General features: G+C 38.2%; 48 protein-coding genes and 1 tRNA gene (1 of these 49 cut by a window edge). 21 read left to right on the top strand and 28 right to left on the bottom strand.

Going from position 1 to position 57,671, the window contains the following annotated elements; translation table 11 throughout:
- The 8 genes from HMPREF1135_RS11130 to HMPREF1135_RS11095 all read right to left on the bottom strand — a co-directional run.
- Nucleotides 1-850: the 5' portion of a peptide ABC transporter substrate-binding protein gene (locus HMPREF1135_RS11130; protein ID WP_007595220.1), read on the bottom strand. 848 nt of this gene lie to the left of the window's left edge; 850 of the gene's 1,698 nt are visible here — the first part of the coding sequence; the start codon lies at nt 848-850; the stop codon falls past the left edge of the window.
- A gap of 473 nt (nt 851-1,323) precedes the next feature.
- Nucleotides 1,324-1,890 (bottom strand): GrpB family protein, encoded by a 567-nt coding sequence (locus HMPREF1135_RS11125; protein WP_007595218.1) that lies wholly within the window; start codon nt 1,888-1,890, stop codon nt 1,324-1,326.
- A 155-nt stretch (nt 1,891-2,045) separates the two neighbouring features.
- On the bottom strand, nt 2,046-3,698 hold the full coding sequence (locus HMPREF1135_RS11120; protein ID WP_007595216.1) for a peptide ABC transporter substrate-binding protein: 1,653 nt from the start codon (nt 3,696-3,698) through the stop codon (nt 2,046-2,048).
- 29 nt (nt 3,699-3,727) lie between these two features.
- On the bottom strand, nt 3,728-5,389 hold the full coding sequence (locus tag HMPREF1135_RS11115) for a peptide ABC transporter substrate-binding protein (RefSeq protein ID WP_007595205.1): 1,662 nt from the start codon (nt 5,387-5,389) through the stop codon (nt 3,728-3,730).
- Nucleotides 5,390-5,433: 44 nt separating this feature from the next.
- Nucleotides 5,434-6,486, bottom strand: coding sequence for an ABC transporter ATP-binding protein (locus HMPREF1135_RS11110; RefSeq protein WP_007595204.1), 1,053 nt, complete (start codon nt 6,484-6,486; stop codon nt 5,434-5,436).
- A complete protein-coding gene (locus HMPREF1135_RS11105; protein WP_007595203.1) occupies nt 6,471-7,487 on the bottom strand; it encodes an ABC transporter ATP-binding protein in 1,017 nt (338 codons plus the stop codon). The genes HMPREF1135_RS11110 and HMPREF1135_RS11105 overlap by 16 nt, the downstream gene beginning before the upstream one ends.
- Nucleotides 7,488-7,499: 12 nt before the next feature.
- The gene (locus tag HMPREF1135_RS11100) at nt 7,500-8,546 is read right to left on the bottom strand and encodes an ABC transporter permease (RefSeq protein ID WP_007595202.1); all 1,047 of its coding nucleotides are present in this window, start codon (nt 8,544-8,546) and stop codon (nt 7,500-7,502) included.
- A 55-nt stretch (nt 8,547-8,601) separates the two neighbouring features.
- Nucleotides 8,602-9,519 carry an ABC transporter permease gene (locus tag HMPREF1135_RS11095; protein ID WP_007595201.1) on the bottom strand — a complete coding sequence of 306 codons (918 nt, stop codon included), beginning with the start codon at nt 9,517-9,519 and terminating at the stop codon, nt 8,602-8,604.
- A 438-nt stretch (nt 9,520-9,957) separates the two neighbouring features.
- Between HMPREF1135_RS11095 and HMPREF1135_RS11090 the strand changes: the two genes are divergently transcribed.
- The 11 genes from HMPREF1135_RS11090 to HMPREF1135_RS11040 all read left to right on the top strand — a co-directional run bounded on the left by HMPREF1135_RS11090 (nt 9,958) and on the right by HMPREF1135_RS11040 (nt 20,987).
- Nucleotides 9,958-10,269 (top strand): hypothetical protein, encoded by a 312-nt coding sequence (locus HMPREF1135_RS11090; RefSeq protein ID WP_007595200.1) that lies wholly within the window; start codon nt 9,958-9,960, stop codon nt 10,267-10,269.
- 2 nt (nt 10,270-10,271) lie between these two features.
- On the top strand, nt 10,272-11,339 hold the full coding sequence (locus tag HMPREF1135_RS11085) for a V-type ATPase subunit (protein WP_007595199.1): 1,068 nt from the start codon (nt 10,272-10,274) through the stop codon (nt 11,337-11,339).
- Nucleotides 11,336-13,261 carry a V-type ATP synthase subunit I gene (locus HMPREF1135_RS11080; protein ID WP_007595198.1) on the top strand — a complete coding sequence of 642 codons (1,926 nt, stop codon included), beginning with the start codon at nt 11,336-11,338 and terminating at the stop codon, nt 13,259-13,261. Before HMPREF1135_RS11085 ends, HMPREF1135_RS11080 begins: the two co-directional genes overlap by 4 nt.
- A 34-nt stretch (nt 13,262-13,295) precedes the next feature.
- Entirely contained in the window at nt 13,296-13,721 is a 426-nt protein-coding gene (locus tag HMPREF1135_RS11075; protein WP_007595196.1) for an ATP synthase subunit C, read from the top strand.
- A 10-nt stretch (nt 13,722-13,731) separates the two neighbouring features.
- Nucleotides 13,732-14,040: a V-type ATP synthase subunit F gene (locus HMPREF1135_RS11070; protein ID WP_007595194.1), complete on the top strand. Its 309-nt coding sequence runs from the start codon at nt 13,732-13,734 to the stop codon at nt 14,038-14,040.
- A 65-nt stretch (nt 14,041-14,105) separates the two neighbouring features.
- A complete protein-coding gene (locus HMPREF1135_RS11065; protein ID WP_007595192.1) occupies nt 14,106-14,687 on the top strand; it encodes a V-type ATP synthase subunit E in 582 nt (193 codons plus the stop codon).
- The gene (locus HMPREF1135_RS11060) at nt 14,687-16,453 is read left to right on the top strand and encodes a V-type ATP synthase subunit A (RefSeq protein ID WP_007595190.1); all 1,767 of its coding nucleotides are present in this window, start codon (nt 14,687-14,689) and stop codon (nt 16,451-16,453) included. The genes HMPREF1135_RS11065 and HMPREF1135_RS11060 overlap by 1 nt, the downstream gene beginning before the upstream one ends.
- A 10-nt stretch (nt 16,454-16,463) precedes the next feature.
- Nucleotides 16,464-17,891: a V-type ATP synthase subunit B gene (locus HMPREF1135_RS11055; protein ID WP_007595188.1), complete on the top strand. Its 1,428-nt coding sequence runs from the start codon at nt 16,464-16,466 to the stop codon at nt 17,889-17,891.
- A gap of 2 nt (nt 17,892-17,893) precedes the next feature.
- Nucleotides 17,894-18,511: a V-type ATP synthase subunit D gene (locus HMPREF1135_RS11050; RefSeq protein WP_007595186.1), complete on the top strand. Its 618-nt coding sequence runs from the start codon at nt 17,894-17,896 to the stop codon at nt 18,509-18,511.
- Nucleotides 18,511-19,197 carry a TIGR01906 family membrane protein gene (locus HMPREF1135_RS11045; protein ID WP_007595184.1) on the top strand — a complete coding sequence of 229 codons (687 nt, stop codon included), beginning with the start codon at nt 18,511-18,513 and terminating at the stop codon, nt 19,195-19,197. The genes HMPREF1135_RS11050 and HMPREF1135_RS11045 overlap by 1 nt, the downstream gene beginning before the upstream one ends.
- 113 nt (nt 19,198-19,310) lie before the next feature.
- Entirely contained in the window at nt 19,311-20,987 is a 1,677-nt protein-coding gene (locus HMPREF1135_RS11040) for an alpha-glucosidase (protein WP_007595181.1), read from the top strand.
- A 224-nt stretch (nt 20,988-21,211) separates the two neighbouring features.
- Here the strand turns inward: HMPREF1135_RS11040 and HMPREF1135_RS11035 are convergent, their stop codons facing one another.
- The 6 genes from HMPREF1135_RS11035 to HMPREF1135_RS11010 all read right to left on the bottom strand — a co-directional run bounded on the left by HMPREF1135_RS11035 (nt 21,212) and on the right by HMPREF1135_RS11010 (nt 28,231).
- The gene (locus HMPREF1135_RS11035; protein WP_007595179.1) at nt 21,212-21,472 is read right to left on the bottom strand and encodes a type II toxin-antitoxin system Phd/YefM family antitoxin; all 261 of its coding nucleotides are present in this window, start codon (nt 21,470-21,472) and stop codon (nt 21,212-21,214) included.
- 93 nt (nt 21,473-21,565) lie between these two features.
- Entirely contained in the window at nt 21,566-23,059 is a 1,494-nt protein-coding gene (gene malQ / locus HMPREF1135_RS11030) for a 4-alpha-glucanotransferase (RefSeq protein WP_007595176.1), read from the bottom strand.
- A 76-nt stretch (nt 23,060-23,135) separates the two neighbouring features.
- Entirely contained in the window at nt 23,136-23,996 is an 861-nt protein-coding gene (locus HMPREF1135_RS11025; protein WP_007595175.1) for a carbohydrate ABC transporter permease, read from the bottom strand.
- Nucleotides 23,996-25,033 (bottom strand): carbohydrate ABC transporter permease, encoded by a 1,038-nt coding sequence (locus HMPREF1135_RS11020; protein WP_007595174.1) that lies wholly within the window; start codon nt 25,031-25,033, stop codon nt 23,996-23,998. The genes HMPREF1135_RS11025 and HMPREF1135_RS11020 overlap by 1 nt, the downstream gene beginning before the upstream one ends.
- A gap of 124 nt (nt 25,034-25,157) precedes the next feature.
- Complete coding sequence (locus HMPREF1135_RS11015) at nt 25,158-26,510, bottom strand: ABC transporter substrate-binding protein (RefSeq protein WP_007595172.1); 1,353 nt, start codon at nt 26,508-26,510, stop codon at nt 25,158-25,160.
- Nucleotides 26,511-26,566: 56 nt separating this feature from the next.
- Nucleotides 26,567-28,231, bottom strand: coding sequence for a glycoside hydrolase family 13 protein (locus HMPREF1135_RS11010; protein WP_007595171.1), 1,665 nt, complete (start codon nt 28,229-28,231; stop codon nt 26,567-26,569).
- Between the two features lie 245 nt (nt 28,232-28,476).
- Between HMPREF1135_RS11010 and HMPREF1135_RS11005 the strand changes: the two genes are divergently transcribed.
- The 3 genes from HMPREF1135_RS11005 to HMPREF1135_RS10995 all read left to right on the top strand — a co-directional run bounded on the left by HMPREF1135_RS11005 (nt 28,477) and on the right by HMPREF1135_RS10995 (nt 31,019).
- Nucleotides 28,477-29,589, top strand: coding sequence for an ABC transporter ATP-binding protein (locus HMPREF1135_RS11005; protein ID WP_007595169.1), 1,113 nt, complete (start codon nt 28,477-28,479; stop codon nt 29,587-29,589).
- Between the two features lie 94 nt (nt 29,590-29,683).
- The gene (locus tag HMPREF1135_RS11000) at nt 29,684-30,538 is read left to right on the top strand and encodes a helix-turn-helix domain-containing protein (protein WP_034243522.1); all 855 of its coding nucleotides are present in this window, start codon (nt 29,684-29,686) and stop codon (nt 30,536-30,538) included.
- Nucleotides 30,531-31,019, top strand: coding sequence for a hypothetical protein (locus tag HMPREF1135_RS10995; protein WP_007595166.1), 489 nt, complete (start codon nt 30,531-30,533; stop codon nt 31,017-31,019). The genes HMPREF1135_RS11000 and HMPREF1135_RS10995 overlap by 8 nt, the downstream gene beginning before the upstream one ends.
- 47 nt (nt 31,020-31,066) lie before the next feature.
- Here the strand turns inward: HMPREF1135_RS10995 and HMPREF1135_RS10990 are convergent, their stop codons facing one another.
- The 8 genes from HMPREF1135_RS10990 to HMPREF1135_RS10955 all read right to left on the bottom strand — a co-directional run bounded on the left by HMPREF1135_RS10990 (nt 31,067) and on the right by HMPREF1135_RS10955 (nt 42,042).
- Entirely contained in the window at nt 31,067-33,016 is a 1,950-nt protein-coding gene (locus tag HMPREF1135_RS10990) for a PTS beta-glucoside transporter subunit IIBCA (protein WP_007595165.1), read from the bottom strand.
- Nucleotides 33,017-33,278: 262 nt separating this feature from the next.
- A complete protein-coding gene (locus tag HMPREF1135_RS10985; RefSeq protein WP_007595164.1) occupies nt 33,279-34,175 on the bottom strand; it encodes a sugar ABC transporter substrate-binding protein in 897 nt (298 codons plus the stop codon).
- Entirely contained in the window at nt 34,172-34,882 is a 711-nt protein-coding gene (locus HMPREF1135_RS10980) for a response regulator transcription factor (RefSeq protein WP_007595162.1), read from the bottom strand. Before HMPREF1135_RS10980 ends, HMPREF1135_RS10985 begins: the two co-directional genes overlap by 4 nt.
- Before the next feature lie 18 nt (nt 34,883-34,900).
- Nucleotides 34,901-36,625 (bottom strand): cache domain-containing sensor histidine kinase, encoded by a 1,725-nt coding sequence (locus HMPREF1135_RS10975; RefSeq protein WP_007595160.1) that lies wholly within the window; start codon nt 36,623-36,625, stop codon nt 34,901-34,903.
- A 161-nt stretch (nt 36,626-36,786) separates the two neighbouring features.
- Nucleotides 36,787-37,833, bottom strand: coding sequence for a substrate-binding domain-containing protein (locus HMPREF1135_RS10970; protein ID WP_007595158.1), 1,047 nt, complete (start codon nt 37,831-37,833; stop codon nt 36,787-36,789).
- Between the two features lie 73 nt (nt 37,834-37,906).
- A complete protein-coding gene (locus HMPREF1135_RS10965) occupies nt 37,907-38,902 on the bottom strand; it encodes an ABC transporter permease (RefSeq protein ID WP_007595156.1) in 996 nt (331 codons plus the stop codon).
- Nucleotides 38,903-38,904: 2 nt separating this feature from the next.
- Nucleotides 38,905-40,434: a sugar ABC transporter ATP-binding protein gene (locus tag HMPREF1135_RS10960; protein ID WP_007595154.1), complete on the bottom strand. Its 1,530-nt coding sequence runs from the start codon at nt 40,432-40,434 to the stop codon at nt 38,905-38,907.
- Between the two features lie 249 nt (nt 40,435-40,683).
- The gene (locus tag HMPREF1135_RS10955; protein WP_007595152.1) at nt 40,684-42,042 is read right to left on the bottom strand and encodes an MATE family efflux transporter; all 1,359 of its coding nucleotides are present in this window, start codon (nt 42,040-42,042) and stop codon (nt 40,684-40,686) included.
- Nucleotides 42,043-42,330: 288 nt separating this feature from the next.
- Between HMPREF1135_RS10955 and secA the strand changes: the two genes are divergently transcribed.
- From secA to HMPREF1135_RS10930, 5 genes are all read left to right on the top strand, one after another.
- Entirely contained in the window at nt 42,331-44,904 is a 2,574-nt protein-coding gene (gene secA, locus HMPREF1135_RS10950; RefSeq protein WP_007595150.1) for a preprotein translocase subunit SecA, read from the top strand.
- 18 nt (nt 44,905-44,922) lie between these two features.
- Nucleotides 44,923-45,969, top strand: coding sequence for a hypothetical protein (locus HMPREF1135_RS10945; RefSeq protein WP_007595148.1), 1,047 nt, complete (start codon nt 44,923-44,925; stop codon nt 45,967-45,969).
- A gap of 150 nt (nt 45,970-46,119) precedes the next feature.
- On the top strand, nt 46,120-48,477 hold the full coding sequence (locus tag HMPREF1135_RS10940; protein ID WP_007595146.1) for an endonuclease MutS2: 2,358 nt from the start codon (nt 46,120-46,122) through the stop codon (nt 48,475-48,477).
- 14 nt (nt 48,478-48,491) lie between these two features.
- Nucleotides 48,492-49,199 (top strand): response regulator transcription factor, encoded by a 708-nt coding sequence (locus tag HMPREF1135_RS10935; RefSeq protein ID WP_007595143.1) that lies wholly within the window; start codon nt 48,492-48,494, stop codon nt 49,197-49,199.
- Nucleotides 49,196-50,596, top strand: a complete 1,401-nt coding sequence (locus tag HMPREF1135_RS10930; RefSeq protein WP_007595141.1) for a sensor histidine kinase — start codon at nt 49,196-49,198, stop codon at nt 50,594-50,596. Before HMPREF1135_RS10935 ends, HMPREF1135_RS10930 begins: the two co-directional genes overlap by 4 nt.
- Before the next feature lie 53 nt (nt 50,597-50,649).
- Here the strand turns inward: HMPREF1135_RS10930 and HMPREF1135_RS10925 are convergent, their stop codons facing one another.
- The 5 genes from HMPREF1135_RS10925 to HMPREF1135_RS10905 form a co-directional block, all read right to left on the bottom strand.
- Nucleotides 50,650-51,561: an SPFH domain-containing protein gene (locus tag HMPREF1135_RS10925; RefSeq protein WP_007595139.1), complete on the bottom strand. Its 912-nt coding sequence runs from the start codon at nt 51,559-51,561 to the stop codon at nt 50,650-50,652.
- 23 nt (nt 51,562-51,584) lie between these two features.
- Complete coding sequence (locus HMPREF1135_RS10920) at nt 51,585-51,986, bottom strand: NfeD family protein (RefSeq protein ID WP_007595136.1); 402 nt, start codon at nt 51,984-51,986, stop codon at nt 51,585-51,587.
- A gap of 147 nt (nt 51,987-52,133) precedes the next feature.
- A complete protein-coding gene (locus HMPREF1135_RS14270; protein ID WP_007595134.1) occupies nt 52,134-52,508 on the bottom strand; it encodes a choline-binding protein A in 375 nt (124 codons plus the stop codon).
- 138 nt (nt 52,509-52,646) lie between these two features.
- Nucleotides 52,647-55,043 carry a clostripain-related cysteine peptidase gene (locus tag HMPREF1135_RS10910; protein ID WP_007595132.1) on the bottom strand — a complete coding sequence of 799 codons (2,397 nt, stop codon included), beginning with the start codon at nt 55,041-55,043 and terminating at the stop codon, nt 52,647-52,649.
- Nucleotides 55,044-55,143: 100 nt separating this feature from the next.
- Nucleotides 55,144-55,941, bottom strand: a complete 798-nt coding sequence (locus HMPREF1135_RS10905) for a class I SAM-dependent methyltransferase (RefSeq protein WP_007595130.1) — start codon at nt 55,939-55,941, stop codon at nt 55,144-55,146.
- A 409-nt stretch (nt 55,942-56,350) separates the two neighbouring features.
- Between HMPREF1135_RS10905 and HMPREF1135_RS10900 the strand changes: the two genes are divergently transcribed.
- Both HMPREF1135_RS10900 and HMPREF1135_RS10895 read left to right on the top strand, forming a co-directional pair.
- The gene (locus tag HMPREF1135_RS10900) at nt 56,351-56,599 is read left to right on the top strand and encodes a hypothetical protein (protein ID WP_007595128.1); all 249 of its coding nucleotides are present in this window, start codon (nt 56,351-56,353) and stop codon (nt 56,597-56,599) included.
- Nucleotides 56,571-57,194, top strand: coding sequence for a hypothetical protein (locus tag HMPREF1135_RS10895; protein ID WP_007595127.1), 624 nt, complete (start codon nt 56,571-56,573; stop codon nt 57,192-57,194). Before HMPREF1135_RS10900 ends, HMPREF1135_RS10895 begins: the two co-directional genes overlap by 29 nt.
- A gap of 217 nt (nt 57,195-57,411) precedes the next feature.
- Here the strand turns inward: HMPREF1135_RS10895 and HMPREF1135_RS10890 are convergent.
- Nucleotides 57,412-57,484, bottom strand: a tRNA-Gly gene (locus HMPREF1135_RS10890).
- Nucleotides 57,485-57,671 lie beyond the last annotated feature (187 nt).

Here is a 57,671-nt window from a genome sequence, read left to right as displayed (position 1 = left end):
CACCTGATTCATATGCACTGAATGTCGCATTCTGGTCCTGCATAAGAAGACATTTGATACCGTCAAGCTTTATGGAATCCGCATCCCAATAGTTCTCGTTTTTCTCAAACATAAGGTAACTTCCCGGTTCCCATCCTGTAAGCTTGAAAGGACCTGTTGAAACATATGTCTTAGGGTCGATACTCCAACCGTCAGGATTTGCCTCTACCACTTCCTTCTTTACAGGTGAAAGTGAAGCAAATGCAGCAAGCTTATCAAAGTATGGTGTAGGCTTTGCCATATGTACAATCAAAGTCTTATCATCCGGTGCCTCTACTTTTAACTTTGTAGGATCAGGATCTACTGTGGTATTACCGTCAGCGTCAGGTTTTCCGACAGCGTCATCATAACCTTCCACCATTCCCAGCACTGTCTGTGCATATGGTGCGGCAACACTCGGATCAACCAATCTCTGCCAGCTGTATACAAAATCATCAGCTGTAAGAGCTGAACCGTCGGACCACTTTAAGCCGTCTCTTAAGTGGAATGTCCATGTAAGCTGGTCGTCACTTATTTCATACTTCTCGGCAAGTCCCGGTACAACTTTTCCGTCTTTGTCCATCTTTAAAAGATTGTCAAAGGCAAACAATATGTAGTTTGCTCCGTCTACGGCAGAGTTGAGTGCAGGGTCAATTGACTCTACATCAGGTCCGAGCTGAATTGTAAGTATCTTCTTACCTGTTTTTGTACCGTCACTTTGCGCACTCTTACTGTCAACAGCCGAATCACTTCCCGACTTTGCGCCGCCACACCCTGAAAGGGCCACTGCACCGGCTATTGCCAATGCCACAACAATAAATCTTTTCTTCATTAAATCCTCCTCCATTTCAATTACATTTTTTAAGCAGAATCTGATACTTGAAATTACAATCCTCAGAGCATTTAGCTTAAAAACTCTAAACACCCAAGCAATGTTTTAACTATACCTCCGGTATCAACTTCAGCTTTATATACTTTATGCATTTTATATGCAATTTGTATCCATACTTGAAATTATAAGATTTGTACAAATCTATTTATTAAATAACTATATAAATCTTAAGTTTATTCAAACATATGTATAATTATACTATAATAAAATATATTTGTCTACCCCTAAATAATCCGCCTGCTATAATCCAAAAAATATTTACCGGGGAGTGTTTTCTAAATTACCTTTTATAGCCACTTTTCCTTTTTATATTTGAACAAAAAACATTAAACCGATTGATTTGATTTACTGTTTTGTCAACTGCCCTGTTATAGCTTATATTTAGTTTTTAAGCTAGGCTAAACGGAAGCTGTTTAATATTTTCCTACATATTCACTTTTTGCTAAATTCGTATATTTGTTGATAAAATCTGTTTTTGCATTTGTATATCCATCTCTATCATGTTCAAATTCTTTCCAAAGAGATAATTTTAAAATTTCATATTCTTTAGCTGTTTCACTATGCTCTTTCAAATAATCTCTGAAATACAATTCAGCATTATCTCCTGCAATTCTAATATGAAGATGAAATACTTTTTCTGCAAATCCTTGTTCTGTATACCCTTTGTTTAAAATAATACGAGTTTCAGACATATTCATACATAGCCAACCATTATCTATAAGAATATTCTTTACAATATTTAAGTCTTCCTTATTTCTCACTTCAACCAATATATCCACAATATTTTTTGCCCATATTCCTGATATGGCTGTGCTGCCGATATGAGATATTCTTCTTATATTTTTATTCGGAACTATTGATAAAATCGATTTTCTTTCTTCTTCATACCATTGTATCCACGCTTTATTATATTTAACTAAAAATATCGGAAACAGTTGCCAAAGTTCTTTTAAGCTCATTTCCTCTAATTTTCTATTCATACCTAACCACCTTTTTTCTCTCTGAATATTATTTATATTATAGCATTTTACGGCATCTTTTCCACCACCGTTAAAGGTGCTGTCTCACTACCTATATCCCCAATGTGGAGCATTAAAAAAGAGCCGGAAACCAAGTTCCGACTCCATATAATATATTATTCTGCTATATCGGCATACTCAAAGTGCCAAATACCGTCTGAAGTATAGAAGCTGTCTTTTATCTTATCGCTCTGAAGATATGTCTCATTTTGATACATCAGCGGAATAACCCCTGTATCTTTTAAAAGAAGTTCCTCAGCCTGATGAAAATATCCGAATCTTGTCTTTGCATCAGACTCATTTGCAGCCTTATCAAGCAGTGCATCAAACTCAGGGTTTTTGTATCTTGAGCTGTTGTTTCCGTTTGAGCTGTATGCACACTCAAGAAGATTTGAAGGATCGTTGTAGTCCATTACCCATCCGTCTCTTGCTATCTGATAGTTTCCGGATCTTCTCTGCGGTATAAATGACTTCCACTCAACGATATTTACTTCAACATTTATTCCAATCTCTTTCCAAGCCTGCTGTAAGTACTCTGCAACCTTCTTGTTGAGACCTGCATCATTTGTTGTATATGACATAGCAGGAAGACCTGCTCCGTTCTCATGTCCTGCTTCCTTCAAAAGCTCCTTAGCCTTTGCAAGGTTTGCATCAAAATTGTCATTATCGTAGTATACAGACTTATCTGTGATATTGTCAGCCCATGCGCTTCCGTCCCAATCCACTACACCATCAGGGATAAAGCCTGTTGCAGGTGAATTTATACCTGCAGTAATAGTATCCGCCATATACTTTCTGTCAAGTGCAAGTGAAAGTGCCTCTCTCACCTTAGGGTCCTTAAACTCATCCAAATCATTGTTGATATCGATATATGATATTCCAAGCTTAGGACTGGACTTATAATCCGGTCTCTTCTGCATTGTTGTTATCTCCTGTACAGGGTAATCCTTAATCATTAATGCATCTCCAGACTCATATGCGCTGAAAGCGGCATTCTGATCCTGCATAAGGAGACATTTAATACCGTCAAGCTTTATGGCATCCTTGTTCCAGTAATTTTCATTCTTTGTAACCAACAAATAGCTTCCCTGCTTCCACTCTGTAAGCTTGAAAGGACCTGTAGAGATATATGTCTTAGGATCAAGACTCCATCCGTCAGGATTTGCCTCTACTACATCTTTCTTTACAGGTGAAAGTGATGCAAATGCCGCAAGTCTGTCAAAATAAGGTGCAGGATGTGACATATGAACTACCAAAGTCTTGTCATCCGGTGCCTCTACATTAAGCTTTGTGATATCTGGATCTATTGTAGGATTACCGTCTGCATCAGGCTTACCGATAGCCTCATCATACCCCTCTACCATTCCAAGTACAGTCTCTGCATATGGTGCGGCAACCTCAGGGTCAACCATTCTCTGCCAGCTATATACAAAGTCATTAGCTGTAAGTTTTGAACCGTCTGACCACTTAAGCCCGTCTCTTAGATGGAAAGTCCAAGTAAGTCCGTCATCGCTTACTTCATATTTTTCAGCCAAGCTTGGGGCTATCTTGCCGTCCTTATCAAGTCTAAGCAAGTTGTCTGATATCATTGTGATATAGTTTGCACCGTCAGCTGACTGATTAAGTGCAGGGTCAATTGTTTCAACATCAGGTCCTTCCTCGATAGTAAGAATCTTTCCGCTCTTACTTGCGGATTTTGAACCTCCACATGCTGAAAGTGCTACTGCTGCAGCAATTGTCAGTGTAGCCAAAAACAATCTTTTTCTCATAATTCTTCTCCTAAAATTCTAATAATTTTTTATTCTGCAATATCGGCATACTCGAAGTGATAGATACCGTCAGCTGTATGATAGCTGTCTTTTACCTTATCGCTCTGAAGATACATCTCATTGTAGTAAAGAAGCGGTGTTACACCCATATCTCTCATAAGCATCTCCTCGGCCTGATGGAAATATCCGAATCTTGTCTGTGGATCCACCTCTTTAGCGGCTTTCTCTAAGAGTGCATCATACTCAGGATTTGAATACTTTGAGCTGTTGTTTCCGTTTCCTGTCTGTGTAAGCTGAAGGATATTTGAAGGATCGTTATAATCCATTGCCCAACCGTCTCTTGCTATCTGATAGTTTCCGGATCTTCTCTGTGGTGTAAATGACTTCCACTCAACTATATTAACTTCTACATTAACTCCAAGCTCTTTCCATGCCTGCTGTAAATACTCGGCAATCTTCTTGTGATAAGCTGAATCATTTGTTGAATATGTAAGTGTAGGAAGTCCTTCGCCGTTCGGATGTCCCGCCTCAGCCAAAAGCTCTTTAGCCTTTGCAAGGTTACCTGCGAAATCGTCAACATTTATATATACCGAAGGATCTGTAATATTATCTGACCAAAGTGATCCGTCCCAGTCTGATGTACCGGCACTTACAAAACCTGTTGCAGGAGTATATGTACCTGCTGTAATAGTCTCTGAAATATACTTTCTGTCAAGTGCAAGTGAAAATGCCTGACGAACTCTCGCATCCTTAAACTCATCCAATGTATTGTTCAAGTCGATGAAATATGTTCCAAGCTGTGGATCAAGGTGATAGTCGGATCTCTTTTGCAATGTTGTGATTTCCTGTGTAGGAATATCCTTAATCATTAAAGCATCTCCCGACTCATATGCACTGAATGCGGCGTTCTGATCCTGCATAAGGAGACATTTGATACTGTCAAGCTTTACGGCATCCTTGTTCCAATAATTCTCATTTTTCTCAAGCATTAAATAGCTTCCCGATTTCCACTCTGTAAGCTTGAACGGACCTGAAGATATATATGTCTTAGGATCAAGTGTCCATCCGTCAGGATTTGCCTCTACTACATCCTTTTTTACAGGTGAAAGTGCGGGAAATGTTGCAAGCTTGTCAAAATAAGGTGTAGGTGATGACATATGAACTACCAAAGTCTTGTCATCGGTTGCCTCAACACCAAGTTTTGTAACATCAGGATCTATTGTAGGATTACCGTCGGCATCAGGTAAACCTATAGCCTCCTCATAACCTTCCAACATTCCGAGAGTTATCTCCGCATATGGTGCGGCAACCTCAGGGTCGATCATTCTCTGCCAGCTGTATACGAAGTCATTAGCTGTAAGATCCGAACCGTCCGACCACTTTAATCCGTCTCTTAAGTGGAATGTCCATGTAAGTCCGTCATCGCTTACTTCATATTTTTCAGCCAAACTTGGAGCCACCTTACCTTCCTTGTCAACTCTTAACAAGTTGGCAAAAAGATATGTGAGATAATTTGCTCCGTCGTTTGTTGTATTGAGTGCAGGGTCAATTGATTCCACTTCCGGTCCCAATTCGATAGTAAGAATCTTGCCTCCCGACTTTGTAGCCGACTTTGATCCGCCACCGCCGCAACCTGCAAGTACAAGTGCACCGGTAAGAACCAATGTAGCTAAAACCAATTGTTTCTTCATAAATCCTCCTAAATATTTTTATCAAAACCAACAGGTTCTAATTTCTAGTTTATCCTCTCAATATTGTGGCAGGCTACAAAATGTCCCTTTTCCACTTCTCTCCACTTCGGAACTTCCATTGCACACTGCTCTGTAGCATATTTACATCTGGTTCTGAAATGGCATCCGCTTGGCGGATTAAGAGGTGAAGGTACTTCTCCCTCAAGTACAATTCTCGATCTTTCTCTTGATACCCTAGGATCTGCTACAGGTATCGCGGAGATAAGACTCTTTGTATATGGATGAAGCGGTCTGAATATAATCTCTCCGGACTCTGCAAGCTCGACCATTCTTCCAAGATACATAACACCTATTCTGTTACTTATATGATTTACAATAGAAAGGTCATGGGCGATAAACAGATAGGTAAGCCCTCTTTCCTTTTGTAAATCCTCAAACATATTTACAACCTGAGCCTGAATGGAAACGTCAAGTGCGGATACAGGCTCATCTGCAACGATAAAGTCGGGATCTACTACAAGCGCTCTTGCAATACCTACTCTTTGTCTCTGTCCTCCTGAGAACTCGTGAGGATATCTGTTGGCATGCTCGGAGTTAAGACCTACAGTCTTTAAAACCTCAATGATTTTATCATGTCTGTCCTGTTTTGAAGCCGCAATCTTATTGATATCGATAGCTTCACCGATAATATCTCCGACCGTCATTCTAGGGTCAAGTGATGCGTAAGGATCCTGGAAAACTATCTGAAGTTTTTTTCTGTAAGGATACATATTTACCGCAGTCTTTTTTCCAAGCTTAGGTACACCGTTTTCGATGATATCGTTACCGTTCTCATCTACAAGAGGTACTTTTCCGCTGTCAAAAAGCACTTGGTCTTTGTATATTATTCTTCCGTCAGTAGGCTCATAGAGTCTAAGTAAAGATCTACCTGTTGTAGTTTTACCACAACCGGACTCTCCTACAAGTCCAAGAGTTTCTCCCTTTTCAATATGGAAAGAAACATCATCCACAGCTCTTACATATTTTTTATTTTTACCAAAACCTCCAACAGGGAAGAATTGTTGTAAATGTTCAACTCTAATTATTTTTTCAGACATACTGATTCTCCCTCTGTATTATTATCTTCTTCCAACTCATTTAACCAACACTGTGAATAATGAGTTTCACTGAAATTCTTAACAGGCGGCATTTCTCTTAAGCATATCTTCATACATGAATCACATCTGGAGGCAAAAGGACAACCCTTCGGCGGATTAAGCATATCCACCGGTGTACCTTCAATAGGTACAAGTCTTTCATAATCAGCCTCATACATCTTAGGAATACTCTTTAAAAGCCCCTTTGTATATTCATGCTTAGGATTGTAAAAAATATCGTCTGTAAGACCGCTCTCTATAATTTTTCCCGCATACATAACCGCTATTCTGTCACAAATATTTGCAACTACACCAAGGTCATGTGTAATCATAATAATTGCCATGCCCAGCTTGTTTTTAAGCTCAATCATAAGCTCTATAATCTGTGCCTGAATAGTAACGTCAAGCGCTGTTGTAGGCTCATCCGCAATCAAAAGCTTAGGCTCGCAGGCAAGCGCCATCGCAATCATAACTCTCTGTCTCATACCTCCGGAGAGCTCATGAGGATATTGCTTAAGTCTCTTATCCGGCTCGTTTATACCTACCAAAGTAAGAAGCTCTCTTGCTCTCTCCCTTGCCTCTTTTTTATTCTTATCTGTATGCAGAAGTATAACTTCCATTATCTGGTTTCCGATAGTATATACCGGGTTCAAGCTTGTCATAGGATCCTGGAAAATGATTGAAACTTCATTTCCACGGATTTTTCTCATTTCTTTTTCACTCATTTCATTGATATGATATCCGTTGAAGTATAAATCTCCACCTATGATCTTTCCCGGATTTGCTATAAGCCCCATAAGAGAATAGCTTGTAACACTCTTTCCGGAGCCTGACTCTCCTACTACTCCCAGCACTTCTCCTTCGTTTACATAGAAGGAAACATCATCTAAGGCTTTCACCTCTCCTGCCGGAGTAAAGAAGGAAAGTCTCTCATGTTCTATATCTACAAGATGTTTACTCATAATTACCTTCCTTTAATTCTTTAGCTTAGGGTCAAATGCATCACGGAGTCCGTCTCCCAAAAGGTTAAGACTAAGTATTATCAAGCTGATAAGTATTGCCGGTGCGAACAAAAGATGTGGATACGACTGCAATCCTGTTATTGCATCGGAAGCAAGTGAACCGAGAGACGGCATAGGAACAGCCACACCAAGTCCCAAAAATGACAAATAACTTTCTGTAAAGATAGCAGAAGGTATTTGCAATGTAGTTGTAACAATCAATGTACCGATAGTATTTGTAAGCAAGTGTTTTCTGATAATCTGACCGCTCTTTGCACCAAGCGCTCTTGCAGCTGTAACATACTCCTGCTCTTTTAATACAAGTATCTGTCCACGGACAATTCTTGCCATACCTACCCAGTAAAGAAGGGCAAAAACTATAAATATACTTATAAGGTTTATACCCAGAACATTGATCCAAGCAAATCCCGGTGCGGACGCCAAAAGCTTCATCGGCTTCTTAAGCGCAAATGTAAGAAGTATTATAAGTAATATATCAGGAACTGTATATATTATATCTACAATTCTCATCATTATAAGGTCAACCCATCCACCGGTAAATGCCGCAACGGAACCGTAAATCGAACCGATTATAAGCACGATAAATGATGCCAAAAGTCCTACTATAAGTGAAATTCTGGCTCCCATCATTACTCTTATGGCATAGTCTCTTCCAAGACTGTCAGTTCCGAGTATATGTGGAAATACCTTTTCTCCTGCGGCAATTCTTGCAAGTTCTCCTGCAGAATACTGCATAGGCATAAGTCTCTCACTACCCTTTAACTGTATTGCGTAGTTATATGGGTAAAATATCGGCACTATAAATGCAAGTATCAATATGACAAAAAATACTGCCAAAGATGCAAGTGCCACTTTATTCTTTAAAAGTCTTCGAAATCCGTCCTGCCAGAAGCTGACACTCTGACGCATCACTACCAGACTTTCTTTTTCTTCTTTGCTGGCGGGCAAAAAATCTTCAGGCGATAAATTTAAATGCCCTGAAATAATATGTTTGCTCATTATATATAGGGATGCCACAAAATACTTGTGACAACCTTCTCCTTTCTTATAGGCTTTACTTAAGTTTTATTCTAGGATCTACGATAGTATATGCAATATCTACCACTACATTCATAAAAATAATAAGAGTTGCCAGGAATATGGTGGTTCCCATGATAACTGTATAGTCCTGATTTATAACAGAACTTACAAATTCACCTCCAAGTCCCGGAATGGTGAATATCTTCTCTACAACAAAGCTTCCTACAAGTGTATATGCTACAAGCGGACCCATATATGTAATGATAGGCAAAATAGCATTTCTGAGTGCATGCTTAAACAAAATAACATTCTCTGAAAGACCCTTTGCTCTTGCTGTTCTCATATAGTCCTGTCCAAGTACGTCAAGCATTGAAGATCTCATCTGTCTTGCAATATAAGCTGTAGGATAAAACGAAAGTGCCAGTACCGGCATGATGTAGTTTAACGGTGATGTAAGACCATATGTAGGCAAAAGTTCAAGCTTTACGCCTAAAAAGTACATTAGAATAGTACAAACAACGAAACTCGGTACCGCTATTCCCAAAGTTGCAAACATTATAATAAGTCTGTCAAGTACCTTTCCTCTGTTAAGTGCGGCAATGGAACCCAAAGGCACTCCGAATATTAATGCAAGGACTATAGATATTCCACCTACTCTGGCAGAAACAGGAAATTTTGTGGATATTATCTGAGCTACATCTCTTCCCCTTTGCTTTATACTTATTCCAAAATCACCTTTCAATGCATTTTTAAAATAATTGATATACTGCACTGTAATAGGCTTATCAAGGCCATATTTTACCTCCAATGCTTTTTGAGCCGCTTTTGAAATTGACTTATCCGCAGCGAAAGGTCCACCCGGAACTTGCTGCATAAGGAAAAAAGTCAAGGTTGATACGATGAATATTGTTGCTATTCCGAATATCAACCTTTTGATAATATACTTTAACACGATTTCCTCTCCTTTACTTTTTATTTTTTCTATAAGTTATTAAAGTATTTTGCCAATATTTTATGCTTTTAGATATTTTCACATAGAAATAAAAGCTTGTACAAAAAATAGTAGGCAAGCACCGTTGCTAAATATTGCCTACTTCCTGCACAATTATACACTATTCTATTATCTTTTTCAAGACTCTGTTCGTATAGCGTGCACTTATGTTTGTCGATAAAATACATGATATTTTTTTTGTAATTTTAGCTTTATATTTCTTTATATTTTTTTATCTTCTTTATGCAATATATCCCTTTACTTTTTTCAAAAAAGGTATATGATATTTAGACAAATGTGTTTCTTCCTATTAAATGTACCACATAAGTAGACTGAAATATATTTGAGTGGTTTGCCTTACATGGTATATCACATAATACTATTTACTAAGGAGGTTTTATGGATGATATAATAAGCAGGCTTTCTGAAATAGAAGACTCATCTCAAGCTTACGTTGATGATGCCGTTCAAAAGAAAAAGGAAATCGCTGCTGAGATTAACGCCAGGAAAGAGCTTTGGAAGCAAGATCTTGATGCTAAGACAAAGGCAAGAATTGCCGAGTTGCAGAAATCTATGAATTTGTCTAAAGAAAAAAAGATTTCAGAACTCAAACAACAGTCTGAGAAGGCCTTTAGGAATCTGCAAGACATGTATGACACTCACCATGATAAATATGTGGATATGCTATTCTCAAATATGATTAAGGAGTAGCCATGGGAAATTTATTTAAATACTCTTCCCTTACCACTAAAATTCGTTCGATGTCAAGTGATTTAATAAGTATTGACGGTTTCAAATCATTATGTGAATGTGAAACCATCACTGATGCAATGAATGAGCTTATGCATTATAAATACTACCGTGATGCATTTAAAAAAGTCGACATCAATACATTACATCGTGAGGATATCGAGCAAATATTATTGTTAAGTAGTCTGGAAGAGTTTTCAAGACTCTGCAAATTCAACTCGGGTACTCCAAGAAAATATCTGAATTTAGTATCTATGTACAATACGATCTATGTCTTAAAGCGTATACTGCGAGACATTCTCAGTCATAGACCGACATCTTTGGATTTAAAATCATATTCCAAGTATATGGGTACAAAAACAAATCTGAACATCGATGAGCTTATATCTGCACAAGATGTATCACAATTCGTTGATTCACTGAAAAATACGGAATATTATGATTGTACAAATCAGGTATTGTCTACCGGAAGTACCAATATATTTGACTATGCACTTGCTCTTGACTCTTATTATTTTGAGATTTGCTTCAAATTTGCGCAAAAAGAGCTTAAAGGTGATGAAAGCAAAGAAGTACTCTCAATCCTTGGAACAAGATGTGATTTCCTTAATATGCAATGGATATACAGAACCAAGAAGTATTATAAAGTAAGTAATACAAGGGTATATGCCACTCTCATCCCACATTATTACAAGATAAGCGTAGATGAAATAAAGCAAATGGTTGAGGCCCAAAATCTTGATGAGTTTTTTGTAATATTTGACAATTCATACTATGGGAAATTGTCTGCAAAGCTTTTCAAGTACAAACCCGGACTGGAAGAATTTTATATGAGGACATTGGAATATCTGTATAATAAACATAAGAAGGATAATCCGTATTCTTTGGCAAGCCTCAGCTACTATCTGTATTCCAGGGAACTTGAGATAAGCAGAGTTATAGAGATAATAGAATCCATAAGATATTCGCTTCCTCCGGAAGATATTGTCTCTAATATTTTAAAACTTGAAACAAGGAGGTCTTTCGCATGATTGAGAGAATGGAATTCTTGAATATCACAGGCCCGAAAGACGATATTGACAGAATCATAGAAACTTATATCAGTAAGTATGATTTTCAGTTGGAAAATGCTCTTTCAGAGCTGAAAAATGTCAAAGAATTGCATGCCTTCAATGAAAGCAATCCTTATAAGGACATCTTGGCAAGATCGCAGGAACTGAAAGAATACTTTAAAGATACCGGTTTACACACGAATCGTCACATGAGTATCGAGGAGGCCGACAAAATAACCCGGAGTATTTCAGATAAGGTCTATTCTTTATCACAAAAAAAGAGTGAACTTGAATCGGAACTTGCGGGATACGAGGAAAAGCTTAAAAATGTCCACTATTTTATAGGACTGGATTATGACACCGAAAAGATTCTGCACTTTAAGTATGTAAACTTCAGATTCGGTTCCATGCCGACGGAATATTACGAAAAGTTTATGACTTTTGTGTATGAAAGTATTGACACTATTTTTTACAAGGCAAGAGAAATAGATGATAAGGTCTGGGGTGTGTATTTTGTACCGGATGCCATTTCGGAGCAAATAGACGCTATATATGCTTCAATGCATTTTGAAAGATTTTTCCTGCCTGATGAGTACCATGGTACACCTGAATATTCAAGTGCCAAGCTTCAGGAAAAAATTAAAGAGTTACAGGATAATATACTTAATATCGACAATAAGATACTAAGTGTACTTGAAAACAGCCGTGAAGATTTTCTTTTGGCAAATCAGGTACTTTATAGATTCAACAAGGTATTTGAAGTCAGAAAGTATGCGGCAGCCACCAGAGATAACAGAAAAGATAAGAAAGTCTTCTATATCATATGCGGATGGCTTAAAAAAGATGATGCCGAAAAACTGGCAAAAGAACTTGAAAATGAGCCGAGTACTTTCTGCCTTGCGGAAAGAAACTTATCAAAAATAAGCAGTACTCCGCCTATAAAGTTAAAGAACAATGCCCTTTTCAAACCTTATGAAATGTTTGTTGAAATGTACGGCTTGCCGAATTATAAGGAATTTGATCCTACAATACTTATAGCTCTGACATATTCCGTTTTATTCGGTTTTATGTTCGGAGATGTCGGACAGGGTCTTGTGCTTTTAATCCTCGGAAGTATTATAGCCCATAAGAAGAAATCAAGGCTTGCGGCAATTATTGCCAGATGCGGATTCTTCTCTACAATATTCGGATTCTTATTCGGTTCAATATTCGGATTTGAAGATATAATAAGCCCTATTTGGGTAAGACCTGCAAAAGCAATGACTGCACTTCCCGTTATCGGAAATTTAAATACAGTCTTTGTGGTAACAATAACTCTGGGTATGTTCATAATAATACTTATGATGATCTTAAGTATTTTGACAAAGCTTAGGTTTAATGAACCGGGTGAAGCATTATTTGATGCAAACGGTGTTGCAGGACTTGTATTTTATGCATCGGCACTTATTACCATAATACTTTTTATGACAGGTAATCATATGCCGGCGGCAATTGTGCTGTTTATAATGTTTGTACTTCCTTTAATTTTAATTTTCTTAAAAGAGCCTTTATCGGCTGTATTGGAAAGGAAAAAGATACATCTCGAAGGAGGTGTAGGCATGTTTATCCTGCAGGGATTCTTTGAGCTTTTTGAAGTGCTTTTAAGCTACTTTTCAAACTCTCTTTCCTTTGTCAGAGTGGGTGCATTTGCAGTCAGCCATGCGGCAATGATGGAAGTAGTACTTATGCTTTCAGGTGTTGAAAGCGGCAATATCAACTGGATAGTTGTTGTCCTCGGTAATATCTTTGTAATGGGTATGGAAGGTTTAATTGTAGGTATACAGGTATTACGTCTTGAGTATTATGAGTTGTTCTCAAGATTTTATACAGGAGACGGAAGAGAATTTAAACCTTATTCATAGTAAATAATTTTTATGTTTTAGTTAGGAGAAAAAAATGAATACATTAGTAAAAGTAACACTTGCAGCAGCCCTTATTTTAAGTATCGCAGTTCCTTATATCGCATTTATGATAGGTGAAAAGACAAAGGGTCGTTATAAAAAAGCCCTTGCAGGAAATGTTGTTATGTTCTTCGGTGTTATGGCAATTACATGCGTATTTTTCTTATCTGGAAATGCTTACGCGGCTTCTGAAACAGCAGCTTCATCAGCTACAGGTTTAGGATATCTCTCAGCAGCTCTTTCAGTAGGTCTTGCATGTATCGGTGGCGGTATCGCCGTATCTGCAGCAGCTTCAGCAGCACTTGGTGCTATTAGTGAGGACGGTTCAATCCTTGGTAAGTCACTTATCTTCGTAGGTCTTGCAGAGGGTGTTTGTCTTTACGGACTTGTAGTTGCATTCATGATTCTTGGTCGTTTATAAAGGCGATTTTATGAAAATGTATCTTATAAGTGATAATGTGGATACTCTTACAGGTATGAGGCTTGCAGGGGTGGAAGGAGTGGTGGTTCATGAAAAGCATGAACTTGCAAATGCCCTTGATTTTGTTATAAAGAGCAAAGATATCGGCATTGTGCTTCTCACGGAAAAGTTTTCAAAGGATTATCCCGAGCTTGTAAATAAATATAAGATGGAATCACATATACCACTCTTTATTGATATACCGGATCGACATGGTACCGGAAGATCCGAAAACTTCATTACAGACTATGTAAATGAGGCTATCGGCTTGAAACTGTAACAGTTTGCATGATTACAATCTTGCAAAATGAACTTTAGATTAAGATTAAAAAGGTAGGTATTATCTTGACAATAGAAGAAAAACTACAGCATTTTAAAGAGGCTTGCACTGCTGATGCCATTGCCGCCGCTGAAAAAATACTTTCAGATTATAAAAATGCTTTAGAGAAGGACTTTTTAGACTACCAAAACAGTGAGACGAGACTTGCTGATATGGAAGTCAAAACTGAAACCACAAGGATTGACAAAGAGATGAACAAAGAGCTCGCTCTTGAACAGATAAAACTACGAATGGAGCTTGGCAAAAAGGCTGCCGAGCTCAAGGAAAAGATTTTTGCACAGCTTGAGGAAAGACTCGCAAAGTATCAGGAAACTCCCGAATATATAGCTTTGATAGATTCACAAATTGAAAGAGCATTGAAATTTGCGGGAAATGATGAGGTGAAAATATACATAGACCCTAATGATGAATCTCTCGCACATGATCTTTCCGTAAAGCATGATATTGATATAGCCATCAGTAAATATCCTTTTCATGGCGGTATGAGAGCCGTTATACCGGCAAAAAATATTCTGATTGACAATTCTTTTGAAAAAAAGATTTCAGAAGCAAAGGAAAAATTTGATGTAGATATGGAGGTACTATAATGGCAGCTACAGGTATTATATTTGCAATAAACGGACCTATAGTGAAGACATCAAATGATTCCGGTTTTGAAATGCATGAGATGGTATATGTAGGAGAAGAAAATCTTGTAGGCGAGGTGATCGGACTTACTTCCGATGCAACCGTCATAGAAGTTTACGAGGAAACCGGCGGAATTAAGCCCGGTGAAATTGTAACAGGTACAGGTGCTCCCGTTTCCGTAACTCTTGCACCGGGTATCCTTAACAATATCTTTGACGGTATTGAAAGGCCTTTAAGTGAGATAGCAAAGGTTGACGGAACCTATATTTCCAGAGGTGTAAGTGTGGATTCACTTGATACAAAGAAACTTTGGAAAACACATATAACCGTAAAACCGGGACAGGCTATAGACGGCGGAACCATAATTGCCGAGGTGCCTGAAACACCGGCAATATTACATAGAGTAATGCTCTCTCCAAACCTTAAGGGTTATGTTTTGGATGTGGTTGAAGACGGTGAGTATACGATAAATGACAAGATTCTCACTTTACAGCTTGAAGACGGCAGTGAGATTCCGATCACCATGACACAGCACTGGCCTATTCGTGTTCCGAGACCTATAAAGAAGAGATTCCCGGCAAGCGTTCCGCTTATTACCGGTCAGAGAATTCTTGATACCCTCTTCCCTCTTGCAAAGGGAGGTACTGCAGCTGTTCCGGGCGGTTTCGGTACAGGTAAGACTATGACACAGCACCAGATTGCAAAATGGTCCGATGCAAATATTATTATTTATATCGGTTGCGGTGAGCGTGGAAATGAGATGACTCAGGTTCTTGAGGAGTTCTCCGAGCTTATCGATCCTAAGACCGGCAATCCTTTGATGGACAGAACAACTCTTATCGCAAACACTTCAAATATGCCGGTTGCCGCCAGAGAGGCATCTCTTTATTCAGGGCTGACACTTGCAGAATATTACCGTGATATGGGTTATGATGTTGCAATCATGGCGGACTCAACATCAAGATGGGCTGAGGCTCTTCGTGAGATCTCAGGACGACTTGAGGAAATGCCTGCCGAGGAAGGTTTCCCGGCATATCTGGCTTCCAGACTTTCAGCATTCTATGAGAGAGCCGGCATGATGCAAAACTTAAACGGAAGTGAAGGCTCGGTATCAATTATCGGTGCGGTATCTCCACAGGGTGGTGATTTCTCTGAGCCTGTAACACAAAATACAAAGAGATTTGTACGCTGTTTCTGGGGACTTGATAAGAGACTTGCATATGCAAGACATTTCCCTGCTATACAGTGGCTTGACAGCTATTCGGAATACCTGACAGATCTTGCGCCTTGGTATGCGGAGCATGTAGATAAGAACTTTGTAGAATACAGAAACAGGCTTGTATATATACTCAATCAGGAAGCATCTCTGATGGAAATAGTAAAACTTATCGGTGCGGATGTTTTGCCTGACGATCAGAAACTTGTACTTGATATAGCTAAGGTTATAAGAGTAGGTTTCCTTCAGCAAAACGCCTTCCACAAGGATGATACTTGTGTTCCTCTGATAAAGCAGTACAAAATGATGGATGTTATACTCTATCTCTATCAGAAATCAAAAGCGCTTGTTCATCAGGGCATGCCTATGAGTGTTTTGCATCAGGACAGTATCTGGGACAAAGTTTCTTCCATAAAGTATGATGTTCCTAATGATAAGCTTGAGATGTTGGATCAATACAAAAAAGATATTGACACATTCTACGAAAAAGTACTTGAAAAGAATGCATAGGAGGTAAAACATGTCAATAGAATACCTTGGACTTAGTTCCATAAACGGACCACTGGTAGTTCTTGAGGGTGTCAAGGGTGCTGCCTATGATGAGATTGTAGAAATGACCGTAAACGGTAAGGAAAGACGTCTTGGCAGAATCATTGAAATAAACGGTGACAAAGCGGTAATACAGGTTTTTGAAGGAACCGACGGTATGGCACTTAGAAATACACATACCAAACTTACAGGAAAGCCTATGGAAATAGGCGTTTCCGAGGCAATGTTCGGAAGAACTTTCAACGGTATCGGAGAACCTATCGACGGACTTGGAAGTGTAGAGGCGGAAAAGACCATAGATGTAAACGGAAAACCTTTAAATCCCGTCACAAGGGAATATCCGAGAAACTATATCAGAACCGGTATTTCCGCTATCGACGGACTTATGACACTTATCAGAGGTCAGAAGTTACCTATTTTCTCAGGAAACGGCCTTCCACATGATGAACTTGCGGCACAGCTTGTTCGCCAATCTTCTTTGGGTGACAGCAACAATGATGATGAGAAGTTTGCGGTTGTATTTGCGGCTATGGGTGTAAAGCATGATGTGGCTGATTTCTTCCAGAGAACATTTGCAGAGAGCGGTGTTAGTGACCATGTTATCACATTCATCAATCTTGCAAACGATCCTGTGGTTGAAAGACTTATTACTCCGAAGGTGGCTCTTACCGTTGCCGAGTATCTTGCTTTTGAAAAGGGCATGCATATACTTGTAATACTTACTGATATGACTTCTTTTGCGGAGGCAATGCGTGAGGTTTCATCTTCAAAGGGTGAGATTCCTTCAAGAAAAGGTTTCCCCGGATATCTTTATTCAGAGCTTGCTACTATATATGAGAGAGCAGGTATTGTAAAAGGTGTGAACGGTTCCGTTACACAGATTCCGATACTTACCATGCCGAATGATGATATCACTCACCCGATTCCCGATCTTACAGGATATATAACCGAGGGCCAGATAGTTCTGGACAGAGACCTAAACGGTCAGTCAATCTATCCTCCTATCTCAGTACTTCCTTCTCTTTCAAGACTTATGAAGGACGGTATTGGTGAAGGCTTTACAAGAGCGGACCATCAGGATGTGGCAAATCAGCTCTTCTCTTCCTACTCTAAAGTAGGTGATGCCAGAGCGCTTGCATCAGTTATCGGTGAGGATGAATTGTCCGATACAGATAAACAATACCTTATATTCGGTAGAGCCTTTGAGAAGATGTTTATCGGTCAGTCTGTTAATGATAACAGAACAATATTTGATACTTTGGAAATCGGTTGGAAACTTCTCGGTCTGATGCCAAGAGGCGAGCTTGACAGAATAGATACAAAGGTACTTGATCAGTATTATAAGCCGACAGTACTTGATGCAAACGGTGATATAGTTCCTGCTGCAGTAGAGGATTAATTATGAATATTAATACATTCCCGACAAAGGGTAACTTGATAGCCTCAAAAAACTCTCTGGCACTGGCAAGACAGGGCTATGGCTTGATGGATAAGAAGAGAAATATTCTTATCCGCGAGCTTATGGGATTGATTGATGAGGCTAAGGAAATCCAAAAACAAATAGATACTACCTTTGGTGCCGCTTACAAGGCACTGATGTATGCAAATATCGAATTGGGTATCGACTTCGTATCGGATATCGCAGGTTCGGTGCCTGTTGAAGACAGTATACAGATAAAGACCAGGTCGGTAATGGGTACTGAAATACCTCTTGTAAGATTTGATGATTCTCCCATGGAGCCTACATATGCTTATTACGCTACAAGAGAATCACTTGATAAAGCCAGAGAATGCTTCAATGAAGTAAAAAGACTTACTGTAAGACTTTCCATGATAGAAAATTCCGCTTATCGTCTGGCGAGAAATATTAAAAAGACTCAAAAAAGAGCCAATGCCTTAAAGAATATCACTATTCCAACCTATGAAAATCTCACAAAGAATATCACGAATGCTTTGGAAGAAAAGGATCGTGAGGAATTCACCAGGTTGAAGGTTATAAAGTCTTGGAAGGATGCATAATGAAAATACTTAGATTCTTTTTAGGAATTATTTTAAGCTTTTCACTGATGTTTATCGTGCTGGTTACATCCATCGAAATTGCGGCATATTCAGATTTTTCATTTTATGAAAAAGAATATAAGAAATATGCCGTAACAAATTATGTGGATATTTCAATGTCCGATCTTATGAATGTGACAAAGGATATGATGAGCTATCTAAAAGGTGACAGAGAAAAGCTCTCCGATATAAAGGCAAATATCGCAGGAATCCCCGACACGGCTTTCTTTAATGATAGAGAGGTTGCGCATATGGAGGACGTACGAGGTCTTTTTGTTGGAGCTGTTTATCTTCGATATATACTTATAGTGGTCAGTATTCTTTGCATTATAGCGGTAAAATTATTAAGGGGTAAAGTATTTTGCTTTCTGTCAAATGTACTTATATTCGGCACTTTAATTACTCTGGCCATAACCGCAGTTTTGGTATTTCTTATTTCCGGAGATTTTGAGAAATATTTTATAATATTCCACCATATCTTTTTTAACAATGATTTGTGGATGCTTGACCCGGCTACCGACAATTTGATAAATATAGTGCCACAGGGCTTCTTTATGGATATGTCTGAAAGAATTATGATAGTATTTTTCGCTTTTATCCTGTCTATGATAGGTAGCGGTGTGGTTTTAAAGAAAATTTTTAAATAATTTTTTAGAATAAGGTGTATGTAGCTTACTCACACCTTATTTTTATATTTGCATATAATTTGATATTGTGATAAATTATGACTTTAGAAAAATATTTTCTTAGGAGGTTATTTATGAAGAAAAAATGGTGGCATGGTAAAGTTGCTTATCAAATATATCCAAAAAGTTTTAATGATACTACAGGAAGCGGTATAGGTGACCTGAGAGGTATTACAGAAAAACTTGACTATTTAAAAGATCTCGGAGTTGACATAATATGGTTGTCTCCTTGTTACTGCTCTCCTTTTGCGGATCAGGGCTATGATATTTCAGACTATTACAATATAGATCCCGTATTCGGAAATATGGACGATATGGACGAACTTTTGGCAGAAGCTAAAAAAAGAGATATGTACATACTTATGGACCTTGTAGTAAATCACTGCTCAGACGAGCATGAGTGGTTTAAAAAAGCTATGGAAGATCCTGACGGTGAATATGGAAAGTATTTCTATATCGAAGAAGGTAAGGACGGCAAAGAACCTAACAACTGGCGTTCTTACTTTGGTGGAAGCGCATGGGAGAAGATACCGGGTACAAACAAATACTATCTTCACCTCTTCCATAAAAAGCAACCTGATCTAAACTGGGAAAACAAAAAAGTTCGTGAAGAAATATATACAATGATAAACTGGTGGCTTGAAAGAGGACTTGCAGGCTTTAGAATTGATGCCATTATAAATATAAAGAAGGCTCTACCTATAATTGACTATTGCTACCCACCCGATAGAGAAGACGGCTTTGTGGAGACACATAGAATGCTCAAGGACGCTATAGGTGTGGGTGACTTTCTTACAGAACTTAAAAACGAGACATTTGCTAAGCATGACGCTTTCACAGTCGGTGAAGTATTTGACGAGCGTGAAGAGGATATCCCGCTTTTCATCGGTGATGACGGGTATTTTTCAAGTATGTTTGACTTCAATGAGACAATATTCGGAAAGAGTAAAAACGGTTGGTATGACTGCAAGCCTATCACCCCTGATGACTATAAGAGATGCTGCTTTGAGACTCAGGAAAAGATCGGTGATATCGGAATGATTTCCACCATTATAGAAAACCATGACGAGCCAAGAGGTGTGAGCCACTATATCCCTGCAGACGAGCTTAGCGAAACCGCAAAGAAGTTCCTCGGTACAATGCAGTTTATGCTTCGTGGACTTCCGTTTATCTATCAAGGCCAGGAAATAGGTATGGAGAATGTAAACTTCACCTCTATGGACCAGATAGATGATATATCAACCCGTGACCAGTATAAAGTAGCAATAGAAGCCGGACTTTCTCCCGAAGAGGCATTTGCAGCCGTAAAGCATTACAGCCGTGACAACAGCCGCACTCCTTTCCAGTGGGATGACAGCAAAAATGCCGGATTTACCACAGGCACACCATGGCTTATGGTAAGCCCCGACTATAAGAGAATCAATGCGGCATCACAAATAAATGATCCTAATTCGCTTCTCTCACACTACAAAAAGCTCACCGCTCTCAGAAAAGACCCTGAGTATACTGAGACTGTAGTATATGGTAAGACCGTGCCATATCTCCCTGAGGTAGAGAAGCTTATGGCATTTAAGAGAGTTACAGACAATCAAACCTTGCTTGTACTCGGCAACTTCGGGATCAAGCCACAAACTGTAAAACTTCCTTCAAAATGTAAAAAGGTTGTTTTAAACAATGTGGAAAATGTTGATTTTGTTTCAGATACCGAGATAAGGCTTGAAGGATACCAGGCTTTGATTATTGAGATTTAAAAATATTAAAAAGAACCTGTCGGAATAAACGCCTCCCGACAGGTTCTTTTTTAATGCTAAAAAATATCTTTTTTCCAAAAGAGTCTTATTTTATTTTCATAATTTTCTAAAGTATGAAAAATTCCTAATATATAGACATTTTTATCAACGATCTTATATATGATTACATAATCCATTCCCGTGACCTTGGCTTCATGATACTCGAACGATTTCATAAAATAATATTATAAATCATACTTATTCCTCACTGTATTAAGAGCCTCTCTTGCATCACGTACTTTTCCCTCTTTGATTTGCTGTTCTGAGTTTATAAGACTTTGATACATATTCATCTTATTGGATATTCCTTCAAAGGTATCAATACTCATAATTACCATATCACCATATCCGTTTTTTGTTATAAAAACAGGTTCTGATGTACTATGGCATAAATCTGAAATCTCTGAAGTGTTTTTCAAATCTTTAATAGGAATAATTTGTGGCATAATCTTCACCCCCTTTTTTAATATTATGAGGTATATTATACCATAATTATATGATAATTAGTAGTATTAAATTGGAATTATTAAACCAACCTCTCACCCTCTACCATATAACTCTGTCAGATACTTGATATTCTTCCAGGTATTCTCATCTATCTCATTCTCTGTAAGTCTGAACATCCAGTTCTTACCTATTGTGGAAGGTGTGTTCATTCTGTACCTGTGGTCATAGTGAAGATAGTCCTGTATAGGTATAATGCAGGTATCCGAGACACTTCCCATTGCCGCTCTGATAAGTGCATCACAGACTTCAGTCTTCTTGTCGGACTTCTTTAAATTAAAGTATGCAAGCACCATATCATACTCTTTTTCCGTAATATCATCAAGCCATCCCATCACAGTCTCATTGTCATGAGTTCCGGTGTATACCACGCTGTTTCTTGTATAATTGTGAGGTAAGTAGTCATTTGCGCTTCCCGTATCTCTGGAATCGAAAGCAAATTCAAGGACTTTCATTCCGGGATAGCCGCTGTCGTTTACAAGTCTTCTTACACTGTCCGTCACATATCCAAGATCCTCCGCTATAAGCTTACAGTCACCAAGTCTTTCCCTTATCTTATTGAAAAGTTCAATACCCGGACCCTTCTCCCAGTGACCGCCTGCCGCAGTCTCATTCTCTGCAGGGATGGAATAGTATTCATCAAATCCTCTGAAATGATCTATTCTGATAACATCATAGTTTTCAAAATTTTTTCCAAGTCTCTTTATCCACCATTTATATCCTGTATCTCTGTGATATCCCCAATTATAAAGCGGATTTCCCCAAAGCTGTCCGTCAGGAGCAAAACCGTCAGGCGGACAACCTGCCACCGCTACAGCCTTACCCTCTTCATCCATCTGGAACAGCTCTCTGTGCGCCCAGGTGTCCGCACTGTCCATAGCCACATAAATCGGAATATCGCCGATAATCTCTATACCGTTTTCATTGGCATATGCTTTTAATTTCTTCCACTGTTCATCAAATTTATATTGTAGGAACTGATAAAATTCTATATCAAAGTAAAGCTTCTCCCTATAATAATTGATAGCATAATCATATCTTTCTCTTATATCCTTAGGCCAGGTACTAAAAGGCTCTCCGTTAAAATAGTCTTTAATCGCCATAAAGAGTGCATAATCCCAGAGCCATTTGGAATTCTCATAAACAAAATCTGCAAATTTATCATCTTCATAAACTTTAGCTCTCTCATATGCCTTATGTAAAAGATCAAATCTGCCGTCATAAAGCTTTTTATAGTCCACTCTCTTTAAGTCTGTACCGAAATCTACACCGTCACATTCCTTTTTGGTCAAAAGTCCTTCTTCTATAAGCTGTTCAAGATCTATAAAGTACGGATTTCCTGCAAATGTAGAAAATGACTGGTATGGCGAATCTCCGTATCCTGTGGCTCCAAGAGGCAGTATCTGCCAGAATGATTGCTTTGCCTCTTTTAACTTGTCAACAAAGTGATATGCAGCTTTTCCAAAACTTCCTATTCCATATTTACCGGGAAGGCTGCTTATATGAAGTAATATTCCACTTTTTCTCATTTTCTCCTCCTTATTTTTTAAGCCATGCAAAATCGGATTCGCATGGCTCATATTTAGGGTTTACCCATTTAAAATCTTATTTAATAGCTCCGTCTACCATTCCCTGAATAATCTGCTTTTGAGCAATCAGGAATAATAATACTATAGGAATCATAGCAAGGAATGCGGCGCTAAGAATCAAATCCCACTGCTTTACATAAGAGCCTACAAAGCTGCTTACCGCGATAGGCAGTGTTTTAATCTTACCGTTAAGTCCAAGCATAATGGACGGAAGCAAATAGTCATTCCATATCCACAACCCGTTCAGTATAAGAACCGTCATCTGTACCGGACGAAGAAGAGGCATTATTATTCTGAAGAATGTGCCTTCAGGAGAGCAACCGTCAATCCATGCAGCCTCCTCAAGCTCCTTTGGAATACCCTTTATAAATCCGTGCAATACAAATATTGACATGGAACCTCCAAAGCCGAGGTAAGCAAATACTACACCCTTATAGCTTGAAAGCATCTGTATTCCTGTAAAGTTTCCTATATTCTTGAAAACTGTAAGTATAGGAAGCATAACTACCTGGAAAGGAATAACCATAGCCGCTACAAACATCATAAAGATGAAGTTTGACCAACCCTCTTTATGATGTCGGCTGAGTACCCATGCAGCCATTGATGAGAACAATGTCAAAAGCACAAGTGAAACCACTGTAATTATCAAAGAGCTTCTGAAAGAGCTCCAATAACTGAAGTTGTCATTGTTTATAACACCCTTAAAGTTTGCAAGCATCTGTCCCCAGTTCTTAGGTAAAGATATAGGACTTATTACTATATCCGCACTGGTTTTTGCAGAGTTTATAATTACCAGGAAGAAAGGGCATAGTATAAAGAATGCGATAATAAAGCCTATAATACTGCCGATTAAATTTCTTGTTTTCTGTGCCTTCATTATAACTCTACCTCCCTCTTCTTACTGATTGCAACCTGTGTCAAAGATACTGCTGCAAGTATTATAAAGAATACAACCGCCTTGGTCTGACCAAGAGCATAATTGTTCTTTCTGATAGCTGTATTATAAATATTAAGAGCCAAAAGCTCTGTAGCCTGAATAATCTTCGGTCCCATAATACGGCTCGGTGCACCGTTTGTTATCGCAAGGTTTAAGTCAAACTGCTTAAATGAGTTTACCAATGTAAGGAATATACATACTGTAAATGTATTTGCAATCATCGGTATTTTTATTTTAAACAGTGTTGTAAGTGCTGAAGCTCCATCAACACCGGATGCCTCAAGTACATCCTTCGGTACAGTCTGAAGACCTGTAAGATAAATAAGCATTATATATCCGGCATACTGCCATGTATTTACTATCAAAATCGCAAGCAGTGCAAGGTTGGCATCTGTAAGCATTGACAATGAACCTGCAAATATCGTTGTAAATACCTTATTGAAGATAAATTGCCATACATAACCGAGTACAAGACCACCAATCAGGTTCGGTAAAAAGTAAGCTGAACGGAAAAATGATGTACCCTTTATCTTTGATGAGCATACAAGTGCCAGCACAAATCCGACAACATTAACCAAAACCATATTTATAACTGTATATATAAGTGTAATTACAAATGAATATACATAGTCCGACTGCTTAAACATTGTAATGTAATTTTCAAATCCGACAAATCTTGTAACCTGTATTCCGTTCCAATCTGTAAATGAATATATAATACCCAAAATAAACGGAATTATAACCGTCACTGCAAAAGTAAATACCATCGGAAATAAAAATACCATATTTACTATCTTTGTGTGCTTCTTATGTGGCATTTTAAATACGCCCAATATGAGTAAAATAACACCCAAAATAAGTATATATCCTCTAAGCTCTCCTGTAGCCCCGGTCAAGTCTAAAATCAATGCATAAATTGTAAGTATTGCTCCAAGAGCCAGCATTGCCAAAGGAATTATTTTCTTATCTGTATTCAATTTTCACTCCTTTCAATAAACTTAGTTTAAAAAATCTTTCTATAAAAAAATGGCGACTTTAAAAAGTCGCCATCAAAACTTCAAAGACTCGCTGTTCTATAATTTGCGAAGCATTTTAAAAATATTATTTCTTATTGTTTGCTATGTAGTCAGCCATTGTTGACTTCATCAAAGTTACAAAATCATCTCTTGTAATGCTTCCCTTTGCAAATGAATCAAATACAAGTCCAAGTGCGTTCTGTGCAAGTCCTTCAGGCATATTTGACCATGCCCATGAAGATGTCTCACCTGCATCTACATACTTCTTAAGGCTAACCGCAAGTGGAGTCTCAGGCTCTATTGTACTTGTCTTATATGGTGAAATCATACCTGCTTCTTTTACAAGAATCTCCTGTGCATCAGGATCTGTAGCAAGGAAGTCAAGGAAAGCCTTAGCACCTTCTACATTCTTACCGTCCTTATATACACACCACCATGACGGGCAGTCAGCAAGGATTCTTGTCATATCTGACTTTGTGAAAGCAAGCGGTAAAAGACCTGCCTTAAATGACACATTGTATGTTGGGAGTGAAGGATCAATCCAGTTACCCTGTGTAATAAATGCTGTCTTACCCTGTGCCCAAAGTGCCAACTGGTCATCATATGTTCCTGAAACAAGTACCTGTGGATCTGCATACTTGAAAAGAAGCTCTGTCATATCGGCAAACTCACCAAGTCTCTCATCATCAAGCTCACCCTTCATTGCCATATCAAAATACTTGTTGTCGCCTCTCTCAAGACCACCTGTATAGTAATAACCGAATAAGTGGTTACCTGTTGACCAATACATCTGTCCTGCCTCTGCGGCAACTGATGCTACAGCCTGAATACCAAGCTCATCCTTCATGCCGTCAAGCTTCTCAAAAGCGGCCTTGAAAGCATCATAGTTTTTAAGTGTTGCAGGATCGATACCTGCCTTCTCCAAGATATCGGCATTGTATGTGATTCCATATCCCTCTACTGCATATGGGAAACCTACAACCTTACCTGTTGTCTTATCCTTGTAAGCAAAGTCCGTATTCTTTGCAAACTCTGTATCGCTAAGATCCGCAACCATATCTGTCCAGTTAGCGTAATCTCCGTCACCACCGATAACGAACAAATCAGGCATATTGTCGGCAGCCTTGTAGCTCTTTATCTGACCCTGGATATCAACACCGCCACCAAGTGACTCGATAACAACTTCCTGTCCGGTCTTCTCTTTGAACTTCTCTGCAGCCTTCTTTAACTGCGCATCGATCTCAATCTTACCGTTGATAAGTCTAAGGGCATCTCCGCTTGCAGCACTGTCGGCCTTGCTCTCGCCTGCCTTAGTCTCTGCAGCACTGCTCTGATTATCTGCACCGCCGTCGCTCTTTGCAGCACCTGAACCGCAACCTGCCAAGATAGCAGATACGGCTAAAACACCTGCCGCAACACTCAAGAATCTTTTTTTCATTTTATTCTCCTCCATTGAGTATCTTTATTATATTTGTCAACATTTTATCACGTTTTTCATGTATTTTCAAGTAATAAAACAGTCACCTCATATGGCTTTAATATGCCGTCTTTCCTGGCATCTCTGTTATAATTTGATATCAGAACCTCGGCATTTTCATAGCCTTGGAAGTCAAATTTTTGCTCGCTCTTACTGAAGTTGCACACTGTTAAAAGTTTCTTTCCGTCAAGACTTCTTACATATGCAAAAATATTTTCATCTTCCGGAAGTAAGAGTTCATAATTTCCGTATACTATTATCTCATTTTCTTTTCTGAGTCTGATGAGTTTCTTATAATAGTTAAATACGGAGTCTTCTCTCTTTAACTGATCCGCCACATTGATCTTTTTATAGTTCGGATTAACGGCTATCCAAGGTGTTCCTGTAGTAAAACCTGCATTCTCGCTTGCATCCCACTGCATAGGAGTTCTTGCATTGTCTCTGCTCTTGTGTGCAATCTTCGGGAACATATCTTCCTTAGTATATAGACCGCTCTCTATAAGCTCCCTATATGCATTGATTGATTCAAGGTCTCTGAAATCGTCTACAGACTTGAACACGGTATTTGTCATACCGAGCTCCTCACCCTGATATACATAAGGTGTACCCTGCATCATATGTAGACAGGTAGCTATGCACTTTGCAGAAACCTCTCTGAACTCGTCACTGTCATCACCAAGCCTTGATACGATTCTCGGCTGGTCATGATTACAAAAATATAAGCTGTTCCATGCCACTTCATCAAGTCCCAGCTGCCACTTTGTAAGATTCTCCTTTAAAGGTACAAGCGGGATGTGCTTTGTTGACCATTTGAAGTCTCCTTCACCGTCAAGCCCCATATGTTCAAACTGGAATACCATGTTGAGCTCACTGCCCTCACTGTTTGCATACTTTTTCGCCTCATCAAGCGTAACGCCTGCAGTCTCTCCGACAGTCATAATATCAAACTTTGAAAGCACCTTTTCATTCATCTCTTTGAGATAATCATGTACCTTAGGTCCGTTTGCACAGATGTTCATATCTCCGTAAAGTCCGACTACCTTTGCATCAGGATATCCTTCAGGCTTTGATATAAGACTTATAACATCCATTCTGAAACCATCGATGCCCTTTTCGCACCATCTTGTCATCATATCAAATACTTCTTTTCTGACCTTAGGATTTTCCCAATTCAAATCCGGCTGCTTTACAGAGAAAAGATGCAGATAATACATATCCGTTTTCTCATCATACTTCCATGCCGGGCCGGAGAATGCGGAACCCCAGTTGGTAGGCTCTTTACCGTCTTTGCCTTCCTTCCAGATATAATAATCCCTCTTTTCATTATCCTTTGAACTGCGGCTCTCCACAAACCATGGATGCTCATCCGATGTATGATTTACCACAAGGTCCATCACTATCTTGATGCCTCTCTCATGCGCAGCGGCGAGCATCTTGTCAAAGTCGTCCATATTACCGAACTCGGTCATTATATCCTCATAATCGCTGATATCATATCCGTTGTCATCATTTGGTGACTTATATACGGGTGAGAGCCATATCACATCTATTCCAAGCTCTTTTAAATAGTCAAGTTTACTTGTAATACCGTTTAAATCGCCTATTCCGTCTCCGTTGCTGTCACAAAAGCTTCTCGGATATATCTGGTATACTACCGCTTCCTTCCACCATGCCTTCTTCATTTTCTTACCTCGCTATATTATTTACACCTATCGTATACTTCCTTTATCATATTAAGTTTTTTACGGTCGATATATTTTTCTTAGCATAGCACAATGCCGATTTTATGTAAATCATATAGGGCACTTTTTCAATTCGTTATTTTAACGAAAGAAGCTATGTATTTTTGGTCATGCATGCGATTGAAAGCCTACGCTTTATCTAATATACTTGAGACATAAAATTCGTATAAATTTTAGGAGGCAATATGGCTAGTTTATCATTAAAGAATATTGAAAAAGTTTATCCTAACGGTTTTAAGGCTGTTCAGGATTTCAACCTTGAAATCGCAGACAAAGAGTTCATCATCTTTGTAGGACCTTCAGGTTGTGGTAAGTCTACAACACTTCGTATGATTGCAGGACTCGAGGATATCTCAGGCGGTACACTTGAGATCGACGGCAAGGTAGTTAACGATGTTGAGCCTAAGGACAGAGATATCGCCATGGTTTTCCAGAACTATGCTCTTTATCCACATATGTCAGTATATGACAATATGGCATTCGGCCTTAAGCTTCGTAAGAGACCTAAAGATGAGATAGACAGACTTGTTCGTGAAGCTGCAAGAATACTTGACCTTGAGAAGCTCCTTGACAGAAAGCCAAAGGCTCTTTCAGGCGGTCAGAGACAGAGAGTTGCGATGGGACGTGCTATCGTTCGTAATCCTAAGGTATTCCTTATGGATGAGCCTCTTTCAAACCTTGATGCAAAACTTAGAGTACAGATGCGTATCGAGATTTCAAAGCTTCATCAGAGACTCGGTGCTACTATCATCTACGTTACTCATGACCAGACAGAGGCTATGACACTCGGTACAAGAATCGTAGTTATGAAGGACGGTATTGTACAGCAGGTTGATTCTCCTGCAAATCTTTACAATGCTCCTTGCAATCTCTTCGTTGCAGGATTCATCGGTTCACCACAGATGAACTTCATGGATGCAGTTGTTGAGAACAGAGGTGAGGATGTATTCTTAAAGGTCGGAGCAAATACACTTAAGCTTCCTATCTCAAAGATTGCCAAGTTCAAAGACGGTTCTTACAACGGTAAGACTGTAGTAATAGGTATTCGTCCTGAGGATATGCATGATTCCGAGCTCTTTATCAACAGCTCACCTGACAGCGTTATCGAATCCGATATCAAAGTTTATGAGCTCTTAGGTGCAGAAGTATTCCTATACTTTGATGTAGAAGGCTTCCAGATGACAGCAAGAGTAAATCCAAGAACAAATCTTAGAACAGGCGACCATGCCAAGTTCGCTCTTGATATGGAAAAGGTTCATATCTTTGATAAGGAAACAGAGCTTACAATTACAAACTAATTTGTTTTTATGATAAGGGGGTAATTATTACCCCTTTATTTTATTATGGCAAAATGCTTTTGACCAAGTCATTATTTAAAGCTATAATATGCTTATGAATAATGACTTTAAAAACGAATTAAATAAAATATATAAACTGACGGGAATAAAGCTTCGTATTGAGAATGAAGATGAAATAGATCTTATAGATTTAAAAAAACTTTCCGCTGCATACAAGGAGAAATATTCAAGTGCAAATCTTCTTTTGAATATACTTAGCGGCTTTTATCCCTATAAGGAACAGGTAAACGCCATAAAGGCACTGGGTATAAAACCTGAAACCAAAATGCGCCTGTATCTTATATATGTGCCGACAAAAGTCGATGATAATATTACAAAGATAATCACCTCACTATATCCCGGAAAGAGCTCCGAATATCTTTGTATAACGGATTCCACTCATATATGCTTTTTATATCTTGGCGAAGACAATATTGCACACCCTCTTATAGATGTTATAGAGACGGAAGGAATGACCGGAGCATATATTGCATATAGTGATATATTTACCGATTTATCTCTTTTGACAAAGGAATATTCAGAGCTCAGTCAGGCCCTGACTATAAGCCGGATCTTTTATTCGGACAAAAAAATAATCGGTCCCGGTGATCTTGGAGCCGGTGAGCTTATTTATAATATTCCGAAATCCGTATGTGAAAAGTTTCTGAAAAATCATATAGGTGAAGTAATAGATGATGATACAATGCAGCTTGTGAATACTTTTATTCGTCACAATTTAAGTATTGCGGAAACCGCAAGATATATGCATATGCATAGAAATACTCTTGTTTACAGAATAGAGCAAATAGAAAAAAAATACGGTATTGATATAAAGACCTTTGAAGGTGCAAATATATTTAATACCGCCATACTTATTACAAATTTTTTGAAGGTGAAAAACAATGAATGATACATTTTATGAATTACTTATAAAAAAGAATAAACCTGATACTACAGCAATTATTCTCTCGGCAGTCAATATTGTTGCAATAGTATTCACACTTATACTCTCACTATATATCCAGTTTGCCCTAATACTTGCCGTAGGACTCGGTTTTGTATTTTATTATATGGTTTATCCGAGAATATCCGTAGAGTATGAATATTCTTTATTGAATGCCGATCTGACTATTGATGCTATATACAATAAGACAAAGAGAAAGAATGTACTTAATGTCGATCTTAAGACATTGGAAACAGCTTTCCCTACTTCATCACCTAAGATGAACGGCCAAAGAAACGGTAAGAAAACAGACTGCTCCACAGGAGATATGGCATCTTCCTATTGTCTTATCTTCCCGAATAACGGTGAGAATATTTTGCTGTTTGTCACACCTGATGATCATATGCTCGATATGATAAAGCGTGTAGCTCCGAGGGCATTTATGTAAAAAGAGGTTGTCGAAAAATAATTTCGACAGCCTCTTTTATTATAATACTATTTTACTGCAGTCAACACTTTATCACCCACTGACACATCCCCAAAAGGAGCGCAAGTTACATCACTGTATTCAAAACTGTTTGTTACAAGTACAGGTGTGGTCATAAGATATCCGGCCTCTGAAATTGCTTTTGAGTCAAACTTCATAAGTGCCTGACCCTTCTTTATCTTATCTCCGTTTGCAACCAATGCTTCAAAATGCTTTCCGCCAAGTTCAACCGTATTTACACCTACATGCACTATAAGCTCCACACCGTTATCAAGCTTCATACCTACAGCATGTCCCATAAGGGCGATTACAGTACCGTCATCAGGTGCATATACAGTATCACCGTCAGGTATAATACATATACCCTTTCCAAGTATTCCTGCTATAAAAGTCTCATCCTTGGTCTCTTCCATAGAAACTATCTTTCCGCTAAGCGGTGATTCAACTTCTACAGGTGCATTCTCATCCTTCTTAATCTCTACTCTTACTCCTGTATCCACTTCTGCAGAATTTACACTTCCAAGAGCTTTGGCATTCTTATTTTCTTTCACAGGTTCAGTAGCAAGATTTGCATCTATCAGGCTTGACGGAGTAAGTACCCAGCTTGCCGCAAATGCAACCGCCATTGATATAATAAACATCAGTATATATCCTACAGGATTTGAGAGTGTAAGTAAAATTCCGAATATTCCGGTAACACCTGTTCCTGTTGCTCCAAGCTTAATAATGGAAACAAACATAGCACCTACAGCACCTCCGAGGCATCCTGCAAGGAAAGGTCTGAAGAATCTGAGGTTAACACCGAATATAGCCGGCTCCGTTATACCCATAAATGCTGAAAGTGATGAAGGGAAACAAAGGCTCTTTATCTTAGGATCCTTTGACTTAACAGCTATTGCAAGACAAGCACCGCCCTGTGCTATATTGGCTGCAGATGCAAGAGGTAACCAGTAGGTTACACCGTATTTTGCAATCTGTCCGAGGTCTATAATGGTATACATATGATGAATACCCATAACAACCGTAGGAGCATACAAAGCACCCATTATAAATGAACCGATTCCAAGAGGTATTGCTATAAGAAGCTGTACCGCATTTAAAAATCCGTTCTCAACAAACACAAATACCGGTCCGATAGCTGCAAGTGCAAGATAACCTGTTGCAAATACCGAAACAAGAGGTGTAACAAACAAATCAAACATTGCAGGTACAACTTTGTGAAGTCTCTTCTCTATCTGACACATTACCCACACCGATATCATAATCGGAATAACATGTCCCTGGTATCCTACCATCTTGATTTTCCAAAGACCGAAAAATACACTTTGAGTTGCTATATCTGTAGCCGTTGCCACATTCCATGCGTTTGTAAGATTCGGATGAATCATTATCATACCGATAACCGCACCAAGATACTGATTTCCACCAAATACTCCCGCTGCCGAATATCCTATAAGTATAGGCAGGAATATGTAGGCAATATTAGAAAACAGATTTGCAAACACATATATTGATGATGAAGTATCAATATTCAAAAATCCGTTAGCCACCATGAAGTCCAATGCATTCATGATTCCCATCAAAAATCCTGAAGCAACGATTGCAGGTATTATCGGAACAAAAATATCTCCAAGAGTCTTTATAAATCTCTGAAATATATTTGTATTGGCTGCAGCAGCCGCCTTAGCCTCTTCTTTTGTAGCTCCGGATATTCCGGCCACTTGTATGAACTCATCATAAACCTTATCTACAGTACCTGTACCGTAGATGATTTGTAACTGTCCTGAAGCTTCAAACACGCCTTTTACACCGTCAATGTTTTCAATGGTCTTTTTGTCAACCTTACCGTTATCAACAATTACAAGACGTAATCTTGTAGCACAATGTGCGGCTGAAGCAATATTTGAACTTCCTCCTATCGCCGCCAGTACTTCTGTGGCGGATTTGCGATAATCCATAGATATCCTCCATATTCTAAACTATCATTTTTCTTAAATTTCTTTGTATATTATAAATTAAATAAATCCGTAACGCAATCTTACACAACGACCACATATACAACTTGCTGTTTTGTATATTATTTTCATGTTTTTATTAATTTATTTTGTTGCTTTATATTTAAGTTTTATTTTCAATATATCTGTAACAAAAAAAATGAATTATAAATAAACCTTTATTTATTCTAAATTTACATTTTGATTGAATACAGGTATTATCAGCTTACATCCCCCCTATTTCAATCTTTTTTTCAACTTCTTTTCCAAGATACAGCTCTTCTCCCACATCAAGTATTTTCTTTGCCATGCTGTTATATACTACCCAATGAAAGTCTCCGTCACTAATCTTATTTATACTCATCTCATTATCTATGCCGTAAAATTCCATATCAAAATTTCTGAATTTTACAGCCGCCAGATATGCACCGTATAATGTCTGTGAACTCAGCCCCGCCACCGCTTTTATACCTGTATTTGAAATAAGAAAATATTTCATGGCTCTCTCCGCCTCGTCTCTGTTTTGTCCGACTTCAAGTATCGTCAAGCTTTCTCTCTGCTCCTTAGTAAGACCGGCTAAAAAAGCTTCCTCCCTTTGTCTGCTTACAGGATCATAATCAGGACCTCTAAGCAGTAAAATTCCATCAGAATGTTCATTAAAAATCATATGACTCAGAGCTCTTCCGCCCCAAATGCCGTCATACTCCATATACACACTGCCTGCATCAAAAAATTTCGGATTTTCCAAGATAATCACCGGCATATTTAGTTCCTTTATAGCCTCTCTTACCGCTTCCGAATCTATCGGTGAAATGACCATCACATCCACACCGTAGGCAGCCAGCTGCTTAATATCCTTACATTGTTGCAGGAAATCTCCTCCCGCTTCTTTCATTATCATATTAAGATCACGATTCTTCATTTCAGAATGTAATTCTTCCATCAAAGCTCCATGTGAAGGATTCTCCACCTCAGGCAAGCTAAGTCCTATCAGGCAGGAGTATGATTCCACCTTTTCATAAGTTTCACCGTATAATTTTTCCGATAAAAACAATCCTAAAATGCAAACAAGTATAAAAGCTAAAAGTATCAGCTCTTTTGGACGGGCAAGAATCTTTCTCATACTCCTCCTCCGTATTGCTTCGGTGATTTCCCCATATACTGTTTAAATACCGTTGAGAAGTAATGCTGGTTTGCAAATCCCACCATATCGGCAACCGCATTTACGGAATACTCTCCGGTCTCTAAAAGTTCAGCCGCTCTTTGAATCCTAAGCTTTACCAGCCACTGTGAAAAAGGCAGTCCCGTTTCTTCCTTCAGCTTATGTGAAAGATAATCAGGACTTACAAAAAGCTTTTCCGCCGCATATTTTAAGTCCATATCTCTGTTTGTATATTGCTCTTTTAAAAGTTCCAAACAGTCCGACACAAAACCTTTCTTCTGCTTTTTTATCTCCTTAAAAGGAACTTGCAATCTTTCAAGAACGGATTTTAACTCCTCTTCTTTGATAGGCTTTAAAAGATACTCCCTTACACCCAGAGAAATAGCCTGTCTGGCATATTCAAATTCATGAAATCCCGAGATAATAATAATGTCTGTTTTGGTCTGTTCGACTTCACGAAGCTTGCTTATAAAATCCAGTCCTGAAAGCCTAGGCATACAAATATCCGCCAGTATAATATCCGGTCCTAAAGTTTTGGCCATACTGAGGGCTTCCACTCCGTTCTTTGCTTTACCTACAATATTTAATCCAAGATCAAAGGACATAAGCATTTCTGCCAATCCTTCTCTGATCATAGGTTCATCATCCGCAATCAATACTTTTTTCATTCTCACCTCCGGGCTTTTTTACTCATCTTCTTTTAAAATCAGTAAAGTTGCCACTGTATAACCGTTTTCATCTTTTGAGTAATGCAATCCGCTACCCTTTGCAAAGCTGTGCCACAGCCTTCTTCCTACATTTTTTACACCGAATCCGCCCTTCCAGTTTTCCCAGTCATTTGCCTTTAAACAAGAGTTTAGCTGCTCCATGACCTCCTCTCCCATCTCACATCCGTTATCTCTTATCTGTATACGCATTCCTCCTCTAACCGCCTCTGCAGATATCATTATTTTTGCATGTGGATTGTCCGATTCTTTAATACCGTGATACAAACAGTTCTCAACCAATGGCTGAAGACACATCCTGAGTATAAGCTCATCTCTTATATCCGGTGAGCAGAAAATCTCATAGGAAAAAAGATCCTGATATCTCATACTTTGAATCTCCAAATAAGCCTGTATCATTTTAAGCTCCTCTTTTAAAGGAATCATCTCCTTGCCCTTGCTGAGACTTATGCGGAAAAACTCGGACATGGTTTCAATCAGATGCACTATATCCCCTGCTCCATGTTTTCTTGCCATCCAGGCAATCATATCCAAGGTATTATATAAAAAATGAGGTTTTATCTGTTCCTGCATTACCAAAAGTTCCGCTTCACGCTTTTGCTTTTGTTCAAGCTTCATCATTTCCATCAGAGTTTTAAGCTTCTCCACCATCTTATTGAAAGCATCTCCCAGGATTCTTATATCCTCTTTGGATTCTCTCTTAAATCTGACATCAAGATTTCCGTCAGAAGCCGACTGCATCAAATCCGAAAGCTCTGTTAAAGGCTTAGTTATTTCCAAAAGATAACACACCGACCATATCATAGCAGCCACAAAGCAGACTCCCGCCATAAATATTGAAATCCTGGTCATACGAAGAGGAATTTTACTTTCCTCCTCCATATCATATGCCCCTACTATCAAAAGTTTGTTATCACGAAAACGATTAAACACAAATTTATAGTTTTTATCACCGATTGAGGAAACCACAACGCCTTCATTACCTTTAAACCACTTCGGATCAACTCTATATACTATCCTGTTTACAGGACTTAGAATTATCTCTCCGCTGTCATCCATTAAAAAGAAAAAGTTTTCAGTATCGGCTTCCAGATTCTGATAGGCCTCTTTGAAATCTCCCACAGAAACATCCACCATCAGCACTCCAAGAGTCCTGTCACCCTCCTGTACCGATCTTGCAATTGAAATATAACTGTCACTGTCATAATGCTTCCAGCTTTGGAGATTTCTAAGTCCACTGTCAAAGCGGTAGGCACTTCCCTCCTGTATCGCCTGTAAAAACCAATCCTCTCCATAGAAACTTTCATGCACCGGCCTGTACATATCATTTGAGATATAATCTTCTCCGTCCCCATATACAAGGATCATATTTAAATAATCACCATGAATTTTCTCATAAGCATCAAAAATATCACGTACAGCCTGCTCACGATAGATTTTGGTTTCTTTATCTTTTGTGTAAAGACAATTTTTAATCTCTGATGTTTCCGACAGAATCTGTAATGTATCATCCACAGATTGTATCTTCACCTCAAAAGAATGCGCAAGTTGCCTTTGTAATTCTGTAATATAGCCCATCCTTGAACGGAGCATCTCTTTTTTGTAAATATAGTTTCCTGCCAAAGTCAGCATTACCGCCACAAATAAAATCATGGCCCCCTGAAATATCAGAAGATCTCTTTTCATACTACCACCTCTTATTAATTGTATCATATGAACCGTAAATTTATATCAGTTTTTAAGCACTGAATATGACAGCAAAACCGAGGATACAAAAAAGAGGAGCATATCAAAATCTGCTCCCCCTTTTTGGATTCATTATTTACTTTTAAACCGTCACGCTTTTCTTATTTTCCGCCGTATTTTGTCAAGAGCTCTTCAGCATTTTCAGGAACTACAACCTCCGACTTTAGAGTAATATTTTTCTCAAGTTCCTTGCCTTCAACGAGTAACTCATATGCACTCTGAATAGCCTCTGCACCACCTGTAGGATATACCTGTGTCATGCTGATTCTCTTATCGATAACACTCTTTATTCCACCGTCAGGAGTTGGCAAACCGTCAAATCCTACAAACATGATATCCTTCTCTCTTCCTGCCTGCTTTGCCGCGATATATGCACCCTCAGCCATAGGATCGTTTAATGCTATGAAAAGATCGATTTCCTTATTTGTCTGTAACATTTCTTCAGCCACTGTTATAGCTTTTTCTCTTAACCAGTCTGCATTGTTTACCGCAACAATCTCAACCTTAGGATTTGATGCAATACCTTCTCTAAATCCCTTATCTCTGTCGATTCCGCCTGAAGTACCCTCAAGTCCCTTGATCTCACAAACTTTTCCGCCGTCTTTTAAGAGAGTATTGGCTACATATTCTCCTGCAACCCTACCCATATCCACATTGTCGGCACCTATAAACTGAGTATATGTATCTCCGTCAATCTTACGATCCAACAGTATTACGGGAATTCCGGCTTCATAAGCTTCCTTAACTACATTTGTAAGCGGTGTTGCCTCATTTGGTGAAGTAATGATAAGATCCACTTTCTGCTGTATAAAGTTTTGAATATCCGCTATCTGCTTTGAGTTATCCTGAGCCGCATCGGCATAGATAACCTTGAATTCAGGATGCTTTTCAGCCGCCATCTTGATCTGGTCATTCATTGCCACACGCCATGGCTCACCAAGATTACACTGTGACATACCTATCACAAATTCCTTCTTCTGTGCTGTTGCCCCCTCGCTCTTACTCTCTCCGGCCTCACTCTTTGCCTCCTCGCTTTGAGCCGCTGTTGTAGAAGCACTCTGACCTCCACCGGCACAAGCAGTCAATCCGAATGCACAAACTGCCGCCAAACCGAGTCCTAACATTCTCTTAAAACCTTTTTTCATCATACGATTCTCCTTCCTATTATGTCTGTCCTTTTCAGACTGTATTTTATAATACCGTTTTCCGGTATAAAGAGTTCTAATCAGATTTTCTTTCAGATTGCATAAATACTGCAACAATTATAATAAGTCCCTTTACCATCAACTGTAAATTTGAATTGACTCCCTTAAGTCCAAGCACATTGTCAAGTAATCCGAGGATTATCGCACCTACCAAGGTGCCTATCATTGTTCCTTTTCCGCCGGCAAGTGAAGTTCCGCCTATAGCACAGGCCGCCACAGCATTGAGCTCATATCCTATACCTTCATTAGGTCCGCCCTGACTTATCTGTGCCGCATGTATCATAGCCGCTACCGCAGATAACATACTGCAAAGCATAAATGCTATTATCTTTATTCTGTCTACAGGTATACCTGCAAGATAGGACGCATTTTTGTTTCCACCGATTGCGTAAACCTTTCTTCCGAAAGATGTCTTTGAAAGCACACATTGAAAGATCAAAAGTAAGCTTATAAATATAATTACAGGTGCAGGTATCACTCCGAAGGCCTTTTCCTGCAATAATCCGAAGGCAGGAGGTGCAAATCCCTCTCCTTCACCATATGCCAAAGGAATTCCGACTCCGTTTGACCAAAATCTTGCCAAACCTCTTGCAATATTCATACTTGCAAGCGTAACTATAAAAGCCTGAAGTTTAAGCTTTGTAACACATAATCCGTTAAATAAACCGTACAGAGCGCCTATAAGTAAACTTAAAAGCACTGCCGGAAACATTCCAAGTCCGTTTCTTACCATAAGTGAGGCACAGCCCGTGGATACCAGTCCCACAATCGAACCTACAGACAGATCGATGTCTCCTAAGATAAGTATCATTGTCATACCTATGGCAATAATACCGGTTTCTGAAACTGCACGAAGTACATTCATAAGGTTTGGGACACTTAAGAATACATTTTCTCCATCCTTAATATTTATAAGTGTAGCCACCACTACTATAATTATCAGCGCAATATAGCTTTGAAATTGTTTTAAAAAACTTTCTATTTTTTGAATCTTTAATTTATCAGCATCCATGATTAAGCCTCCACTACTTCCTTTCTATTGGTGGCTGCCGCCAGTAATATTTCCTGAGTAGCCTCTTCTTTTGAAATCTCTCCTGTAAGTCTGCCTTCACAAAGAGTAATGATACGGTCACAAATTCCTATTACTTCAGGAAGTTCCGAAGATATTACCACTACAGCAAGTCCCGATGCCGCCAGCTCATTGATCAAAAGATAAATCTCCTCTTTTGCTCCTACATCTATACCTCTGGTAGGCTCATCCAGTAAAAGCACCTTAGGTTTTGTCAAAAGCCATCTTGCAAGAATTACTTTTTGCTGATTTCCTCCGGAGAGTGAACCCACAGGTACCGCCGGAGATTTGGCCTTAACACGAAGTTTTTTCATATATTCCAGCCAGTCTTTTTTCTGTTTACCGTCTCTCATAAATCCGAAGCTTGCATAGCGATCATACAAAGGCAGAGAAATATTATCTCCTATGCTTCTGCCAAGAATAAGTCCTGTTCCTTTTCTGTCCTCTGTTGCAAAAGAAATTCCTGCAGCGATAGCGTCTTTAGGTGAACGTATCTGCATTGTCTTTCCATCCATCAAAATCTCTCCGGTGGTACAAGTAGCATGCTTTCCTACGATACTCTCAAAAACTTCTGAACGCCCTGCACCTGCAAGACCTGCAATTCCAAGCACCTCACCTGATCTTACATTAAATGAAATATCCTTTAGAGAACGCTTAAAGCTTCCCTTAGGAGGAGTGAAGCTTAAATTTTTTACTTCAAGAACTACATCTCCTATTTCCACATTTCTTTTCGGATACTGATCCTCCACCGAGCGACCTACCATCATGGCAATGATTTCATCATTGTTTGTCTCACCGGCTTCCTTGGTACCTATGTACTCTCCGTCTCTCATTACACTTAGTCTGTCTGAAATTTTAAATACTTCTTCCATACGATGTGTAATATAAATAATACCGCATCCTTTTTTCTTTAATTTTTCAATCACATGGAAGAGCTTCCCCGCCTCAGGTTCACTCAGCGCCGATGTCGGCTCATCCATTACTATTATCTTTGCCTCACAGGAAATAGCCTTGGCAATCTCTACAAGTTGTTGCTCTCCGATGCGCAAATCCTTAAGCTTGGTTCTTGTATCTATCTCCCACTCAAGCATCTTTAAGCATTCCTTAGCCATATCGTGCATCTTTTTCTTTTGCACAAATCCTATGCCTGCTGTCTGCCATCTTCCCAGAAAAATATTTTCAGCAATATCAAGTTCAGGTACGATCTGCAATTCCTGATGAATCTTTACTATTCCAAGGCTTCTTGCCTGAATAGGATTTTTTATCTCTCTTTTTACACCTTCAAGTAAAATCTCACCCTCATCCGGGTGTAAAGAACCGCTAAGTACATTCATCAAAGTAGACTTTCCGGCTCCGTTCTCTCCCATTAAAGCCAGTACTTCTCCGCTCTTTAGATTCAAAGAAGCCCCCTTTAGAGCCTTTACGGCACCGAATGACTTGCTGATTTCTTTCATTTCCAATAAGTAAGATTCCATTTTACCTCCTACTATCAGTTCTTATAAATAGTACATATCTTTATATTTACTACTATTTGTTATTTACGAATTCCTTCAGATATCCTTTACTATATCCGAATTTTATCGGAAAGTATTTGCAAAAATCCAAGACATTTGTATAATTTTCCTTGCTTTAAATCGTATTTGCAGACGCAAAAAAGCCACCGGCAAAACCGATGGCAAAATGTTTTTTATATTACAATAAAATTTCATACTTATAATAATACTTTACAGATTTGCAATTTTCTGCTTATATATCTTCTTCATCAAATAGATATCCAAAAATGCACATCCAAGTTCGGCAAGAGGAATGGAATACCATACAGCCTCAAGTCCGAACATATTTGAAAGTACATATGCAAGAGGAAGTATTAAAACCAATTGTCTGAGGAATGAAGCATAGAGCGCATACATACCGTTTCCAAGAGACTGGAAGCTTGCAATAGCTATTACATCAAATGCCGCCAAAATAAAGCAAAGGCTGCATATTCTAAGAGCCGGTATTCCAAGTCTAAGCATTTCCTCGTTCGGACTGAAAAGCATCATAAGCTCTTTAGGGAAAATCCAAAAGATTGCGGTTCCTATCACCATTATTACTAAGGATGATAAAAACGAATATTTTAACACCTTCATGATTCGATCTTTATTTCTTGCTCCGTAATTGTATGCAACAATCGGTGTCATTCCATTATTTAATCCGAATATAGGCATAAATACAAAGCTTTGAAGTTTATAGTATATTCCAAGTACATTTACCGCCATATCCGAATATCTTACAAGTATTTTGTTTAACCCGAGCATCATAAGAGTTGACATGGACTGCATTGCTATTGAAGGTATTCCGACCTTATAAATATCCTTTATTATGATGAAATCAGGTTTAAATATATGCTTTCCGAAAGTTATATCAACCTCTTCATTGTATTTCATGTTAAAAACAAATGATAAAATCATCGCAACTATCTGTCCTGCCACAGTAGCTATTGCCGCACCTGCCACTCCCATTTTCGGTGCTCCAAGCAGTCCGAAAATAAGTATCGGATCCAGAATTATATTTATAATTGCTCCTATACCCTGAGTAATCATATTGTAAATAGTCTTTCCTGTAGACTGCAAAATTCTCTCATATGTAACTTCCAAAATAAGTCCGAAGGAAAATATACTTACAATTGAAAGATATGAGTATCCGAGGCTTCTTATACTATCACTGTTTGTCTGTGCATCAAAAAATGCCTTTGTACCGATTGCTCCAAATATCGCAAATGCTATAGATGCTATTATTGCAAGAAATACGGCATTATCGGCAGTCACTTTCGCCCTGTCTTTTTTTCCCTCTCCAAGCAATCTTGAAAGCAATGCATTTACACCAACTCCCGTACCTACAGATACAGCTATCATAAGTATCTGTATCGGATATGCCAAAGATACCGCCGCCAGTGCATCGGGGCTGTATCTTGCCACAAATATGCTGTCTACTATATTGTAAAGTGATTGCACCAAGAATGAGATTACCATTGGCGTACTCATAGAAAAAAGAAGTTTACCTACCGGCATAACTCCCATACGATTTTCTTTTTCCTCTATCATATCGTCTCCTAAGAATGTTTGTCTTATTATTGTACAACGTATCCCCTTAATTTTCTATGCAAAATTATTTTCTACCTATTTTATAGCTTCTATTTTTTACTTTTATTTTACATTACACCCTCTATATGTGAACATAATATGAATATTTCACCTAAAAGTTGCTAAAGTATTCGCTAAGTGCTAAAATAACTTGATTGATAGGCGCTTTTACAATAATCTCTATTTGATGTATCTTCTTATATGATGTATTATTGTAGTGTAGTCTAATTTATTTTTGGAGAAACCATAATGAATTTTATAGAAAAGATATTTGGTACACATAGTGAAAGAGAACTTAAGATAATTGATCCTATTATTGATAAGATAGAAAGCTTACGCCCCACTATGCAGGCCATGAGTGATGAGGAATTAAAAGAACTTACACCAAAGTTCAAACAAAGACTGGCAGACGGAGAAACACTTGATGATATCTTACCTGAAGCATTTGCAGCTGTAAGAGAGGCTTCAGTAAGAGTTACAGGTATGGAGCACTTTAGAGTACAGCTTATAGGTGGTATGGTACTTCACCAGGGTCGTATTGCCGAGATGAGAACCGGTGAGGGTAAAACTCTTGTTTCTACCTGTCCGGCTTATTTGAATGCCCTTGCAGGTAACGGTGTACTTATAGTAACAGTTAACGACTATCTTGCACAGCGTGATGCCGATGAGATGGGACAGATTCACAGATTCTTGGGACTTAGCGTAGGCTGTGTCTTAAACTCTATGAATTCAGAGCAAAGACAGGAACAGTATGCCTGTGATATCACATATGTAACCAACAATGAGCTTGGTTTTGACTATCTTCGTGATAACATGGCTATATATAAGAAGGATCAGGTTTTGCGTTCACTTGATTACGCCATCATCGATGAGGTTGACTCAATCCTTATAGATGAAGCCAGAACACCTCTTATTATTTCAGGTCAGTCAGGCAAATCCACAAAGCTGTATGAGATTTGTGATATGCTTGCAAAGCAACTTGAAAGAGGTGAGGCAAGTGCCGAGTTTACAAAGATGGGTGCTCTTATGGGCGATGAAATCGAAGAGACCGGTGATTTTATCGTAAATGAGAAAGATAAAGTAGTAAACCTTACAGAGGAAGGTATCAAAAAGGTCGAAAAATACTTCAATATAGAAAACCTTGCAGATCCTGAAAACCTTGAAATACAGCATTGTATTATCCTTGCGCTCAGAGCCAACAATCTTATGTTCAGAGATAAGGATTATGTTGTAAAAGAGGACGAAGTTCTTATCGTAGATGAGTTCACAGGTCGTATAATGCCGGGTAGAAGATATTCAGACGGTTTACACCAGGCTATCGAGGCTAAGGAGCATGTAAATGTTCAAAGAGAGTCAAGAACTTTGGCTACTATAACATTCCAGAACTTCTTCAACAAGTTCAAAAAGAAAGCAGGTATGACCGGTACCGCTCTTACTGAGGAGAAGGAGTTTAGAAATACTTACGGTATGGATGTTATCGCTATACCTACCAATAAGCCTATAGCAAGAATTGACCACGAGGATGCGGTTTATAAATCTAAAAAAGAGAAGTTCAATGCTGTTGTTGAAGATATCAAAGAAACTCATGCTAAGGGACAGCCTATACTTGTAGGTACCATTACAATTGAGACTTCCGAGATGCTCTCAAAGATGCTTAAAAAAGAGGGAATACATCATGAAGTACTTAATGCTAAATTCCATGAAAAAGAGGCTGAGATTGTAGCAAAGGCAGGTTTGCATGGTGCCGTTACCATAGCCACAAACATGGCAGGTCGTGGTACCGATATCAAACTTGATCCTGAATCTGTTAAAGCAGGCGGTCTTAAGATTATAGGTACTGAAAGACATGAAAGTAGACGTATCGACAACCAGCTTAGAGGTCGTTCAGGTCGTCAGGGTGACCCGGGTGAATCAAAGTTTTATATTTCACTTGAAGATGACCTTATGAGACTCTTCGCTTCAGAAAGACTTATAAAGATTTTTAATGCCATAGGTGTTCCTGAAAATGAAGAAATTCAGCACAGTATGCTTACAAGAGCTATTGAGAAAGCTCAGATGAAGATCGAGAGCAACAACTACGGTATAAGAGAAAACCTCTTAAAGTATGATGAAGTAAATAACGAACAAAGAGAAGTTATCTATGAAGAAAGAAACAAGGTACTTGAAGGCGACAATATGCGCGATACCATTCTTCGTATGATAAATGATGTAATAGAACGTTCTGTAAATATGGCTATATCAGATGAAGTACCTTCTTCTGAGTGGAATATTACAGAGTTACATGAAATTTTATTGCCAATCATTCCTCTGACTCCGGCTGACTACAGTACTGTAGACAATATGAAAAAGGATGAACTTATTCATAAGCTGAAAGAAGAGGCTGTTAAACTTTATGAAGCCAAGGAAGCTGAATTCCCTGATGCCGAAAAGATTCGTGAGCTTGAGCGTGTAGTTTTATTAAAGGCTATCGATAACAAGTGGATGAATCATATTGACGATATGGAACAACTTCGTCAAGGTATCGGATTGCAGGCACTTGGTCAAAGAGATCCTCTCGTAGAATACAAGATGGCCGCCTATGATATGTTTGATGAGATGACTGTCGGTATCGCTGAAGATACAGTGCGTATTCTCTACCATGTCAAGGTGGAGCAGAAGGTAGAGAGAGAATCTGTTGCTAAAGTAACCGGTACAAACAAAGATGACAGTACCGTAAAGAAGCCTATTCGTATCGAAGCAAAGGTTTATCCTAACGACCCATGTCCATGTGGAAGCGGAAAGAAGTATAAACAATGCCATGGTAGAAAAGGAATGACATTATAAAATTTTTTGGGAGTTATTATGAATTTTAAAAGCAAATCAACATTTATAGCCAATATCTTTATAGGTATTGCGCTGATACTTGGCGGTATTTTCTATGCCATGTACAACAAAGAGGTTTTACTGACCTTTAACTCGGCTGAAAAGATGTACAATGACGGTTACTACTTTACTTCTGCAGCCTCTAACGACACGGAAAGTATCTATTCACTGGCCATATACGATATGCTTGATACAGGATATGGAACTGATGACGGTAAGTCGGAAGTCTACACCGTATTTGGAGATGACGGATTGTATTTTTTGGAGGCAAATCCAAACAATGCAAAGATAAAATCAATGGTGGAATTCTTTGACAAATATGCAAGCGAAGAACATCCTGATGATGAACCGCTTCCTGTAAGATATTTGATGGTGGAGCCTCACACTGACAGCACCTCTATCCTCTCCACTATAGCGGATAAAGTAGATCCTGATTCCACTTTCAGAAATAGAGAAGAGGGAAAACTCTATGACGACTTCTATATTTCACAGACCTCTCTTACAAAGAATATAGCTTTCCATTTGGCTGTAACTTTGGTTTTAATGGCTGTCGGTGTCGGAATGATAATAGTTGCTTTCACAAGAAAGTCTAAAAATGCCGATACATATGAGAAACTTTGTGAACTTGATGAAAGACTTAGAGATAATATAAATGAACTTGACAATATCGCAGACTATGTGGATAAATCTCTTGGAGCTTATGTATATAAGAACCATTTGATACTTAATACAAAGTTCGGATTTGATATGTTCAATTTAAATAATCTCGTTTGGTTATATCACAATATAACAAGACATAAGATGTATGCCGTTATAACTGTAGGTATCGACTATGCACTTCAGATAAATATGTTTGAAGACGGAAGATGCCGTGAACAAAGAGTTATGTTGACAAATAATAAAAAAGCTGAGGATGCGGTTGTATCTCTTATAACCTATATAGGTATGAATTATCCGAATGCACTTATCGGATTCACACCGGAAACACAGCAGGCTTATAGAGAGTTTAAACAATCACACAGATAATTTAACCGGTCTTAAAATCATAAGTAAATCTTATGATTTTAAGGCTGTTTTTTTGTCATAAATAATATTTTTTGATATAATGTTTCTGAGATTATAAAAGATATTTAAAGCTGTTATCTCTCACTTACAGTGAAAATTTAAGGATATATTATGAATAAAAAAACTTTAAAAATACTTGAATATGAAAAAATAATAAATATGCTTGTAGATATGGCAAGCAGTGAGCCTGCAAAAAAGCTTTGTAATAAATTACAGCCGTCTACAGATATATCGGAAATACAAAAAAATCAGGCTTATACCACTGCTGCCGTGGACAGAATAAGACTTAAAGGAAATCTTGCTTTATCGGAAGTAAAGGATATATCGGACTCTTTAAAAAGACTTGAGATAGGATCATCACTATCTCAACCTGAGCTTATGAAAGTTCTTTCCATCCTCAATGCGGCTTCAAAAGCTATTACTTATGGTCTCCATTCGGAGGCGGATGACTATGATGTACTCGAAGAGTATTTCAGATCACTTGATGAAATTAAAGATCTTAAAAAGGAACTTTCAAGATGTATAATTTCGGAAGAAATAATGGCAGACAATGCCTCACCCGAACTTAGTCATATCAGAAGAAAAATAAAGCAGATAAACTCAAAAATGCATACGGAACTCAACAATATTCTTAATGCGCACAGAGAATATCTTATGGATGCCGTAATTACTCAAAGAGACGGTGCTTACTGTCTTCCTATAAAAAGTGAGTATAAAAACAAGGTTTCAGGTGTTGTACATGACCAGTCATCTACCGGTTCCACCGTGTTTATTGAGCCGATAGCTGTAATCCGAATGAACAATGAGCTGAAGTCTTTAGCCATGGACGAGAAGAAAGAGATAGAAAAAATACTTGAAAACTTGAGTCTGTTGGCTGCACAATATATTGAAGAGCTCAGAGAAAATGCAAAGACTCTTATCTTCCTTGACTTTGTATATGCCAAGGCAAATCTCTCAAAGAAGATGAATGCAAGTGAGCCTAAGTTTAACTCAAAGCATTATATAAATATAAAAGAAGGCAGACATCCTTTACTTGATGCAAAGAAGGTAGTACCTATCAATATATCATTAGGTGATACTTATGATTTACTGATTATCACCGGACCTAATACCGGCGGTAAAACGGTATCCCTAAAAACAGTGGGACTGTTCACACTTATGGGACAGTCGGGACTTCATATACCTGCCTTTGAAGGAAGCGAACTTTCAGTATTTACGGATGTATTTGCTGATATAGGTGATGAGCAAAGTATAGAACAATCCCTCTCCACCTTCTCAGGCCATATGAAAAATATTGTATATATTTTAAATCATGCGGATGCCAATTCACTCTGTCTTTTTGATGAGCTTTGTGCAGGTACCGATCCGACAGAGGGTGCGGCACTTGCCATATCAATACTCTCATTCCTTCACAGAATGCAAAGCAGATGTATTGCCACTACTCACTACAGTGAGCTGAAAGTGTTTGCACTGAATGAACCCGGTGTTGAAAATGCCTCATGTGAATTTGATGTGGCCACACTCTCTCCTACTTACAGAATACTTATAGGAGTACCGGGTAAATCAAATGCCTTTGCCATAGCCGGAAAGCTTGGACTCCCTGATTATATAATTTCAGAGGCGGATACACATCTTGAAAAGGATGCAAAGGACTTTGAGGATTTGCTTACAAGACTTGAAAATGACAGACAGATAATAGAGAAGGATAAATTATCCATTCAAAAATATAAAAGAGAAATTGAAAGCCTGAAGAGGCATTATGATAAGCAGGAAGAAAACCTTGCCGCAAGAAAAGAAAAGATTTTGGAAGAAGCCAAAGAAGCGGCCAGAAAAATCTTGGAGGAAGCAAAGGAAACCGCTGACGACACTATTAAAAATATCAACAAAATAGCATCGGGCGCAGGTCTGGGCTCGGCTCTTGAAGAGCAAAGAACAAGGCTTCGAGAATCAATAAATAAAAATACAAAGACTGCCGGAATAAAGCAAAATACTGTAAAGGCCAAAAAGCCTAAAGAGCTTAAGCTTGGTGACAGTGTACATGTTATAAGTCTTAATCTTGACGGTATAGTATCTTCTCTGCCAAATCAAAGCGGTAATTTCTTTGTGCAGATGGGTATACTCAGATCTCAGGTAAATATATCCGATGTGGCTTTGGTTGAAGAGCCGGGCAATAAACCTGAGAATAAGACAAGAACAAGAAGTTCTTCAATGGTAAAATCCGCTACAATATCCACAGAAATAAATGTTATCGGTAAAAATGTGGATGAGGCATGTTCAGAACTCGATAAATATCTGGATGATGCTCTGCTTGCTCATCTTCCGGGCGTAAGAATTATTCACGGAAGGGGTACAGGTGCATTGCAAAAGGGTATACATGCCTATCTGAAAAGGCAGACCTTTATCAAGAGCTACTCTCTTGCAGATTTTAATGAAGGCGGTAATGCTGTAACTATCGTGCGTTTTAAATAATATATAGGTGAAAAATGGCAGAAAAACAAAGAATTTTAATTGTAGATGATGATGAGAATATAGCGGAACTTATTTCATTATATTTGATGAAGGAGTGTTACGAAACAAAAATAGTGGGTGACGGCGAATCGGCCCTTTCGGATTTTGATGAGTTCAAACCACATTTGGTTCTTCTTGACCTTATGCTGCCGGGTATTGACGGCTATCAGGTTTGCAGGGAGATAAGAGCAAAGTCGGGTACCCCTATAATAATGCTCTCAGCCAAAGGTGAAGTGTTTGATAAAGTTCTCGGTCTGGAGCTTGGTGCCGACGACTATATGATCAAACCTTTTGACTCAAAAGAACTTATCGCCAGAGTAAAGGCTGTAATAAGGCGATACAACAACAGTACAATCTCATTGCCTGAGGTACATACAGGTGGAGAATATGTGGAATATCCCGACTTAAACGTGAATATGACAAACTATGCGGTAACATACCTTGGAAAGAATGTTGAAATGCCGCCAAAGGAGCTGGAACTTTTATACTTCCTCTCCTCTCATCCCAATCAGGTATTTACAAGAGAACAGTTGCTTGATAATATCTGGGGATATGAGTATATCGGTGATACCAGAACCGTAGATGTGCATATCAAGAGATTGCGTGAGAAAATACATGACAATAAGTTCTGGTCAATATCCACCGTATGGGGTATCGGATATAAATTTGAGGTTAAAAAATGAAACTCTCTCTATATCTGAAATTTATTTTAGCTTATATAGTTTTCGGTATAGCGGGCTTTGTGGCAATAGCAACTATTTCCAGCCATTTGACCTATTCATATCTGGTCGATTCCAGAAGTCAGACGCTTTATGATGAGGCTAATCTTATCGCCTCCACCTACTCTACCGTATATGAGGGGCAAAATATCTCGCTGGCGGAAAGCTATCCTCAGCTGAAAGCCGTAGCGACTTTCCTGAATGCAAAGATATGGGTAATGGACAGAAACGGAAAGATAATAGTGGATGCCGAAAATAAAAGAGTGTCGGATATTATCTCGGATTTTGACCCTACCGCTACCGGTAATAAGTCCTATATGGTCGGAAATTACTTTAACTCATTTGATGAGGATTATCTTAGTGTTTCCGCACCTATTACAGGTAATTTTCGTACCTACGGCTATGTGGTCATCCACCTCCCTATGGTAAATGTTACAAAGAGCCAGTACCATATCTTGAATATAGTATATATGACCTCTCTGATAGTATTTTTACTTTCACTGATTATTTTAATAGTATTTCAGCGTATTGTTTACTCTCCGCTTAGGAAAATAACAAATGGAGCCAAAGCCTATGCCGAAGGGGATTTAAAGTATGAAATAAAAGTACATTCAAATGACGAAATGGGTTATCTGGCGGCGACATTAAACTATATGTCCGATAAACTTGATGATACCGAAAATTATCAAAAAAAGTTTATTTCAAATGTATCTCATGATTTTCGCTCACCTTTAACATCTATAAAGGGCTATCTTGAGGCTATTTTGGACGGTACTATTCCTCCCGAGATGCAGGAAAAATACCTTACAAGAGTTATTGATGAGACAAACAGACTTACAAAGCTTACGGAAAACATTCTTTCACTGGATTCGATTGAAAGTGTAAAACTGAATAAAACAAGCTTTGATATAAACAAGATGATCAGAGATACCGCAGGCAGCTTTGAAGTACAGTGTAACAGTAAGAATATTACCATTGAGCTGATATTTTCCAATGTCTCCCAATATGTTATAGGTGACTATACAAAGATACAGCAGGTACTTTATAATCTTATTGATAATGCCATAAAATTTTCCTCTCAAAACTCTTCCATCATTGTACAGACCAGTTTAAAAAAGGAGAAAATTTTTATTTCAGTTAAGGACACGGGAATAGGTATTGCTAAGAATGAGCAGTCCAAGGTATTTGACAGATTCTATAAATCAGATCTCTCCAGAGGTAAGGATAAGAAGGGTACAGGTCTTGGACTTGCAATAGTAAAAGAAATATTACAGACTCATGGCGAGAATATAGATGTTATAAGTACCGTAGGTGTAGGTACCGAGTTTATCTTCTCTTTACCTGCCGGCAAAGAAAATTAATATGTTTAAAAAAGGGACTTTTGTACATAAACAAAAGCCCCTTTTATTATATATTACTGTTCTTTTTTCAATTCTACTTTTTGATTTAACTCTGCAAAACTTGTAGCTAATGATGCAAGTCCGCTAAGCTCTGTAGGAATGATAATCTTTGTTGATTTTCCGTCAGCTACCTTCTGGAATGCCTCAAGTCCCTTAAGTGTAAGTACCTTCTGGCTTGGATCCGCCTCTGAAAGCACTCTTAAAGACTCTGCCTGAGCTTTCTGAATTTCAAGTATAGCCTGTGCCTGTCCTTCCGCTCTCTTTATAGCTGTTTCCTTTTCAGCCTCCGCATTAAGTATTGCAGCCTGCTTATTACCCTCTGCTACAAGAATCGCACTTTCCTTCTTAGCCTGAGCCTCAAGAATATTTGCTCTCTTCTCACGCTCGGCCTTCATCTCCTTCTCCATTGCAACTCTGATATCTTCAGGTGGCAAAATACTCTTTAACTCCACACGATTTACCTTGATACCCCATGGATCTGTAGCCTCATCAAGTTCGGATCTCATAGCTGTATTTATAGTATCTCTTGATGTAAGAGTCTGGTCTACAGTCATATCACCTATGATATTTCTAAGAGTAGTTGCTGTAAGATTCTCTATAGCTGATATAGGTCTCTCAACACCGTAAGTATAAAGCTTAGGGTCGGTTATCTGGAAATATACTATCGTATCTATCTGCATAGTAGCATTATCCTTTGTAATAACCGGCTGTGGCGGGAAATCAACCACCTGCTCTTTTAATGAAATAATCTTTGATATTTTATCAAAGAAAGGGTTGACAAAATGTAATCCTGAACGAAGTCCTTGTGAATACTTTCCAAGTCTCTCAACTACATATACTTTTGACTCAGGTACTATCTTTATTGCCTTTACCGTAATCACGAATATAATAGCCAATAAAACAACAATAATTCCATAGCCTATCATTTGTTATGTCTCCTTTACATAAATTAATTTCTGCCGATAATTATCTTATTGCCTTCAAATTTATCAATGTTGGCAATATCTCCGGGCTTCAACTCCAAATTTGCAATTGCTGTCCATATGCCACCTTTAAATCTTACATCATAAATATAATTATTATCTTCAACAGATGTAAGCTTCACTATCTTTACCTTCTCAGTATCCATACTCTCCTTACCCTTCATAAAGGATTTGAAAATACTTCTAAAGAACACAATAAAAATCAGTGACAGTACACAGAATATGATAACCTGTATCTCAAGTGGTTTAACCAACAAAGATATCGGCATCATAATGAGTGCTGCAAGAGCCAGCCACACTGAAACCAGTCCGGGAATTATAATTTCTCCAATGGCAAATATAGCAAATAAAACTCCCCAATAAAACATATTTCCTCCTTCCGCTTATAAGTAGTTCTACCAAAGCATATTAGAAATATAACACTATATTATCACCTTCATTATAGCACAAATTATACTTATATGCTAATAAAAACCTCAAGGATATCCTTGAGGCTCTTATTTTTATAATATAGATTATCTAACCCACTTGCCGTTGCTGTCTACCCAGTATCCGTCAGGAGTTCTGGCATTATACCACATTGCTCCGTCAGCACCTACATAGTAAGAACTTCCCTGGTAGTTGATCCAAGCGTTTCTGTACATATAGCCCCAGTGATCAAAGTAATACCACTTACCGTTGTCCTTGATCCAGCTGTCTGCTACATATGAAGTACCTGCATTAACGTTCAACATATAGTACCAGCCATGCTCGTCTCTACGCCACTCACCTCTGTCTGCCGGCATACGCTCTAAAACTGCTGCCTGCGCTGTCACCGGGGGAACTACCGCACCGCCAAGACTGAATGCTGCAAATAAAATTGCTGCTGATTTGATTAAACCTTTTTTCATCATTCCTCCTTCTCTCCTATACCATCGTTAATCTGACAGATTAACTGTCTTTATATAGTATAAACCAATTTTGTATTTTATATCTTACATTGTGTTTACAAAATATTTGCTAATTACATACATTATGTATAAGAATATCTATTTACTCTTTAAAGCCGGAGTCCAATAGCTGTTATTGTATATATCTGTGAATTTATAAGTGATTTGATTGTCATCCTTCACAAGAACATATGATACCTTCGGAGCAGTCTTTCCAACCACATACTCATCATCCAGTTTATAATCATCAAGATATGTACCGTCATATCCGTAATAAGCATATATAAACTGTATTCTGTCTCCCTCAACTATATCCGTTATATTCTTTGCGATGGTTTCTGTTTGTGTATCTTTATAATCTGTATTTGCTCCTGCCAGATATCCGTTAGGATGCTCGCCGTCAAATATAATTATCAGATTGGCTCTCTCACCGTTTAAAATAACAGGTACACGTCCTATAGTAACCGTCTCATCTCCGTTTTGTGTAGTTGAAAGATGATAGTATGCAACAGGTTGCTGATCTATAGCAATCCACGCTCTTTGAGTATCTGCAAGCATATCTCCGTTTTCATCAAACTCAAAGAAATTGTCAAGTCCCATATCTATATATCCGCTTCCCTGGTCCAAAAGCATATTCTCTTCTATACTTGATACCATATTCCACTCATCCTCGGATAAATGAATCTTAGGTGTGGAATACTGATCTGTCCATTGAAGCTTTGAAGCGTCAAGTCTGTTTGATAAAACATAGTTTCTTATTGTTTCATCAGGCATATTTCTGTTTTGCAAAAATCCTATACTTGAAGTATCAAGCCCTATATTTGCAAGGCTCTCTGATGATAAGCTTCCTGATATAAGACTTGCTATCAAACTGTCAATATCTGCAGCTGAAAATGAACCTGAACTGTTTCCTTGATAGTTTCCTGTTACTGTATTTGCAGGGGTTGTTTCTCCTCCACCTGCAATCTGTCCACTCGCCTGTAATGTGGCAAACTGTTGTATCATCTTGGTGTACTCACTGTCCATACCGATGTCACCGTAAGTCTGAACCATTCTGTCAACCTTTGACAATTTCTTGTATGGGAAATAGATTGAAAGCCCATATGAGTTTGACATATTTGAAGATGTCCTGTTGTATTTTACCGCACCGAGTATTGACCTGATTGTAGGATCGTTTTCATTCTGCTCAAGATTATACACAAGATTTACCAAATCCACCTGATCTATATTTGAAGATTTTGCAAACTCTCTGCTTGCCGTTCTCGCGTAAGACACCTTGCTGTACTCATTATTCTCTATATATGAAGCGGTATCCCTTGCAAAGCTTGAAAGGCTGCTTGGAACTGTAGCCTTAAGCTCGGCCAAATCCACCAAAGAAAGAGTTGTAGACTGCCCTCTTGCACTTCTGTTACTCTCATCTATAAAATCATCCACTATCTTCTTTCCAAGATCAAGAGTGGAAATTGCAGTATTACTGCTAAGATTGCTCAGCCAATTGGTATAATACCATCCTGTTCCCGGCTCCGTCTCCTCGGATGCAATCAAATAATCCGCATAATCTGAAAGAGCAAGTGCCGTCTCTGTAGTAGCCATCAGACAGGCATCAAATCCTATAAAGTCATACTTTATACCGGTTTGCGCAATAGCAGCTTTTATTTTTGCAAGATTCATTGATCCCGAGTTGGGATTTTTTTCATCATATCCATAACCTGTTACAGAACCGCCGCCATGATCCCAGAGAATAAGCTGATATCTGTTAGCCGGAAAATTACTCTTACAATAGTCAATAAATCTAACCAATGTATTGGGATCTGTCATTGAAGGATTTGAATTGTCATCTGCAAGCTTATTCATTTTTCCGTCCGCTATCTGATAGATTTCATTGTTTGATGATGATACTACCGAGTTTTGCCAGGTATTTGTTCCTCCCGTATATACAAGCAGATTAACATTACTTGAAATATTGGCCTTTGTCATCTCAATAAGATCTTTCGTAGCCATTCCGTGCTTAGTCTCCAGGTCGGTACCGCACATATATACCATCACGGTTACACTGTCACCGCCTGTGGGCCTGTAAAACTTCTCTCTGGCACTTTCATGCACTGAGGTATCCAGTTGTCCTCTGTTATCGGTAACTCCGCTCCATGCACTTCCTACACCGCTTATACTTGATGCCGCTGTGCTTCCGATTGATGAAGGCAAAGTCGGGATACTGATCATCGGTGTTGTTCCTGTACTTGTACTATTTGTACTATTTGTACTACTGCTTAATCCTCCGAGTATTGAACTTAATATATTGCTTTTATTACCTGTGACAATACTTATTATTACAAAAACTACAACTATCAATAAGCTGAACGGCGAACGTCCTCCGCCTCCACCTCTTCCGGATGAATTCCTGTTTCCTCCACCGGAACCTCCCACAAACGATCCTCTACCCAAAATACTTCTACCTGTTCCGGTAACCTCTCTTCCATGTGATAACGGTCTACCCATCTACTCTCCTCCTGTTTGTTATTTATGCCGACAATACTTTAAGCATAGTTTATTCTAACAATAATCTCAGCATACCGCAATAAATCATTACAAACAGTTATTATTTTGCATCATATTTGCATATTACAAGCCTGTTATTCATAAGATATATGATTGGAAGAAAGATTTTACCATACCATTTCATCTGCTTTGCTATTTGTTTTGTAAAGTTTATAAATCCGATTTGCTTCAGTTTAGGATTAAGTTCTATAATCTCTTTGCCGTTCGTAACTCCAAAATGATACTCGGACTTGGTTCGTTTTACAGCCTTGTTCGTTTTTGCCTTATTCACAAGTCTTTTGGAAAGACAGTCCAGATGAAGTACAAAATGTTCAAAATTATCTGTAAGTATATTTAAAAACTCCTTCACCTGCTTAGGATAAAAATACATAATCATCCCCTCTGAAATAATCAAAAGCTTCTCTCCCTCTGTATCTATCTCCTTTGTCCATGACTTATCAAGGGCTGATTTTTCGATATTTTTTACTCTGTCATTTTCCTCAAAGAATTTTTTTCTTAAACTTATTATCTCCGGAAAATCTATATCATACCAATGTATTCTACCGTTATCTACACGGAAAAATCTTGTATCCAGCCCTGAACCAAGTGAAACTATATGACAATCAGGGTATTTGTCTATAAACTTTTTCACCTCATCATCCATAACCTTGGCTCTCGCAATAATACCTAAAAGATTCACCTTTTCATTACTGAAAGAGCCAAAATCATAGTCAATCATATCCACCATTTCAGCCGACTTTTTATCCTTTAATATAGATTTTTCAGATTTGTAATCTCTTGCCCTTGCATCCAAAGTTATAAGCATAGTCTCCATAACACCTTCAAGTTTTATCTTCATAAAAGCCTCCATTTACCGCTATATCTGCGGTATAAAAATATATATATTCTGATTATGTTAGTTCTTGCTAACTTAGGTTATATCATACTTCTGTTTTATAGAAAACTCAATAAATTTATCTTTTTAAGAATTGTAAAGAATTATATCTTTATAATTTGCCGATTCGCATTTTACTTTACATCTTTAAACCGTTAAATTTTTTGATTTTTTTTTATTATTTTCACACATACAAGAGATTATAAAAATTGTTTTTTTCTTAGTACATGAATATTATTTAATTAAATGAGCATGTTTTTATTTACATTTACCAATATTATATTTGGTAATTGACTTTTTCTTCTTGATGATAAGATGCTTTCAACAAATATATTTAGCACATAAAACTTTAACTGTTTAAGGAGAACTAAACATGAGTATCATGAAGAAATTAGTTGGTGGTCTATTATTAGCAGTTGCTATGTCAAACTTAACAATTCCGGTTTTTGCATATACTACTGCTCAACCAAAGCCCGGCTTTGTTATGGATTACAGTGTTTATAATGTTGCAACTTATGAAGGTAACAGTGGAACATCAGGAGTAAGTCTGTTTTCTGTATCAAGAGGAAAGAAGACGCGTAGAACCTTATCACATGGAAGAGAGGTTACAGGAGGTTGTTGATAATTATAAGACGGATAAGTATACAGAGGCAGAGCTTTCAAAAATAACAGGAAATGATTCCTTTATTAATAATCTACAAAGCTTTAATACAGAGCTGAATTCAACAAATACTATAGATTTTTATGATATGAAATATCAGACTGTAGATTTTATAGGTGAGTGGAATAGGCCTGAGGATTTAGCAAACGGATATGGTCACAAAGATTTAACGGATCAAGAAGTAACTATAAATGGAAAAAGTGAGTATCTAACTCCGGTAAACGCTTTGATTTTAAATCAAAAAACAATGCAAAAATTGGGACTGGATTATTTATCAGAGCAGGATTTTATATATAACGGTGAGTTCCCTATAGTACTTGGCTCGGGCTTTAAGAAATATTATAATATTGGCGATACAATTCCTATAGCATATCTAAGAGAAAACTTTAAAGGCAAAGTAGTAGGTTTTTATTATGAAGATTTAGTCTTTGACAAATGGTTTTATTGCAACAGCTATTCAACCATTATAGTTCCATATATGGATAATCTGGAAAGTAAAGATGATTATGAAGACAGAGAAACCTTTTTTATACATATAACTTATTCAAAAATTTAGGTTATGTTTATTTTCCAAACACTGTTGATTATAAAAAAATAAAGGTACTGTGGAAGAATTAGCTCAAAAATATAATCTGGATTATACGGTGCTTAGAGGTTATTAAAACAAAGATGTCGGCTTATAAAATAGGCCGACATCTTTTATTTTCAGGATTATAATATTTATTCATTCACTAAAAAAAGCCTTGTAAAAACAAGACCTTTAAAACAAAAAGAGCGCGAGACGGGACTCGAACCCGCGACCCCGACCTTGGCAAGGTCGTACTCCACCAACTGAGCCACTCGCGCATACATATATTCTATCACTAGAATTAAAAAATGTAAAGATGTACCTTCAAAACTGCCTACCAAATCCCGAGCTATTATAAATTTTTTCCTATCTTTTGGTTAAACCCTCGACCTATTAGTAACCATCAACTTAATACATTACTGTACTTACATCTTGGCCCTATCTACCTCGTAGTCTTCAAGGGGT

The sequence above is a fragment of the Lachnoanaerobaculum sp. OBRC5-5 genome (assembly GCF_000296385.1).
In the GTDB taxonomy this organism is placed as follows: domain Bacteria; phylum Bacillota; class Clostridia; order Lachnospirales; family Lachnospiraceae; genus Lachnoanaerobaculum.
The sequence above is the reverse complement of the archived record's forward strand: the minus strand, read 5'-3'. Positions and strand labels throughout refer to the sequence as shown.

What these genes read in the sequence shown, in the direction of transcription:
- HMPREF1135_RS11040 (WP_007595181.1), top strand. Translation starts at nt 19,311, where the DNA reads ATGAAGAAAAAATGGTGGCATGGTAAAGTTGCTTATCAAATATATCCA.
- HMPREF1135_RS10965 (WP_007595156.1), bottom strand. Translation starts at nt 38,902, where the DNA reads ATGGATGCTGATAAATTAAAGATTCAAAAAATAGAAAGTTTTTTAAAA.
- HMPREF1135_RS10980 (WP_007595162.1), bottom strand. Translation starts at nt 34,882, where the DNA reads ATGAAAAAAGTATTGATTGCGGATGATGAACCTATGATCAGAGAAGGA.
- HMPREF1135_RS10895 (WP_007595127.1), top strand. Translation starts at nt 56,571, where the DNA reads ATGGAAGAGAGGTTACAGGAGGTTGTTGATAATTATAAGACGGATAAG.
- secA (WP_007595150.1), top strand. Translation starts at nt 42,331, where the DNA reads ATGAATTTTATAGAAAAGATATTTGGTACACATAGTGAAAGAGAACTT.
- HMPREF1135_RS11025 (WP_007595175.1), bottom strand. Translation starts at nt 23,996, where the DNA reads ATGAAGGCACAGAAAACAAGAAATTTAATCGGCAGTATTATAGGCTTT.
- HMPREF1135_RS11050 (WP_007595186.1), top strand. Translation starts at nt 17,894, where the DNA reads ATGAATATTAATACATTCCCGACAAAGGGTAACTTGATAGCCTCAAAA.
- HMPREF1135_RS10955 (WP_007595152.1), bottom strand. Translation starts at nt 42,042, where the DNA reads ATGATAGAGGAAAAAGAAAATCGTATGGGAGTTATGCCGGTAGGTAAA.
- HMPREF1135_RS11055 (WP_007595188.1), top strand. Translation starts at nt 16,464, where the DNA reads ATGTCAATAGAATACCTTGGACTTAGTTCCATAAACGGACCACTGGTA.
- HMPREF1135_RS14270 (WP_007595134.1), bottom strand. Translation starts at nt 52,508, where the DNA reads ATGAAAAAAGGTTTAATCAAATCAGCAGCAATTTTATTTGCAGCATTC.
- HMPREF1135_RS11000 (WP_034243522.1), top strand. Translation starts at nt 29,684, where the DNA reads ATGAATAATGACTTTAAAAACGAATTAAATAAAATATATAAACTGACG.
- HMPREF1135_RS11120 (WP_007595216.1), bottom strand. Translation starts at nt 3,698, where the DNA reads ATGAGAAAAAGATTGTTTTTGGCTACACTGACAATTGCTGCAGCAGTA.
- HMPREF1135_RS10985 (WP_007595164.1), bottom strand. Translation starts at nt 34,175, where the DNA reads ATGAGAAAGATTCTTGCCCGTCCAAAAGAGCTGATACTTTTAGCTTTT.
- HMPREF1135_RS11075 (WP_007595196.1), top strand. Translation starts at nt 13,296, where the DNA reads ATGAATACATTAGTAAAAGTAACACTTGCAGCAGCCCTTATTTTAAGT.
- HMPREF1135_RS11090 (WP_007595200.1), top strand. Translation starts at nt 9,958, where the DNA reads ATGGATGATATAATAAGCAGGCTTTCTGAAATAGAAGACTCATCTCAA.
- HMPREF1135_RS10970 (WP_007595158.1), bottom strand. Translation starts at nt 37,833, where the DNA reads ATGATGAAAAAAGGTTTTAAGAGAATGTTAGGACTCGGTTTGGCGGCA.
- HMPREF1135_RS10905 (WP_007595130.1), bottom strand. Translation starts at nt 55,941, where the DNA reads ATGAAGATAAAACTTGAAGGTGTTATGGAGACTATGCTTATAACTTTG.
- HMPREF1135_RS11105 (WP_007595203.1), bottom strand. Translation starts at nt 7,487, where the DNA reads ATGAGTAAACATCTTGTAGATATAGAACATGAGAGACTTTCCTTCTTT.
- HMPREF1135_RS11100 (WP_007595202.1), bottom strand. Translation starts at nt 8,546, where the DNA reads ATGAGCAAACATATTATTTCAGGGCATTTAAATTTATCGCCTGAAGAT.
- HMPREF1135_RS10975 (WP_007595160.1), bottom strand. Translation starts at nt 36,625, where the DNA reads ATGAAAAGAGATCTTCTGATATTTCAGGGGGCCATGATTTTATTTGTG.
- HMPREF1135_RS10910 (WP_007595132.1), bottom strand. Translation starts at nt 55,043, where the DNA reads ATGGGTAGACCGTTATCACATGGAAGAGAGGTTACCGGAACAGGTAGA.
- HMPREF1135_RS10930 (WP_007595141.1), top strand. Translation starts at nt 49,196, where the DNA reads ATGAAACTCTCTCTATATCTGAAATTTATTTTAGCTTATATAGTTTTC.
- HMPREF1135_RS10925 (WP_007595139.1), bottom strand. Translation starts at nt 51,561, where the DNA reads ATGATAGGCTATGGAATTATTGTTGTTTTATTGGCTATTATATTCGTG.
- HMPREF1135_RS11015 (WP_007595172.1), bottom strand. Translation starts at nt 26,510, where the DNA reads ATGAAAAAAAGATTCTTGAGTGTTGCGGCAGGTGTTTTAGCCGTATCT.
- HMPREF1135_RS10990 (WP_007595165.1), bottom strand. Translation starts at nt 33,016, where the DNA reads ATGGATTATCGCAAATCCGCCACAGAAGTACTGGCGGCGATAGGAGGA.
- HMPREF1135_RS11010 (WP_007595171.1), bottom strand. Translation starts at nt 28,231, where the DNA reads ATGAAGAAGGCATGGTGGAAGGAAGCGGTAGTATACCAGATATATCCG.
- HMPREF1135_RS11045 (WP_007595184.1), top strand. Translation starts at nt 18,511, where the DNA reads ATGAAAATACTTAGATTCTTTTTAGGAATTATTTTAAGCTTTTCACTG.
- HMPREF1135_RS10935 (WP_007595143.1), top strand. Translation starts at nt 48,492, where the DNA reads ATGGCAGAAAAACAAAGAATTTTAATTGTAGATGATGATGAGAATATA.
- HMPREF1135_RS10945 (WP_007595148.1), top strand. Translation starts at nt 44,923, where the DNA reads ATGAATTTTAAAAGCAAATCAACATTTATAGCCAATATCTTTATAGGT.
- HMPREF1135_RS10900 (WP_007595128.1), top strand. Translation starts at nt 56,351, where the DNA reads ATGAGTATCATGAAGAAATTAGTTGGTGGTCTATTATTAGCAGTTGCT.
- HMPREF1135_RS11060 (WP_007595190.1), top strand. Translation starts at nt 14,687, where the DNA reads ATGGCAGCTACAGGTATTATATTTGCAATAAACGGACCTATAGTGAAG.
- HMPREF1135_RS11125 (WP_007595218.1), bottom strand. Translation starts at nt 1,890, where the DNA reads ATGAATAGAAAATTAGAGGAAATGAGCTTAAAAGAACTTTGGCAACTG.
- HMPREF1135_RS10960 (WP_007595154.1), bottom strand. Translation starts at nt 40,434, where the DNA reads ATGGAATCTTACTTATTGGAAATGAAAGAAATCAGCAAGTCATTCGGT.
- HMPREF1135_RS11115 (WP_007595205.1), bottom strand. Translation starts at nt 5,389, where the DNA reads ATGAAGAAACAATTGGTTTTAGCTACATTGGTTCTTACCGGTGCACTT.
- HMPREF1135_RS10920 (WP_007595136.1), bottom strand. Translation starts at nt 51,986, where the DNA reads ATGTTTTATTGGGGAGTTTTATTTGCTATATTTGCCATTGGAGAAATT.
- HMPREF1135_RS11005 (WP_007595169.1), top strand. Translation starts at nt 28,477, where the DNA reads ATGGCTAGTTTATCATTAAAGAATATTGAAAAAGTTTATCCTAACGGT.
- HMPREF1135_RS10995 (WP_007595166.1), top strand. Translation starts at nt 30,531, where the DNA reads ATGAATGATACATTTTATGAATTACTTATAAAAAAGAATAAACCTGAT.
- HMPREF1135_RS11080 (WP_007595198.1), top strand. Translation starts at nt 11,336, where the DNA reads ATGATTGAGAGAATGGAATTCTTGAATATCACAGGCCCGAAAGACGAT.
- HMPREF1135_RS11110 (WP_007595204.1), bottom strand. Translation starts at nt 6,486, where the DNA reads ATGTCTGAAAAAATAATTAGAGTTGAACATTTACAACAATTCTTCCCT.
- HMPREF1135_RS11035 (WP_007595179.1), bottom strand. Translation starts at nt 21,472, where the DNA reads ATGCCACAAATTATTCCTATTAAAGATTTGAAAAACACTTCAGAGATT.
- HMPREF1135_RS10940 (WP_007595146.1), top strand. Translation starts at nt 46,120, where the DNA reads ATGAATAAAAAAACTTTAAAAATACTTGAATATGAAAAAATAATAAAT.
- HMPREF1135_RS11085 (WP_007595199.1), top strand. Translation starts at nt 10,272, where the DNA reads ATGGGAAATTTATTTAAATACTCTTCCCTTACCACTAAAATTCGTTCG.
- malQ (WP_007595176.1), bottom strand. Translation starts at nt 23,059, where the DNA reads ATGAGAAAAAGTGGAATATTACTTCATATAAGCAGCCTTCCCGGTAAA.
- HMPREF1135_RS11070 (WP_007595194.1), top strand. Translation starts at nt 13,732, where the DNA reads ATGAAAATGTATCTTATAAGTGATAATGTGGATACTCTTACAGGTATG.